The organism is Amycolatopsis sp. WAC 01416, from assembly GCF_003947485.1.
Classification (GTDB): Bacteria; Actinomycetota; Actinomycetes; order Mycobacteriales; family Pseudonocardiaceae; genus Amycolatopsis.
Genome location: NZ_QHHX01000008.1, coordinates 172,814 through 230,087, shown reverse-complemented (window position 1 = coordinate 230,087; position 57,274 = coordinate 172,814). Strand labels below are relative to the sequence as shown.

The following is a 57,274-nucleotide window of genomic DNA, read 5'->3' as shown; positions in this document are numbered from 1 at the left end:
GTGCTCGCGAGCCAGCCGCAGCGGAGCAGCGCGTTGATGGTGCTCGGTGATCACCGTGAAGCGTGCGGCGAAGCCGACGAGGCGCGGCGGCTGTTCCTCCAGGTCGCCGCTCTCCGCAACAGCTGGTTCACGATGGCGGCTCGTGCGCTTCGGCATCTGGAATCAGCGGAGAACAACCATGACGAGGCGCTGCGATGGGCGCACACCGTGCTGGGCGAGAACCAGGAGGACTGGGACGACTGGATGCAACTGGGCCACGCCCAGGCACGCTCCGGGGAGTACGAGGCCGGGTGGCGGCAACTCGACGAGGCGGTGGCCCTGTGCGCGAGGACGGCGGCGGACGACCTCCCCAAAGCGCTGCGGAAACGCGCACAGTACCTGCTGGAGAGCCTCGCACCACCCGAACGGTTCGCTCCCGCAGCCGAGGAGGCCATCCGGACCAACGCGGCGGACTCCTGGGTCGCGATGCTGCTCGGCTACGCCTACCTGGCGCAGTACCGGTTCGACGACGCCGAACAACTCGGTCTGCGACTGCTGCGCGAGGATCCGACCGACGACCTGTTGCGGAGCCTGGTGGGGACCGCTCGGGCCATGCTGCAAATCGTCGAGAAAGCGCGCGGCGACGACATCACCCTGACGGACATCCAAGGCACTGGCGCGCTCGAGATGGCGTGGCAGCAGATGCGCGACCATCGGCTCGGCATCGACCTGCCTTCCGCGCTGGCGGCGCTGGACGCGGTGCTGCCCGCAGACCTGCGCGCCACCCTGCGGCCAGGCGCCGAGGATCTGGCCGATAAGAAGGTCGGCTCGATGGTCGCGAAGCGGCTGGTGACCTGGCACGACGGCCAGCAGCCCGGCTCCGGTGCCGCCTGGGGTTCAGCCGAGCCCTTCCGCCTGATGTCGGCGGACGAGATCATCGCCATGGACGCCGAGATCGAGGCCGACCCGGCGGCGCACCCCGACTGGCCCGAGAGCGGACTCTGGGAACAGGTGATGACCGACGACGCCGGGACCTACCTGGTCGTCGTCGCGTTCGGGGCCCTGGTCCGGCGCCGGCCGGGACAGCCCGACGAGCCCGTCGCCGACTCGATGGCCGACTGGATCTGGGACCGGGTGGCCGACTTCGGCGGCCGGGACCCGCGACCGGCACCCCTGAAGACCGAGGAACCGTCGGCCCCGGGACGTCGCTGACCGGCGAGATCACGGTCGACTCCGGCTGCCCTTTCACCTGAGCACAAAGGTGTTGCAGCGGCCGGGATCGCGGTCGCCGCGCTGCCACTCGGCGTGGCGCCGGAGCCTGCCCAGCAGGTCGGGGGCGCCGGGATGAAGTTCTACGACAAGTGAGCCCGGTCTGACGTGCCGCGCCGGTGCCGAGGGGCCCGGCGCGGCACTTTTCGATGTTCACTGTGCCCGTTCCGCGGACAGGCGAGCCCGTTTCATGATTATTTGTGCGCGCACGTGTCACAAGACAGAACTGGGGCTACACAAGTGAAGAAGAAGATCGCGGCAGCCGCTGCCGTCATGGGCGCGCTGGCGTCGATGATCGCGTTCGCGCAACCTGCCAGCGCGGGCGTCGACCCGAGGTACTACTACGAGTCCAGCTGGCCGGAAGAGGGCGACTGCCGGCTCAATGGCTACTTCGGCCAGCAGAACGGCCGATGGTCGGCCTACTTCTGCTCCGCGTCGGCCTGGTCGTGGGACCTCTACATCAAGCCGTAGACGCCCGGTCCGGTCCTCCCCGTGATCGCGTGGGAGGACCGGGTCGCCCGTTCTGCCGCTGACACCCGCCCTCGACCGCGACAGCGAGTTCGCGGGGCCTGCCGAATAGAGTGGTCCGATCCGCTGGTTCGAGCACACCACGAACGCAGGCCCCGAACGGATGGTTGTGGTGACAGATTCAGGACGGCCGGTATCGCCCCGGCTGACGGTCGTCGGCTCCGGTGACACTTCCGGCGGCTCCGCGGGACGGTGGGCGGCCGTCACCGATGGCACGGCCCCGCTCACGGTCGGCGGGATGGCGGCCGGCGGGTTCGGGGTCGAGGCCGCGAAGTCGTTCCTGGCAGGTGAGCCGGCCGGACGGTGGTGGTTCGTGCTGGCCTTCGCCGCCGGGCTCGCCCTGGTCGCGCTCGGCCTGTGGGCGAGGAGCCGTCTCCGCCGTCGAGTGCGGGTCGGCATCGTGGTCACCGCGTCGGACGGCAGGCGTGGGCGGGCCCGCGCCCGGCAACTGGAGCAGCAGGCGGAGAAGTTCAGCCAAGGCACCTGCACGATCACGCTGAAGACCGGCATCGAGTTGCCCGGCGACGGCGCCTGGGACCGCGAGCTGGTCGACGCCCTCGCCGACGAAACGTTGTCCGCCACCGCGATGGCCGAACGCCTGACCCCCGATGCCGTCCGGATCAACCTGATCCCCACCATGCCGCTGCATGTCGCGTTCTGGTTCGGCGCCCGGCTGGGCTACACCCACGCCCGCGAGGTGGTGGTGCACGCCATCCGGCAGGCTGACGGCGCACCGGCGTACTTCCCCGCGACCTCCTTGCGCGCGATCGACTCCGACGTCGAACCGCTGGACGTCGACGCGCTCGAGGCCGTCGACGACGGAGACCCGGACAAGGTCGCCCTCGCGGTGGATCTGCAGGGTCGCGGCGACCAGTTCTTCGACCAGGTGCTGGCATCCTGCCGTCGCCATGGTTTCGGCTACCTCCTGCGGATCCGGACCGGGTCACCGGTGTTGACCGAGGACACCGCCACGTTCACCGGGGCGGTGGAGCAGATCTGCCGCGCCTGGCGCGAAGCGCCGCTGACCGCCGGCGCCCGGACCGGCGGGCACGCGATCTTCCTCAGCGGGCCGGTCGCGATCGCGGTCGCGCTCGGTGCCCGGCTGGCCTCGCCGGAACACGGGCGGTGGACGGCGTTCACCTTCGACGCGACCAGCGGCTCCTACGAGCCGTTTCCCCCTTCGGCCTGACCGTCAGGCCCACATTTTCTCGTTCGAGAGCAGCATCCTGAATCCTCCGTGCATGAACTCGATCCACTGCGGATAGGTCGTGTCGTTGACGAGATCCCACGGCACGAAGGATTCACGCGAGCGTTCGGTCTCGGCGACAGCGCGAAGGTAGGTTCTCACCTTCTTCCGCGTCGCGTTCAGGCTTCGGGCGGAGTAGTGATCGTTCGGGACCCCGTACGCCAGCATTTCCAGCGTCGCCGAGGACACGCCCAGCGACGAGTCCATGGGGACCTTCTGCCCCGGAACGGACGAACGCCTGCTCCCGGCGCCCTGATGCTTCATGCCGACGTGGTTCGCTTTGAGGTGCCGGACGAAGTGCGTGAACATGCCGTCGGTACGCATGTCCTTTTCCTTGACTTTCGCGATGTACTTCCGCGGATGGCTGACCTGGAGTTCACCGTGGCCGTCCCAGAAAATGACCCCCTGGTCCGCCGTGTTCATGGAAATGGGCGGCGCCTCCAGGAACCGTTGGCAGACCAGCAGATCGGCGTTGACGTGGCCAGGGAAGACCGGCGCCACCTTGAGCACCCGCTGGACCTTGCCCCATGCCACCATCGACGCCAGGCCCGGCGACATCGTCTCGAAGTCGTAACTCAGCGCTCGTGCCACGGTTTCCTTGAACCACAGGAATTCCGGAGTGGGCGTCCGGCCTTTCACCCGTTTGCCGAACCGCGTACCGGGGGCCGGTTCGAAGCCGCCTCGCCACTCGGGCACGACCGGGTGACAAAGTTCGACGACGATGTCGACGTCGCCGTACGGATCGACTTGAGTGCCCTTCACGAAGGATCCGTGCGGGTAGACGTCGAAACCGCAGCCAGTGGGCGCCAGCAGCCCGGCGATCCGATCTCGCAAGAAGACAAAAGTGGCCATTCTGACATCGCCGACCGTCATACCGACGATGCTGGCACATCACCGGGCACCCGGCAATGGCACCCGAAGCTCTTCAAAATCCTGTACACGCGCGGGTTTCTCGAGGTTTTCTAGATACTCCAAATAGGACAGTCGAGACAGGCTGATCGATGAGGTCCGCTCACTGGGGGGGGCGGCGTACACCGAGGAGAATCATGAAACTCCGTCATGCCTTCACCACGTTCGCGGTCACCGCAGGTCTGATCGGCGCGTTCGCGCCCGCCGCGGCGGCCGACGAGCCGATCGCGAGCGTCGAATTCGCCGCCGAGCAGGGTGCTTTCCCGGTCGACGGGAAGAGCGGCCACTGGGTCGATTCTCCCGAGCACGAGGTGATGATCCGCGAGGTCGGCGACGTCCTGCGCGTGGACGCCGACGCCGACAACGGTTTCTACCACTTCAGGCTCGACTTCAGCGCCCCGTCCGGCGCACTCCAGGTCGGCTCGTACGACCACGCGGCGGGAGCTCACATCCTCGCCATCTCCGCCGGTTTGGGCTGCTCGGACGACTATTCGACGTTCACGGTCAGCCGCATCGAAGGCGGTGCCGCAGGACTCACCGCCCTCGACGCCACGTTCGAACAGCGCTGTGCCGACCCCACCGCACCGGCGCTGCGTGGCGAGGTCCACTACCGACGTTGAGATCGGGCCGCGTCGGGAACGGGCCCGGTTCCGATGGGAACCACGTCGCCAGAGAGTGATCGCCTTGCCTGGCCGCGAGGTCAGCACTGGCCGCGAATACCGGACAGTGCTGACCGCATAGGCCGATCAAGCGCATGATCGAGCCCGGTCACCGTCGCCGGCCTCAAGCCCCCGAGCGCGGCTTCACATCGATGGGTTCCCGTCGCCGGCACAGCCGGGCACCGGACCCAATTCAGGAACCTTCCACACGCCGTACATCGATTTGACGAGTTCGACGGTCGCAGGCAGTGCTTTCGCGAGATCGCGGAGCCAAGCCGTGAACGACAGCCGGCTGTCCGCTATCGGCCGGAACCCGGAGAAGGTGGAGAATGCCGGATCGGTTTCGACAAGGTCGCCTGCTTTGAAGTAGTGGAACTCATATCCCTGGTGAGTCTGGAAAACGAAGGCATCCTCGAATGGTGTGAAGTCTGCCTCGTAGTCGTCGACGACGATCTCCCGGGCGATCTCTTTCGCTTCGAGGAGCCACCCGAAATCCCATTCGCCGTCCTGGCTCAGCCAGTAGGGGTTCTTTCCGCCGAACTTCAAGAACTCGACGTAGCGTGCGGGCAGGGTGTCCACACCTTGGGCCGACATCAACGCCTCGACCTCTTGATCGGAACAGCCGCGCACCGTGTTCACGTCCACGTACCCCTGCGCGATCAGCGGCTCGACGATACCTGTCAAATCGAACATGAGCACCGGATTCCAGTCAGGGGCAGGTCATTCGATCGTCGGCTTCCGGACGACTTCGCGAGTCTACGGCTCACCTGTCACCTGAGTCGCGGGTGCTCAGCCGCGGGCGACCTCGCTGGCGGTGCTGAACTCGTATCCTTGCGCCCGCAGGCCGAGGACGACCGTGTTCAGGTGTTCCAAGGGCAGGAACGGGTGGAAGAAGAAGCTGGCCACGTTGTCGCGGACCACCTTGGACTTCGCGCCGTCGGCGAGCAGGTCCGCGGGCAGCCGGGCCGGATGCTGGTTGAACGGTTCCGGCGCGACGTGGTCGAGGTTCTCGGGTATCACCACCGCGCCGTAGACATCCCGCACCGGGTAAGGAAAGTACTGACCGTATTTGGTCTGGTAGGACACCGTCGAGGTGGAGCCGCAGGCACCGCGCGGGCAGTATCCCGCGAAATAGCTGCCCTGGTCGTAGCGCGCCGCGAAGTGGGAGCTGACTTCCTTGTAGTCCACCGCCGAACCGCCGTAATGCGGGAATTCGAACACTTCCGGTTCGGGTAGCCCGACCCGGCGGAACTCGCCGAGCCCGGTGGCGATCCGCCCGCGGAACCATTCCGCGGAGTCGCCGGGGACCGGGCCGGTCTCGACGACGTGGTTGTTCTTGTCCACGATCGCCGTGTAGAACTCGTAATCCGCGGAGCTCGCCCCACCGTAAGGGTTCGCCATCTCCTCGAACTGGTGGCTGTAGCCGTGCATGATCAACGTCGCGCCACGCCGGATCGCGTGGTGCAGCGCGTCCACCAGGGCAGGGCTGTCGACGAGCCGGGCGAAGGTCGGCCTGCCGCCGTTGGCCACACCGTGCGGGTCCGCGTAGTACGGATAGACCGCGAGCGAGAACGGAATCCCTTGCCCACCCAGGAGATCGGCGATCCGGCGGATCTGGCCCGCGTCGGTGCGCGGGCCGATGTCCTCGATCCGCACCAGCGCCCGGTGCCGCTCCACGGTTTTCGGAGCGAGCGTGCCGAGCAGGATGTCGGCGGCGGCGAGGTACCGGTCTCCCTCGTTGACGTAGGAGAACGGCGCCTCCGCGAGGTAGGTGAAAGTCCCCGAGCGCACCGCCCACGGCGTGTGCTCGCCGGCCGTCACGCTGTCCGCGAGCACTTCGTTGACCGCCGGGTTATCCCGCCGCACCAACGGAACCGAGCCGATCTCGGGGTTGCGCTCGAGTGACACGCTCTTGTAGCGGACCTCGGTCGGCGAGGTCGGTGTGCGGCCCACCGGCGTCCAGCCCCAGCGCGCGGTGATGCCCGGGTCGTGTTCGGCCAGGCGATGGATGTTCTCGCCCATCCAGACGACCGGCACCTTCGCGGCGGCCACGTCCGCGAGCAACACGGCCGGTAGCGCGGCTTCGCTGATCGAACCGACGTAGACCAGCGCCTGATATCCGCCGAGTTCGCCCGCGCGGTAGTCGGCCGCGGCGCGCATCGTCCAGGCGCCCGCCCGCGAGACCAGGTTCGCGGTCTGCATCGCGTGCGCCTCGGCCATTCCGGCCTCGTCCGCGCCGGCGGGCGGGTTCGGCGCGTCCCGCTCACCCGCGTCGTAGACCACCAGCGTCCGGTGTGCGCGGTTCCCGCCGGGACCGGGGCTGCCGACCTCGCTGGTCATCTCCAGCCGGTCGCCGAGGGAGACCGGGGCGGCCGCCGGCGAGGCGAGTATCGCGCTCGCCGGACGGGTGTAGACGACCAGCATCACCAATCCGGTCGCGACGACGACGGCCAGCGCCGCGAAGCGCAGCCCGGCGGGTGTGCGCCGGCGCGGGTTTTCCTTGCGGGTCATACCAGCACACCCCCCGCCACCACACGCGAATCCGCGTCGAACTCCTCGACCGGTTCGGCGCTCATGCCGAGCAGCCTGGCCAGCGCGCGCTCGGTCCGCGACGCGGCCCTTCCGTCACCGAACGGGTTGCCGTTGATCATCATGGCCGCCCGGGCCCGCCGGTCGGTCAGCAGTTCCGACGCCGTCCGCACGATCAGCTCGCGATCGGTGCCGACCAACCGGGCACAGCCCGCGTGCACCGCTTCCATCCGTTCGGTGACCTCGCGCAACACCAGCACCGGCACGCCGAAGGTGGGCGCCTCCTCCTGGATCCCGCCGGAGTCGGACAAGACCAGCGTGGCGGCCGCGAGCACACCGGCCAATTCCTCGTAGCGCAGCGGCTCGGTGACCACCACGCGAGGCAGGCCGCCCAGTTCGTCGTCGACCAGCTCGCGGACGGCCGGGTTCGGATGCGCGGGCAGGACGACGTGCATATCCGTGTGCCGGGCGACCAGTTCGGTGACCGCGCGCAGCACCTGACGCAGCGGTTCGCCCCAGGACTCGCGGCGGTGCGCGGTGACCAGTACCAGCCGCTCACCGCGGGTGGCCGCCTCCACGGCCGCGGCGACCCGCTCGTCCTGATAGGCCACCGCCCCGCGATCGGCGATCGCGCGGATCGCGTCCACCGACGTGTTGCCGGTGACCACGATCCGCTCGGCGGGAACCTGCTCGCGAAGCAGGTTCCCGGCCGCCGCCGAGGTCGGCGGCAGATGCAGAGAAGCGGCTTGGGTGACCAGCCGCCGGTTCAGCTCTTCCGGGAAGGGCGAGGCCAGATCGAACGAGCGCAGGCCCGCCTCCAGATGCACCACCGGCACCCGCCGCCAGAACGCGGCGAGCGTGCCCGCCAGTGTGGTCGTGGTGTCCCCCTGGACCACTACCACCGCGGGCAGTTCACGATCGGCCAGCGCGTCGAGACCAGTGAGCATCTGGCCGAGCAGTTCGGGCTGGCCGCCGTCGCGGCGGTGCAGCGGCAACGTGGCGTCCGCGCGGACGCCGAACGTCTCCAGTGCCTGGCCGACCATCGTCGGATGCTGTCCGGTGGCGACCAGGTAGGGCTCCATCCGGCCCGCCGCGGCGATCGCCCCGGCGACCGGCGCCAGTTTGATCGCCTCCGGCCGGGTCCCCATCACGAGCCACACCCGAGGCCGGGTCGCTTCGCTTTCCTGTTGATTCCAAACCATTACTCCCCCAAGGTTCGAACATTCTTTTCAGCGATTCGCGCACTTCGCATGATCATTTGTGCGGGGCGCTGTGACCGATGCGACGCAGAGTGGTTCTGTCCGGTTCCCGCCGAATTTCCTCACCCGATCGAGGGAACCGGGGCCCGACTCCTCACGTCGTAGTCCACGGATGCGGGATCGGCCGGGGGGCCCGACGCATCACGCACAATCCTTCACACACAAGGAATTGAGCACGCTGAATCTTGGGGGAGAAATGTCTGTTGTCCGGATCGGGCCGTCCGTCGGCGCGACGGCGACCATGGGGATCGCCGCGGGGGCCGGCGCCTGGCTGCCACTGTCACTCGCCGCATTCGTTCTGTTGCTTTTCGCCACCCGGTCGATTCTCATCCGAATCGCGCCGGAACCGGAAAGGGGGCAGTAGCGAAATGGAAACCAGTCTGTCCGTCGTCGCCACCGTCATGGTCGGCGTGCTGATCTGGTGGCCGCTGCAGAACCTCGTACTGGCGGTGTTCGCCTGGCGGTCCCCGCAACGACCACGCAGTGTGCGCCGGACACCGGAGCCGGTGCCGTTCTGGATCGTCATCCCGGCGCTGAACGAAGAACGCGTCATCGCGAACACGGTGCGCAACGCGCTGGCCACCGGAACCCGGTACACGCCGGTCCGTGTCGTCGTCGTGGACGACGCCTCCGACGACGCGACGCCGCACATCCTCGCCGGCATCAGGGATCCTCGGCTGCACGTCCTGCGCCGTGAGCTGCCGATGGCCCGCCAGGGCAAGGGCGAGGGCCTGAACACCGCGTACCGCTACATCCTCGACATCGCCGGCCGGGAAGGCACGATCGAGCAGACGATCGTCGGGATCGTGGACGGCGACGGCCGTTGCAGCGAAGGGATGCTCGACGAGATCGCCGAACTGATGGCGGAGAAGTCGGTCGGTGCCGTGCAGTGCCGGGTGCGCATCCACAACCGGCACAAAACGCTGGCGCTGCTCCAGGATCTGGAATTCGGCGCCATCGCGGACTCCGCGCAGTCCCTGCGCGACCTGGTCGGCAGCGTCGGTTTGGGCGGCAACGGCCAGTTCACCCGGCTGGCCGTCCTCGCACGGTTCCACCCTGGCCCGTGGTCGGCCTGTCTTGTCGAGGATCTGGAACTCGGTCTGCGCCTGCACCTGGACGGGATCCGCGTGCGCTACACGAAATCCGCGTGGGTCACCCAGCAGGGACTGACCGACGTGAAACGCTTGCTGCGCCAGCGAACCCGGTGGGCTCAAGGCAACCTGCAGTGCTTCCGGCACCTTCGCAGGCTGACCACGTCGAGGTTCGTCAGCGGCGTCGGCCTCACCGACTTCCTGATCTACCTGCTCTCGCCCTGGCTGACCGTGCCCATGTCGCTGCTGCTGGTCGGACTGGTCGCGGCGTCCGCCGTGGCGCTGGCGACCGGAAGCACGCTGGGCGGGCTGGTGGCCACAGTGGACACTCTGCCGACGTCCGTCGCGATGCTCGTCGGGCTGGCCATGGCACCGAGTCTGCTCTGGGGATTGGTCTACTGGGCCCGGCTCCGCGACGAGAACATCCTGCGCTGCCTGTTCGCCGGGCTGCTCTACCCGTGGTTCCTGGCGCTGGGCATCATCGCGACGTGGCGTGCGCTGTTCCGGCTGCTGTCCGGGCGCAACGGCTGGGCCAAGACCGAACGGCTGTCCGAAGACGGCCAGCCCGCACCGCCGATGCCGATGCCGGTCCCGATGCCCGCATCCGCGCCGCTCCCGCTACCGCGCCCGGCCGCCCCACCGGTGACGATCGATCCCAGTGTCACCCAGCCGATCCCCGCGGCGGTCCTCGCCGCGGCCGAGCGGACCAGGCCGGTCCCGCACCCGCTGGCCGAAACCGAACCGACGCAACGACTGGAGCGGGTGTGATGGCAGGCCAGCACCGGCGCCGCGCGAAACGGAACAAGCTCGTTCTCGTCCTGGCGGCCGCCGGGCTGGCCCTCGCCGCTGCTTCCACCATCGACCGCGATGACTCCGGGAAGGAGGCGTCCACCGGCTGGTACGTGACCGTGTACTACACCGCCGTCGAGTCGCACCACGACGAAGACCCGGTGCCGGTCACCGGCTGCCTGGTGATCGACTGCGAACGCGGCGACGACCCTCTCGGCAGCTACCCGGAAGACTTCGTGAAGGCCGTCGAGGACGAAGGCACCGGCCGGATCGTCAGCGGCCGTCACGCCGGCCGTTACCTGAACTGGTCCCACGACATCGGTTTCTGGCTGGACAACGCACCCCGCGACAGCCACGGCCGCCCGCTGGAACCGTTCGTCTCCGCCGCCGCTGATCCGGCCGTCCTCGGCGACGGCCGCCAACTGCGGATCACCGGCTGCGGCACCGCGGAGGACGGCACGGCGATCGACGCGGGAGTCTGCGAAAGGCTGCGTTCCGCCTCCTGGCGGATCATGGACGAGTTCACTCCCGGACTCGGCGGCGATCGGCACATCGACGTCTACCTCGGCGAGGAAACCGGGCCGGACTTCACTTCCGACCCGCTGTACTCGTCGCTGCACAACGCCACACTGGAGCTCGGCAAGACCACTCCGTGACGACGGCCGTCAGGAAAGGCGCCCGGCCTCCGCCATCGCGCGTCGCCGAACCTCCCGCACGACAAGGGAATCCGTGAACGCCGACGACACGGCGCTCAGCCAGGCGCTTTCGTCCCGCATGCTGGGGTGCGCTTCATCCTGCCCGGACGGCGGATGCGGCCAGCTTCGACCGGCCTCGCGCATCACCAGCGCCGCCGCGAGTTCGGCGGCGGCGCGCGTGGGTTCGTCGACCGGGGCACGCAGCCAGTCCCCGAGATGCGGCGGAACGTGGGCCCGCAACGCCAGTAGACCGTCACGGATCTCGATCACTCTGCGGTACAGCTTGAATTCGAGGTCGTGGCGTACGGGCAGGGCGATCTGCGGGTGCGCGGCGACGAGTTCCTTCCACAGCGGGGTCACCGCCCGGATCCGTTGCCACGAGCGCACCAGCCGGAGCGCGCCGTCCCAGGTGGTGAACAGCCCGCCGAGGACCCACAGCACCATCGCGAGAAGTCCGGCAATGCGGGCGCGTGGCATGAAATCGAGGTCCGCGAGGTCGGTGATCTCCAGCCACAGCGAGGGAAGCCCGGAGAACAGCGCCCACGCGATGGTCGCGACGGCGGCGCAGACGAGGATCCGCAGACCGGTCCGGAAAGTCCCTTGTGGACGGTCCGCGGCGCTGCGGACCAGCGTCCGGGTGAACATCACCAGGCAGGTGACCCCGTACGTCGTGAGGACCACCTGGTAGGCGACGACGCTCAGACGCCATTGGAACGCGGGCGTGCCCAACTCGTGCCGGCGCGGGAGGATGTCCAGACAACACAGGATCATCACCGCCCAGCACAGCACGATGGGCCAGAACGGCGTCGGCTTCTCCGGGGTCCGGGTGCCGCGGACCAACTGGACCAGCGCGCGCATCGCGAGCAGTTGCAGCGCGTTGGTGACCAGTCGCGGGAGCAGGACGTCGCCGAGCAACCGGACCGTGGCGTCGGCGGAGACGGCGAGGCCTGCCGCCATGCTGAGGAAGAACGTGGCCAGATGCTTCGGCCCGGCGCGGACCGTCATCAGCCGGGCGAAGCCGAGCAACGCCAGCAGCCCGGCGGACAGATAGCTGATCACGAACCGAGGGCGTGCCGCAGCCGATCGGATCCCGGCCCGGTGCCCACGGCGCGGCGCATGAGCAACGACGCGACGAGTTCGGCCTCCTTCTCCTGCTCGTGCGCGTACGTCGTGCGGCCGAGGACCCGGCGGACCAGGTCCACCGAAAGCGAGGGCGCGACCATCGCGGCGATCGTCTCCGGCCGCACCTCGCCTTCGACGTGCCCGCACAGCAGATGACCGAGTTCGTGCAGCAGGATGTGCCGCTGGTGCAACGGAGACGTGTCCCGCGTGTAGAAGACGTAGTCGGCCCGATCGGTGGCCGCGAGCACCCCGCACGGCGCCCCCGGCCGCGCCTCGAGCGGCACCAGTTCGATGGGCCGCCCCCGCATCGCCGCGACCTCGGCGAACAACGTGGTGACCTCGAACGGATCCGGTAGTCGCACGGCGGACGCGATGCGCTCACATCTGCGCCAGAGCGCACTCTTCCTGCCCAGCATGGCTACTCCCCCTGGTCACGCTTGGACTCGCGCCGCTTGATCGCCTCGACGATGTCGGTCACGGTTCCGAGCCCCTCCTCGGACAGCGTCACCGCACGCAACGCCAGATTGCGCACCGCGCTGTTGCGCAACGCTCCCAGCAACTCGACCTCTTCGGCAAGCGCCCTCCCCTGTTCGTCGTCGAAGAAGTACGCGGGCGGAACCTGGAAGAACGCCGCGAGCGCCTCCAGATGCCGTTTGGTCGGGTTGTCCCGGCGGCCCGTCCGCAGCTGCCAGAGGTAGGCGGCGGAAAACGACTCGCCGGTGTTCTCCCGGCAGGCTCGCGCCACCTCCTCGTGGCTGTACTGCTCGCCGTTGGGCCGCCGGACCACCTGGAAGAGGCGGTCGATCCGGTCGGTGAGCGTGGTCGCCCGTGGCTCGGTCATCGTCACCTCCGTAAGCTGAAATGAATGAACCTGGGTCGAGCATTCATCGTAGTTGACAACCTCGAAGGTTCTCGCTTACGGTTTCCACGTTAGCTGAGATGAATGACTGAGGGGAGTCGGTCGATTCTGGCTGACGAACCGGAGGGGGAGTTCCCATGAAGAAGTTGCTGACCGCGGCGGCCCTGGCGGTGGCCGCGGTGACCCTGTCGGCACCGCCGGCGCTGGCCGTGGAGACCGGAGAGTTCCACGCCAGCGGCATCGGCCCAGGCCCGGGGGCCGCCATCACGTCGGCGGAGAAGGTCGCCCGCACCTTCGCCCGCAACACGGGCTGGCTGGACTCGCAGTGCTACGTCCGCGCTTCCGACGTCCGGTCACACACGAGCTACTACAGCGCGACCGTCTGGCTCTACTGCCAGCGCTGACACCAGGAGGGGAAACCATGAACAAAACGATCGCCCGCGCCACGGGGGCCGCGGTCCTCGCGGGACTGATGACACTCGCGCCGACCGTGGCGAGTGCCGCGACGACCGCGCAGGAGACCCGCGCGTTCCTCGGGACGACCGTCGAAAAGACCTCGGCGTCGGCGAAGCGGACGGCGTTGCAGCAGGCCTACGACCAAGCCGCCTTTTACGGGTACACGCCCGACCAGTGCGTGACCATCCACCTGTACTCGGTGAAGATCAGCTTCGTGATGTACCGGGGTGAAGCCGGGATCCACTGCACGAAGTAGGCGGTCCGTGAAGGCCCCCTTGAGGGACCCTGGGTCCCCGAAGGGGGCCTTCACGGAATTCCAAGCTAGTTTGACCGGATGAGTCTTCTCGACGACGTGGCCGAACGCGACGGCTGGCGATGCTGGGTCTGCGACGAACCGGTCGATCCGGAGATGTCGGTGAACGACCCGCGGGGTCCCAGTGTCGACAGCCGGACCGCCGACCGGAAGGCCAAGGTCACCGAGCGGCTCGCGCACCGCGGCTGCAACACTCGCAAGGGCGCGGTCAAGGTGGTCATCGCCTGGCCGGATCGCCTGCACGTGGTCGAACCCGCGCCGCTGATCACCGTCGCCGGACGGCTGGAACGCAAGGGCGGCCGTGAACTGGTGGCCCGCAGCCCGACCGAACAGGACGCCCGGGAGGCGGCGGATTGGCTGGTCGACCGGTTTTCCCGGCTGCTACCGGGAGTGCCGGTGACCGCGGGTGTCGAGCCCGGCGGCGGCCAGTTCCTCGTCATCCTGAAGCGCGGCTAGGCCGTCTAACGGCCTAGAGGTCCGCCTTCAGCAGGGTCCCGGAAAGTCGCATATCCACTGGCCGGTGTCGGTTCGGTCGCGGGGATTCGCTCGCGGCCGTGAGGCGACCGTGTCGCGAAAGCCACTTTCGGGACATCAGGCGTCGCGAAAGTGGCTTTCACAACGCATCTCGACCCTGAGTTTCAGCGACAGCACCGGCGTAGCGAAGGCCCCTCTCCGCCACCATCCTGCCCCCGACGTTGCGAAAGCCACTTTCGCAACGTTGAAGGTTGCGAAAGTGGCTTTCGCAACCCGCCACTTTTGACGTACCCCTAAAGTGTCCTCTATGGACAGTCGGGGTACGTGCCCGGCCACGGTAAGGAGCCCCGTCCCCTCAACCTCACTTGACCAGCAGTTATGCGACGTTGCTGTCATCCTGAAGCGCGGCTAGAGGTCCGCCTTCAGTTTCGCGTTGGCGTCCTTGACCAGCACCATCACATCCTGGTGGAGATCCCACGCCGCCTCGTCGTACCCGGCGAGGCGCAGGTCCGGCGTCTCCAGCGCGCGCTGCACCGCCCAGCCGGGCGAGCTGAGCGAAATGCCGTACCCGTCGTTGCCCGCGTAGTCGTTGTAGCCGAAACCGCAGGCCTTGTACGCGGCGAGCATGCGGTCGGTGGCACGCGCGTCCAGCCCGTAGTCCTTACCCGCCTCGGCCCGCATCGCCATCCGGCGGCCATGCGTGGTGACCACCGCGACCCCGCCGGGAGCCAGCGCGCGTGAGAAGTAACGCAGCAGCGGGCCCCAGTTCGGGGCATCGAGATGGGTCAGCACCGAACCGCACCACAGCAGATCCACATCGGTGACCTGCTCGATGTCGTCCACATCCGGCGCACCGAGCACCGCCCGCGCACCGAACGCCTCGGCGCAGCCGGCCAGCGCCGCCGGGTCCATGTCGCACGCGATCAGCTCGGCCGCCGGGAAAGCGGCACGCAAGGACCGCATCACCCGGCCGTAACCGCACCCGAAATCCAAGAGCCGCTTGGGTTCCGGCCGTCCGGTGATCTGAAGGGCGGCGAGCACCGCACGCAACGCGTCCCTGGACACGCTCAGATAGTGCTCGATGTTGTTGCTCGCGAACATGCTGTCGCCGTCGGCGATCGTCGTGCTCACGCCCGTCATGATCCGCGCGACGGTCTCGTCCAGCGTTTCGCTCATCCGGCAACCGTATCGACCGTCCGGCGATCCCTGCCGGTCCGGTTCCCGATGTCGCATCGGAGACGCTCAGTGTCTCCAATGCGACATCGGGAACACGGCCGGCAATCGAACCGTCGCTCAAACCGGGTTCACTGGGCGTCGAGAGCCCGCCGGAACGCCCTCAGATCGCCGACGAACAGGTCGGGCTCTTCCAAGGCGGCGAAGTTCCCGCCGCGGTCGTACTCCGCCCAGTGCACCACGTTGGGGAAGTCGCGATCCACGAACTTCCGGATGGACATGAACGGCGCCTTCGGGAACACCGCGACGCCGAGCGGCGCCGAAATCGGCGGGTACGTACCGGTGGTCGCGGCGATGGGCAGCTGGTCGACGATTTCGTAGTACAGCTGCGCGGAAGAACCGCCGGTGCCGGTCAGCCAGTAGAACATCACGTTGGTCAGGATGCGGTCGAGACTCGCGGCGTCCTCCGGCTTGGTCTCCGCGTCCGCCCAGTCCTTGAACTTCTCGATGATCCAGGCCAGCTGGCCGACCGGGGAATCGACCAGCGGGTACGCGATCGTGTTCGGCCGGGTCGCCTGGAGCTTCATGGAACCGGAGAGGACATCCACGAAACGGGCGGTCCGATCCAGCCGAGCCTGCTCGGACGCGCTCAGGCCGACGAGATCGTCCGGGTTCCCACTGGGTTTCGTGACCAGGGTGTTCAGGTGGAGACCCGCCACGTGGTCCGGATCCTTCAACGCCACGAAAAGGGAGACCCCGGAGCCGAAGTCCCCGCCTTGCGGCACATAGTGATCGTAGCCGAGGCGCTCCATCAGCACCGCCCACGCCGAAGCGATCCGTTCGATCGTCCAGCCGGGTTCCGAGGGAGGGCCGGAGAAACCGAATCCCGGCATGGCGGGAATCACCAGATCGAACGCGTCGCGCGAATCGCCGCCGTGCGCACGCGGATTCGTCAGCGGACCCACCACGTCGAGGAACTCGACCACCGACCCTGGCCATCCGTGCGTTATCAGCAGCGGAAGCGCGTCGGGTTCGGGCGAACGAACGTGGATGAAGTGGATGTTCGCGCCGTCGATCTCGGTGACGTACTGCGGCAACGTGTTCAGTTCCGCCTCGGCCGAACGCCAGTCGTAGGAGTTCCGCCAGTAGTCGACGACCTCCTTGAGATAGGCGGTCGGCACGCCGCGATCCCAGCCGACGTCGGGAAGATCCCGCGGCCAGCGCGTCTGGTCGAGGCGACGATCGAGATCGTCCAGCTGCGATTGCGGTATTTCGATGCGAAAGGGTTTCAATGGACTTCCTCGCGTGTAGTGCCGACGTGGTGACCAGTCGGGACGGACGGCCTCAGAGATACGTCGTGTTCGGCTCTAGCCCGCACAGATGCCTGCCGAGCAGTTCGATGTTCGTGTTCGGGCTCGTCAAGGCGTGCAACGCGATCGTTTCGATATCCCGATGTATCCGCTGGATCGGCACATCGTTGTAGATCGAGCTACCGCCGCTCGCGGTCGAGACGATCCGGATGGACTCCTGTGCCAATTGTGCCACCCGCCCCATTTCGACCCGGGAGCGAATTCGTTCGGCTTGCGTCCACGGCTCGTTGCGCGCCGCCTTCGCGTCCACCAGGTCGGCGAACGTCTGCGCCCGAAGCCGCGCTTCCTCGGCGAGCAGAGTGGCCTCGCCGACCTGGAGATGCGTGAGCGGCGCGGTCAGCTGCGATTCGTAATCCGTGTACGTGATCTTCCGCCCGGGAAGCCGGTCCAGGAAATGCTCGATGGCGGCCTCTGCCGCGCCGACACATTGACCAGCCGTGGCGATGGTGGAGGTGACCAGCATGGGCACCTGATAGATCGCCTGGGTGGAGTTCGTCTCCGATTTGCATTGCTCGTCGAAGAATTCCATCACCGGGCGAACTCGCGCTCGGGGGACGAACACGTCGTGCGCGCGAACGCTCACACTGCCCGAACCGCGCAGGCCGTGAGTGTGCCAGTCGTCGATGACCTCGAAGCTCGACGCCGGCAGGATCGCCATGATCGGACCTTCACCGGCGCCCGCTTCATCGGGTTCGGCGACCACCAGTTTCCAGTGGCTGTGGAGTACCCCGCTGTTGAACCTCCATTCGCCACTGATGACATAGCCGCCGTTCGTCCGCGACGCTTTCCCGCTCGCCGCCAACGTTCCGCAGACCCGCGAGTTCGGAGTCGCGAACACCTCGTCCTGCACCTCGTCCGGATACAACCCGGCGATCCAGTTGATGAGCGACCAGACCGAAACGCAGAAAGCGGCGGAACTGTCACCGCGAGCGATTTCCGCGTGGACGTCGATGAGCGTTCTCGCGTCGCTCTGATACCCACCGTATCGCGTGGGAACGCGCATTTTGAGCAGGCCGGAACGTTCGATCCCCTCGATCACGTCCGCGGGGAGCCGCCGGTTCTCGTCGATCCATTGAGCACGTCCCCTGATGAGAGGGACCAGCTCGGATGCGCGCGCGACCAACTCCTCTCGTGAAGGGGATTGGATATCCAGCACCATCTTGACCTCCGGCGATTCGTTCGCTTGGAGCGCGGTATGACTGGATCCTGTCCGCCGCGAACCCGGGCTGCATCTCCGAGTGTGCCGTCCGGCGCCGCCACAAGATCATCTCGGCCTGCCGCACTACGATCCGTGATCACGGGAAGAATCTCCGCGCCGGGCGATGAGTTTTCCGGCGCCGGCGAGTCTGTATTGACGAGACGAAGGGAGACATCGTGCGGAAAGTGATCGTGCAACAGTTCGTGTCCTTGGACGGCGTGGTCCAGGGGCCGGGAACGCCGGACGAAGACCGCGAAGGCGGTTTCGAAGGTGGCGGCTGGACCGCGAAACACGCGGGCAGCCTGCTCAGCGACACCTTTTTCACGTGGACGGCCGACGAGGACGCGCTGTTGCTCGGCCGGAAGACCTACGACATCTTCTACGCGTACTGGCCGACGACCGGCGATCACCCGATCAACAAACGCCTCGAGGCGATGGACAAATACGTCGCGTCACGCAGTGTCAAGTCCGCTGACTGGGTGAACACCACCATGATCGATGGCGACGTGGCCTCCGCCGTGAAAGAGCTCAAAGACGGAACGGGCGGACCGATCTGGGTGTCGGGCTCCGGCAACCTGACCCATACGCTCATGCGGAACGGCCTGGTCGACGAGTACCGGCTGCTCTTCTTCCCGGTGGTCGTGGGATCCGGGAAGCGTCTCTTCGTGGACGGCGCGATCCCCGCCGACTTCGATCTGGCCTCGTCACGCACGGTCGGCGACGTCATCGTCGCCACCTACGAACGCCGCGACTGACGCCGCCCGTCCGGCGATCGCGACCGGTCACCGCCTGATTCCCGGCACAGCGATCAGTTTGGGCACTCCCGCCTGGTCTGTACTTCTGTCGCCTGCACGCGACTACCGACCATCACGAGCATCGAACAGGAGTGTCTGGCAATGACGAGAACTACAGCTTCGATGGGCGCAAAGGGGATGCGGCCTTGAATACCTCAACCGTCACCCCGTCCCGTCTCCGGCCGGGATGGGCGCTCGTCGCAGTGGGCATCGGCGTCTTCCTGACGTCACTCGACGTCGTCGTGGTCGCGACCGCGTTGCCGAGTTTGCAGGCCGAACTGGGCGCCAGTCTCTCCGAGCTGGAATGGACCATCAACGGCTACAACCTGGTCTTCGCCTGCCTCGTCCTCACCGGAGCCGCGCTCGGGGATCGCTTCGGGCGCAGGCGGATGTACGTACTCGGGCTCGGCTTGTTCGCGCTCGCGTCCGTGCTGGCCGCGATGTCGACCTCCATCGACACCCTGATCCTGGCGCGGTTCGCGCAGGGTGCGGCCGCCGCGGTGGCGATGCCGCTGAGCATGAGCCTCCTGGCGGACAACTTCCCGCCGGAGAAGCGCGGCGCCGCCATGGGCATCTGGGGAGCCATCGCCGGTGTCGGCATCGCCGGCGGCCCGGTCGTCGGCGGCTTCATCACCGAGGGGCTGTCCTGGGAATGGATCTTCTGGCTGAACGTTCCCTTCGCGATCATCGCGATGGCTCTCGCCTACGGCGTCCTTCGTGAATCGTACGGCGGGCGACCGAAGCTCGATTTGGGTGGTCTGGCACTGGCAGGTGTCGGCCTCTTCGCGCTGACTTGGGCCGGTGTGCAGGCGCCCACCGTGGGCTGGGGCAGCTGGGAGGTCATCGGCGCGCTGATCCTCGGCGCCGTGCTCATGGCCGCGTTCGTCAAATGGGAGACCCGGACCAGTCACCCGATGATCCCGTTGGCGTACTTCCGGAATCGTGGTTTCGCCACCGCGAACGTAGTCGGTTTCTGTCAGCAGATCTCGGTGATCGGCACGCTGTTCATCCTCGCGCAGCTCATGCAGACCGGACTCGGCCTCGACCCGCTCCAGACAGGTCTGCGTCTCCTCGTGTGGACCGGTATGCCGTTCCTCGTCGCACCCATCGCGGGCAGCCTGGCCGACAAGTTCGGCACCCGGCCGTTCATGGTCGCCGGCATGCTGCTCCAGACCGCCGGGCTGGCGTGGATGGGAGCCGTCACGGCGCCCGGCATCGGCTACGGGCAACTGATCGGCCCGCTCATCGTGTCCGGCGTCGGTATCTCCATGTGCTTCCCGACGATGACGACGCTCGCGTTGAGTTCGGTTCCCCCTGGCGACACGGGGACCGCGGCCGGGGCCAACAACGCCGTCAAGGAACTGGGCAGCGTCTTCGGTGTCGCCATCCTCGGCGCCGTCTTCGCGATGTACGGCAGTTACGCCAGCCCGGCTTCGGCGATCGACGGCTTCCAAGCGGCACTCTACGTCGGTGCGATCGGCTCGGTCTTCGGTGCCATCGTCGCGGCGTTCTCCCCCGGGAAGAGGGCCGCCGGTCTGTCCGCGCCCGCCGGCGACACCGGAACCCCAGATCCGGCTCCCGCCGAAGGCGCGACAGGACGGTAGGTACCCCTCGAAGCCAGGGCCGTGCCGGGAGACCGGCACGGCCCTGGTTTCTGTCGTGAGCGGGGTGGGGTCGTGAGCGTGATGCCTGGTTTGAAGTACATGAAGGTCCCCTTCCTGTACTTAGGCGCAAGGATGGGGTCCTTCACGCGCTGTCGCCGTAGCGCTGAGGCTCACGGGGGCGTTCCTGCCCGGCCCCGGTGTGTCGTGAAGGGCCCCTTTGAGACCTTCAACGTCTCAAAGGGCCCCTTCACGACATCCCCACGGACCGGTGACCACTCACGTGGTACCTAAGACACCTTGGCTCCAACGACCCAAAACACTCACGACCCCCTCGCGCCTGACCAGGGCCGAAGGCTCCCTGAGTTGCTCAGGTTCCGGCTTTGATCAAGTCGGTCGAGAGGGCCGGAACCGGAGCAGGTAGGAAAAGCCGGTCCGTGCCCAACGCTCAAGGGCCGAGTTCCGCCGTCGGCGGGAACCGGGAAACGAAGTCGCAGACCGAGATATGGGTCGGGGTGAGTGAGATGATCGCCCAGTCGTTGTCCCGTTCGACGTGCCCGTCGGCCCAGTCTTTCAGTTTCCTGTCGTCGCCGATCATCCGGCGGGCCATCTCCAGATGTATTTGCGGGATCCCCGAACAGATCTCGATCGAAGTGGTCCCGCGTCCGGTCACGGCGATCGGCGCGTAGTCGACGACCGGCAGGCCGAGCGACGACGAGATCTTCACCCGCGCCTCGGCCGCGGTCGGGCCGGGACCGACGTCGAGGGAGAACGCGGCCTCCGGGCGCGCCGCGATGGACTTCACTTTGTACGCCGAGGCCGGCGACGCGAAGATGAAGGCCGCGCCGTCCCAGAGATAGACGACCGGGATGACGCGGGGACTGCCGTCCAGACCCGTGTATCCGAGCCGTAGCGCGATAGGCATCTCCAGCAGCGTCCGCACGACCGGATCGGTCTCCACGAGTCGCACGATGTCGGAGTATTTCATCTAGTACTTCCTCACGGAGTCACGACGCCGGAACGAGGCGCCGATCTCGTCGTTCGGTCTCACCCTGGCATTCGCCCGAGGAACGCGACGAACTTGTCCGTCTCACTCGCCGAAGGGCCCACTTTGACCGGGGGCGCGAAGAAGGGCGACCGATGCGACTCTGGAATGACAGAGTGGCTCAATTCGAGCAGGTCACGAGCCAACTGTTTCGGAACGTCGAGATTGTGGCCGCAGGCATGCGAAATGTCCCACGCGTGCGCGGCGACCTCGATCGCCCCCACGCTCGCGGCGACGCCACCGTCCAGCGGACGGTCGCCGATGGACAGTGACGGCGAGGATTCCCGCATGCTCACGACGCTCAGCAGACGGCTGGCCAGCACCTGTGCCGTGATCGTCGGTCCCGGCTTCGGCATCGGCGCCGAAGCCATCGCCCCCTGCCCTACTTTGAAGAGTTCGACTCCCCCGGTCACGATCCCCTCGTGCAGGTCCGCCATCGACTCGTTGACGTGCCAGAGAAGTTCGCGCAGGGTCCATTCGCTGCACGGCGTGGCCCGCTCGAGATCGACCTCCGCGATATCGGTGAAGACCACGAGCGCATAGACGATCGAGCCCTCCAGCAGCCTCGACCCGTCCGCGAACCCCACTCCAGGCACGGGTTTCACGTCCCGCTCGGTCCAGACCGACGGCCGAAGACCTCCGGCAGGTCGAAGAGCTCGAACAGGCCGGGCGACTGGTACGACACGATGTGGTCGATTCCTTCGTTGGTGACCGACACGACGTTGAGTTGATGTGCGCGGTGCACTCCGTCGCTTCCCCGCAGGTACGCCGCGAACGCGGGCTGCCCGTTCGCCGAGGTCCGGACGAGCCGGTTGTCCCCGGCCGCCGAAGGACAGAAGCGATCGATGAAGGACTCCATCGCGTCGCGGCCGGCGATCCACATCGGCAACGGCGGCATCTCCCAGACCGCGTTTTCCGTCATGATCCCGGCCAGCGCGCTGCTGTCCGCGTTTTCGACGGCGGCCACGTATTTGTCCAGCACCGCGCGGCGGGCGGGCACGTCGACGACCTCGTCCTCCGCGGGAGCGGCCTTCTTGACCGTCGCACGAGCTCTCTGCAGCGCGCTGTTCACCGCGGCATGGCTGATTCCCAGCAGGTCCGCGACCTCGGGTGTCTGCCATTTGAGCACGTCACGGAACAACAAGACCGCGCACTGCTTCGGTGGCAGCAGCTGCAAAGCGGCCACGAGGGCGAGCCGCATGCTGTTGCGCGACGCCGCGACGGTGGCCGGATCCTCCGTCCCCGCCCCGAACACCTTGTCCGGGCTCGGTTCGACCCACCGCACGTGCGGCAGTGGCGCCAGCGCGCTCGGCGCGACGTCCAGCGGAGGATGGCCGAGGCCCGAAGGCAACGGCCGCCGTCCGCTGCGCTCCAGTTCGGTGAGGCACACGTTGGTCGCGATCCGGTACAACCACTGACGCAACGACGAGTGTTGTTCGAGCCCGCCGAAGCCACGCCAAGCCCGCAAGTACGTCTCCTGGACGAGCTCCTCGGCGTCATGGACCGAGCCGAGCATCCGGTAGCAATGCGCCAGCAGCTCACGGCGGAAAGGCGCGGTCACCCGCTCGAAATCCTCCTCGACCAGCACCTGCTGCCTCCCCTCACCTCACCGGCACCCATGCCTCGTCCCCGCCGGCGATTCGACGTCACAACGATACAGACCAGCGGGCCTGCCGAAACTCATCGCTCGCGCCGAAAATCACCCTGTGTGAACGCCGAACCCGCGGAAACAGGCCCTATCGAGTGGCGCTCGAAAGGCCCACGTCCGCTCCGCGGGCAGGTCGTCCCTTCACCACTCGACGTGCCGTGCGCAGGGCGTCGAGCATGAAAGCAGGCCGCATGAGCGTCTGCGGCGGGTCGACGAGACCCGCCACCCGGAAGAACGCCGCCGTGAACCTGCCGCCCACCTGCGCGGCGGTATGCAGGCGCGCCATGAAGAGGTTCCCCATGCGAACCTGCAGATCCCGCTTTCCGACCACTTGCGGGAAGGCGAGGTCACCGCCCGCGGAAATGCTCCAGGGCACGTCGATGATCGGTTTCAGCTCGCGGAAGAATTCAACCGGCCGCGGCTGTCCCTTCGCGAGATGCTCGGCGAGTGCGACAGCCTCCATGGCGGCCACGGTCATTCCCTGGCCGTAGACCGGGTTGAAGGCGCACACGCCGTCACCGATGACCAGGAAAGCGGCCGGGAACCGGGTCAGCTTGTCGTACCGCCGTCGAATGCTCGCCGGGACCCGGAACGACGTCGCCTCGCCCACCGGTTTCGCCGTGTGCACCGCGCCGTGGATCTCGGGCGCGGACAGCGATCGCGTGTAGTCGAGGAACCCGTCGAGTTCACCGGGCGGCCGGTCGCCGATGATCCCGGTCAAGGAGACCAGTGCCTCCCCGTTTCCGAGATTGACGAAGAAGGCGCCCCGGGGATTCGCCGGACAGGCGACCGGGTTGATCGCCAGGTCGTTCCCGAAGGGATCTTCGGTCAAGGTGAAATTGCGCGAGGTGTAGGTCAGGTCGATCTTGATGCTGTCCTCGCTCGGCCGTTCGTAGCCGAACTCCTCCAGCCAGGCGGGCGTCCTGCTGCCCCGGCCCGTCGCGTCGACGACCAGGTCCGCGGTGAGGACGTCGTCGGCCTCGGCGGTCGTGCCCGCGACTCGGACGCCCTTCACCCTCGTCTTGTCGCCGGAGACGATCAGACCGCGGATCACCGTGCTCTGGAGGACTTCGACGTTCGGCAGAGCGAAGACCCGGTCACGGATGTAGGCCTCCAGCTGTGGCCGGGTCGCCGACACACTCAGCAGGCCGCAATCCTTCTGCGCCAGCCGGGCGCCGTTGAAATACCACCGCAGGCGGCCCGCCATGTCGCCGATGGGGACGCCGTCGTCCTGCATCTGTGCGAGCAGCCCCGGGAACAAGTCCTCCAGGATCTGCTGGCCCTTGGCGAGCAACGCGTGCGCGTGCGAGCCCTGCGGTATCCCGCGACGGGTACCGGTCACACCGATGATCTCGTCTCGTTCGACGAGGAGAACCGTGCGATATCGCTTGGACAGCACCCGAGCTGTCAGCAGACCGGCGATACCCGCGCCGAGAACGACCGCTCGTTCGCCTAGATGATCGACCACGTGAAGCCTCCGTTTCAGGGACCGACGGCCCATGGGATCTTCATGACAGCTCCTCCCGATCGTGGAGCGGAGCAAGCGGCTTGGGCGCCGCGGACCGGGACGGGCCCGGGGCCGGCCTGCCGAGGCCGTGCTTCAGCACACGCCTCACCATCGACGGCCGCATCAGGGTCTCCGGCGGGTCGATCAGGCCCGCCACCCGCATGAACGCGCCGGCGACCCCGGCGTCCTTGGTAGCGGCGTACTGGAGACGGGACATGTACGCGTTGCCCATCCGCACCTTGAGCGTGCGGCGGCCCTGCACACGCGGGAAGTTCAGGTCGCCGCCCGCCGAGATGTCCCACGGCGCGTCGATCACCTTCGCCAGGTCCGTCAGGAACGATCCGGGCCGCACACCGCCCTTCCGCAGATGCTCGCGCAGGGTCAGTGCCTCGATGGACGCGACGCTCATACCCTGGCCGTAGACCGGGTTGAAACTGCACAGCGCGTCGCCGATGAGCAGCAGGCCGTCCGGGAAGCGGGAAAGGCTCTCGTAACGGCGCCGGACACTGGCCGGGAAGCCGAAGCTCACCGGCGCGTCCAGGCCTTCGGCGTCATGGACCGCGTCGTAGATGTCCGGCACCGGCAGCGAGCGGACGAATTCGAGGAACGCGCCGGGCTCCGTCGGGGGATGGTCGCCAAGGATGCCGGTCAGCGAAAGGATGCACGTGTCCTTCCCGATCTGCCCGAAGAACGCGCCCCTCGGATGCGCGGGCGAGGCGACCGGGTTGATCGATTGCACGCCGCCGAACCATTCCGGCCGCGTCCGGTAGAGCCGGGTCGTGTAGGCGAGGCCGACTTTGACCTTGTCCTCACGCGGGCGGGCGTAACCGAATTCCTCCAGCCAGGCGGGTGTGCGCGAGCCACGCCCGGTCGCGTCCACGACGAGATCGGCCTCCAGCGCCTCCTCCTGGGCGCCCTCGGCGCGTGACCGGACCCGTGCCCCGATCACGCGGTCCCGGCTCGGTGTGGCCAGCAGGCCGAGAATGTCGTGCTTTTCCAGAATCCTGACATTCGGCAATTCGGCGACTCGAGCGCGTAGATAGCCTTCCAGGAAGGGACGTGGCGCCGTCACCGAGATCAACCCGGTGCGCGACGGCCGCAACTCCCGCGCGTCGAAGAACCAGCGCATTTCCCCGAGATCACCGGTCGGCACGCCGTTGGCGCGCAATTCTTCGGTGAAACCGGGGAACAATTCCTCGATGATCAAATGGCCACGAGCGTGCAGGCCGTGTGCGTGCCGGGTGTGCGGAGTCCCTTTGCGTGCCTCGTAAACCCCGACGATCTCGTCGCGATCGACGATCAGCACCTCGGAAAAGAATTCGGCGAGCACCCGCGCGGCCAATGTTCCGCCGATGCTGCCGCCCAGTACGATCGCCCGTCTCCCGGTCACGTTACTCACGGCGCCAGTCCCCTTTCTCGTGATCAGCTCGGGTAATGCTTTCAGCCGACGGAACGGCGGCGCATCTTTGAGGGTGCGGCGGCAATGGACCGACCATGGCAGTGTCGTACCCGGTCACGCATCTCTGGTTGTGCGCGGGTGAGCCCGGTTCAACGCGGCACGATCGAAGATGCCCCGGCCCACCCACGATGAAAGCGTCTTGCTCACCGGGGCGGACAGACGGCGGTGAACGCGTTCCGTCCACGCCTTCACGAGGAGGTTTCAGTCTTGTCCACCGAAATTCCCACGCGCGAGCAACTGGTGCGGCGTATCTCCGAGCTGCGGCCAAGTCTCCGAGACAAGGCCGGTTGGGCCGAGGAAAACCGTCGGCTCCACGACGACACGATCGACGTGCTGGCGGACGCCGGCGTGTTCAAATTGCGCACACCGAAGCGGTACGGCGGATTCGAGGCGGACACCGCGACACTTCTCGACGTCGCGGCCGAAATGGGCAGGGCGGACGGGTCCACCGCGTGGACCGCGGCGGTGTATTGGATTCCCACCTGGATGGCGTCGCAATTCCCGGACGAGGTACAGGACGAGGTGTTCTCGACACCCGATGTCCGCGTATGCGGCACGCTCAGTCCGACCGCGATGGCCACCCCCGCCGACGGCGGCGTGGTGATCAACGGTAAATGGGGCTTCATCAGCGGTGCCCATCACGCGCACTGGCAGGAGGTCATCGCCGTGCTGGTCGGCGGTGAGGGCGAGCCCTATCCGATCATGGCCCTGGTGCCGATGTCGGATCTGCTCATCGTCGACGACTGGCACACCTCGGGCCTCAAGGGCACCGGCAGTGTCAGCACGGTGGCGAAAGAGGTGTTCGTCCCGCAGGCACGCATCATGCCGCTCCCCGCCATGCTGCAGGGGCAGTACGCGAGCGTTCGGAACGCCGACGCGCCGATCTACCGGGCCCCGCTGCTGCCGGTCGCGTCCGCTTCGTCGGTCGGCAGCGTGCTCGGGATGGGCAACGCCGCCAAGGAGTTCTTCCTCAAACGCCTGCCCAACCGGAAGATCACCTATACGGCCTACGAAAGTCAGCGCGAGGCACCGCTGACCCATCTCCAGGTCGCGAGCGCGTCGTTGAAACTGGACGCCGCGGAGTTCCACGGGAAGCGCCTGACGTCACTGGTGGACACCAAGAGCGTCGACGGCACCTCGTGGAAGCTGGAGGAACGCGCACAGGCACGCGCGGACATGGGCGCGGTCTGCGCGCTCGTCAAGGAGGCGGTGGACATCTTCAGCACCGCGAGCGGCGGGTCGTCGATCTACACGGACGTGCTCATGCAGCGCATCCAGCGGGACGTCCAGGCCGTCAACCTGCACGCGCTCATGCACCCCGACACCAACACGGAACTGTACGGCCGCGTGCTCTGCGGTCTCGAACCCAACACGCTGTACTTCTGATCGCCGAAATCCGGAACAGGGAAGGGAACCCATGGACTCCAGCACCAAGGCGGAGCAGGCCGCGGTCGCCGCGCTCACGCAGAAGGTGATTTCGGCCTGGGCGTACAACGACGCCGATACCTTCGCCGACGTCTTCACCGAGGACGGCACGATGATCCTGCCGGGCCTGTACAAGAAGGGCCGTGAGGAGATCCGCGCCTACCTCAAGGACGCCTTCGCCGACCAGTACAAGGGCACCCAGGTGACCGGCAAGCCGGTCGACATCCGGTTCTTCTCGAGCGAGGTCGGCCTGCTGCTGACCCAGGGCGGGGTACTCGCGCCCGGCGAGTCCGAGGTCTCGGACTCGCAGGCGATCCGCGCGGCGTGGTTCGTGGTGAAGCAGGACGGCGAGTGGAAGCTCGCCGCCTATCAGAACAGCCCCGCCACCCAGCGCCTTCCCGTCCCCGGCACGTCGGCGAACTGACACCACGCCGGTCTTGCGCCCGAACGTCCAGTCAGAGGACGGCGTTCGGGCGCATCGGCGTGAGCGGGTGCCGGGGGTCTCCGTGAAGGCCTCCTTCCCTACCTTGAGGGTAGGGAAGGAGGCCTTCACGGACTTCCGGCGGGGGAACCCTGTCGCCACTCACGACCACCTCGTTGGCAAGTCCGCCGGCGAGGCCACGCCACCCCCGAATTACGGGTCAATAAGGTGGACACGCGTGATTGAAGGCGCAACACACGTGATTGGGCGGCGAACTCGCGTGATTGAAGGCGCAACTCGCGTGATTGGAGGCGGAACACGCGGGCGTTCGTGCCCTCAACGTGGCTTCGGCTTCATGAGTGTGGCCAGGGCGGCACCGGCCACGAGTACACCGGCCAGGACGGCGAGGGCCGTGCGGGCGGCGGAGAGGAACGCGTGCTGCCCGAGTTCCCCGGCGACGCGGTTCTGCAGGATCGCGCCGGCCACGGCCGCCCCGAGCGCGCCGCCGACCTGCCGGGCGGTGTTCAGGATCCCGGACGCGGCACCGGAGTTCCCTGGGGTGATGTCGCGCATGGCCTCGGTCGTCGCGGGCGCCAGGGTCAGGCCCTGTCCGACGCCGACCGCGATCAGCGGGAGGACGAACACCGCGGCGGTCGACGAGGAGTCCGGCAGGAGCCCGACGCCGAGCACGCCGAGCGCGAACAGCGCGAGCCCGGAAACGAGCAGCGGTTTGCCGCCGATCCGGTCGGTCAGCCTGCCGGCGACCGGAGCGACCGCGCTGAGCGCCAGCGTCCAGGGCAGCGCGCTCAGACCGGACTCGACGGGGCTCATGCCGAGCAGCGTCTGCGTCTCGATCACGAACACCAGCAGCAGGCCGTACAACGCGAACGAAGTGATCAGCGTGATCGTGGTCGCGATGGCGAAGTTCCGGTCACGGAACAGCGTGAGCGGCACCAGCGGTTCCGCGCGGCGCCGCTCCCACAGCACGAACGTCACGAGCAACACCACCGACGCGGCGAAGATCGCCGGAATGGAGACCGGGCCGGCCACCTTGCCCCAGTCGTGCCGCTCCCCCTCGATCAGCCCGAACACCAACGCGGTCAGGCCGGTGGTGGCGAGCAGCACGCCGACCGGGTCGAACCGGTGCGAGCGTGCGGTGCGCGGGGCGGGCACGAGCCGGAGGGTCGCGACGATCGCGATCAGGCCGATCGGCAGGTTGAGGTAGAAGACCGACTGCCAGCCGAATTCGGTGACGAGCAGGCCGCCGAGCGTCGGCCCGCTCACCGACGCCAAACCCGCGACCGCGGTGAAGATCCCGAACGCGGCGCCACGACGTCGTGCCGGGAAGATCGCCGAGATCAACACGAGTGCCTGGGGTACCAGTGCCGCCGCGCCGACCCCCTGCAGGATCCGGAAGACGATCAGCATCCCGGGAGTGGCCGACAGTCCACAAAGGACAGACGCGACGGTGAACCCGGCCAGCCCGGCGATGAAGACCGCGCGCGGGCCGACGAGGTCGCCCAGGCGGCCGAAGACGATCAGCAGCGCCGCGAAGGTCAGCAGATAGCCGTTGAAGATCCACAGGATCTCGTCGATCCCGGCCTCGAGCACGCGCATCATCACCGGCGCCGCGGTGTTCACGATCGTGGTGTCGAGCAGGATCAGGAAGTTGGCGAGGCACAGCACGCCGAGCGCGGGCCAGGGACCGGACCGCACTCCGGTCCGCGTCAGATCACCGCGCATCCTGGCCGGTTTTCAGTACACCGATCCTTCGCGCGGCCGCCATACTCGCCCATGACGTCACTTCGACCAGGGCCCTGTCCTCCCGATGGACGCGCCGGAACTCCGCCACGACCGTCTCGTCGACCTGGTAGGAGGCCATCGCGGTGACCAGGGCGAGCCGGCCGGCCGCGCGTTCGGACGCGGGCAACACCGTGATCGCCTCTTCGGCCCAGGCCCGGCTCGGTCCGGTCGGCCGACCGTCCCATGTGGACAGTCGCGCGCAGACCAACGCGGCGACACCCTCGCTGACGCTGTCCCGGGTGGCGGAGTCGATCGCCGCGGCGGCACTGGCGAACGCGGCCGCGATGACGGGATTGCCCGCCGCCCACCGCAGATCCGACGGCAGCGGTTCCCGCGGCAGTAACTCGAGCGACGTGCCGGGCTCACCCGGCTTGGCCGCCACCGCACCCATGAACCTGCTGAAGAAGGCCTCCGCCGCGCCGCGGGCCGCCGCCGGGAGCTCGTCCGGCAGCGGCGAATCTTCGAGGAACACGTTCACCATGCGGTTCAGGTAGTGGAAGCACACCGCGACCCCGACGAGTTCCGCGGTGTGTTCGGCCGGGAACGGGCGGGTTTCCGCCACCCCGGGCAGCCGCGCCCAGGCCGCGATGTCCATGTCCGCGGGCAGGTCCGCCGAGGCGCCGATGCCCCGCACCGTCGCGCCGTGCACCGTCACGCAGTACGGGCACTCGTTCGACCGCGACACCGCGGTGGCGACACGTTCCTTCGTCCGGCGATCGACGATTCCGGGCGCGACCAGCGTCTCCCGCAACATCATCCAGCTCCCGGCGAGCGCCGCCGGGGCGGCGGCGTGCAGCGCCACCGGCGGGGCGAGCATGCCGAAGTCGCGTTCGACCTGGCGGTACACGTCCGCCACCAGCCCCGTCGCCCGCCGCGGCGCGACCGGGGTCACATAGCGGATCTGCCTGAGCGAACGGCGCAACGCGGTTCGCAGCAGCCTGGAGGTCATGATCCTTGACTGAACTGTCCCGCTTCGCGCCCTTCGCCCGCGGGCCCGCGGTAGGCCTGTGCGATCTCCAGCCAGTGTGCCGCGTGCTCGCCGGTGGCCACGAGGGCGAGGTCGGAGTGGTGACGGCGCCGGGTCACCAGCAGGCAGAAGTCCTCCGCCGGACCCTCGACGCGCTGAGTGGCGTCCTCCGGCCCGAAACCCCACTGGGTGCCGGCGGGTGACATGAGGTCGAACCGGAACTGCTCGGCCGGCGCGGTGAGCCCCCTGGCCAGATAGCCGAAGTCCCACGTCCGCACCGCGAACGCGACCAGATGGCCGAGGCGTTCCGTCCGGGTCCGGCGCACGCCGAGCGCGTCCGCGATGTCCTGGCCGTGGGCGAACATCTCCATCATCCCGGCACTCGCGAGGATGGACGGCGGCAGCGGATTCACCAGCCACGGAACGAAACCGGCGGGATCGGCGGCGGCCAGCGCCTTCGACGCCGCGCCGCGCTCGGCCTTCCACCGGTCGAACAGCACGGCGGGAGGATCGGGCAGGAACTGCGACAGCGCGGCGTGGACGTTCGCGTCGAAATCCGGCCCGAGGCTGCCGGCGAGGTTCTTGAACCCCTCCGGATCGGCCGCGGCCAGCCCCGCCATCCGGAAGGTCGCGGCGAGATGCGCCACCTGATGCGCGATCGTCCACCCCGGCGCCGGGGTCGGCGTGGCCCACTGTTCCGGCGTGAGCGACGCGAGCAGCGCGTCGAGCTCATCGCCGTCGGCGTCCAGATCCTGAATGACTTCCCGCAAACCGGCCACGCCGTTCACCTTTCACACGAATCGACAAGGATTTCCTCGGACTTAGCTTGGCGGTGCCGCCGGTGCGCTGTCATGTCCCATCGTGCGCCGGACCGGCAGCCGGCGTGTCCACAGTGGACAGGCGAAGGTGACGTGTCGTGGCGGGTGGCAGGTCCGTGAGCTCTCAACTGGCGGAGGCCGTTGCGGGCGCCGTCGTCGTCACCCTGGACGGCAGCGGAGCACCGTACTCGACCCGCACCCCGCGCTCCCGCGCCGCTTCGACGATGGCGGGAATGGCGCGTTCGGCCAGCGCGGCGATCGTCAAGGCCGGGTTCACGGTGAGCGCGCCGGCGACCGCGGAGCCGTCGGTGACGAAGATCCCGGGATGGTCGCGCAGTTCGTGCCGGTCGTCGAGGGCCGAGGTCGCCGGGTCGTCGCCGATGCGGCAGGACGCGAGCGGGTGCACCGTGTAGGCACCGACCACGTCATTGGTCCACGGCATGACCTTGGCCAGCCCGTCGCGCTCCAGGATCGACTTGACCTCGGCGTCGGCCATCGCCCAGCCGCTCAGGGTGTTCGGCGTCGGGTCGTACCGCAGCGAACCGCGGCCGAGCATCTGCTGGGAGATCCGGTATGCGTTGCCGGTCGGCGGCGGCGGGCCGAAGACGCCCTCGTTGTCGTCCTCGGTCATCAGGAAGATGGTCAGCCATGACCGCCACTTACTGAGCATTTCCTTCTTGGCGAGGCCGAACCAGGCCGGGCCGGTGGCATCGGGTGCCTGGGCGAGGATCGTGCCGAGCCCCGGCGGGAAGTACAGCTGTTCCAGGGAGAACCGGGTGTACTCCGGCCGCGAGCCGTCGAGCTTGTCCCAGTTCGCCACCACCGGGCCCTTGCCGATCTGGTTCGCGGCGTAGGCCGGTCCGTCCTCGCGGGACAGGCCGAGCACCTCGCCGACGCGGTCCTCGTCGATGATCGCGGTGTTGAGCCGCTCGCCGTTCCCGGAGAAGTACCGGCCGACCGCGTGCGGCATCGGCCCGAGCTCGGGCTCGGAGCGTTGCAGGATGACGGGGGTGGCCGCGGCGCCCGCCGCGAGGACGACGATCTTGGCGTCGATGGCGCCGCCGGGCTCCTGGAGCCGGTAGTCCACCTCGTCGACGCGGGTGTAGTGGATCCGGTAGTCACCGTCGTCGTTCCTGGTGATCCGCTGGACCTCGTGGAGCGGGCGGATGTCGGCGCCGTGGCCGACCGCGCCGGGAATGTAGTTGAACAGCAGCGACTGCTTGGCGTCGAACCGGCAGCCCGCCATCATCCAGTTGCAGTTGGTGCATTTCGCGGCGTCGATCCCGACCGGGACGGGGTTGGCGGTCCGCCCGGAGTGGTTGCAGGCGGCGGCCCACAGCCCGCCGGCGTAGGTGACCTCGCTCCAGCTCTGCTTGCGGACCGGCACCACCTGCGAGACGCGGTCGTACCACGGATCCAGCGTGTCGCGGCTGATGGCCTCGGGCCACATGCGGCGCCCGATACTGCCGTGACGGTCGAAGACGAACCGCGGCGCCCGCGGCAGCGCGGCGAAGTACACCACGCTGCCACCACCGACACAGTTCCCGCCGAGCACGCTCATCCCGTCGCCCGCCACGAAATCGAAGACCCGGGTGTACGACTTGCCGAGCAGGTAGTCGTGGTCGAAATCCTCACCGGACAGCCAGGGCCCGCGTTCGAGGACGACGACGTTCGCCCCGCCCGCGGCCAGATGGTAGGCGGCGATGGCGCCACCGAATCCGCTGCCGATGACGACGACATCGGTCTTCTCGGTCGCGTTCATGACAGGCTCCCTGATTCGGTGGTGTCCGGATGCGACTTCGCCAGCACCCTGCCGTACGAATACTTCGGGAACCGCCACAGGCCGTCGGATTCCGGTTTGGCGAAACCCATCGCGAGCAGGCCTGGATGTCCTTGTTCGATCGCGTCGGTCGTGCTCATGTGCGCGGCGCTGTCGTAGGCCATGTTGCTGAACAGGGCGAGCAGGACCCACCCGTCCTTCTCCGGATGGCCCGGCGTGGTGAGCCGCTCCACCAGCGCGGTCCGGTCGGCGAACGCCAAGGCCACGAACGGCGGGACGGACTCGTCCAGCGTGAGGCCGAGCTCCTGCGCATAGGCCGTCGCGTGCCCGTTGAGCGCGGCCGACAACGGTCCGAGACCTTCGGAGACACCCGTGGCGTCCCACTCGAGCAGTTCGATGGCACCGGCGGCGACCGCGCCGCCCCCGTCCGAAACCCCCGCGATAGCCCGGTCGTCCGGTGCTCGTTTCTCGCCGGGGATGATGGTGTCCGCGAACGCTTCGAGCGTCATCGTCTGAAGCTGGTAATCATCCATATTCCGATACCCTCGTCATCTGACCGGAGTGCTACGGGGGAATTCACTGTGCCGAGTGGACGGTCATGGGCAGGCCACCGCGAACACGCAGTGACAACATCGGTTCCGCGACGGCGTCGTATCCCGGCCGCTTCTTCAGCCGCAGCTCGCGGCTGATCATCGCGATCACGAACACCGCTTCCATCATGCCGAGGTTGCTGCCGACACAGAACCGGGGACCGGCCCCGAAGGGAATGTAGGCATACCGCGGACGGCTGCCGGTGTTCTCCGCGGAGAACCGTTCCGGCGAGAACCGCCCGGGGTCGTCCCAGAACTCCGGATGCCGGTGCAGCGTGTAGGGGCAGACCACGACGTCGGCGCCGGCCGGGACCGGGTAGCCGCCGATGTCGTCGGCCCGCTGGGCCTGCCTGGTGAGGATCCACACCGGCGGATAGAGCCGCATGACCTCTTCGACCACCATGGTCGTGTAGGTCAGCCGGTGCAGATCCTCGTAGGACGGCGGCCGATCGCCGAGCACCTCCACCGCCTCGGCGTGGAGCCGCTCGAACACCTCCGGATGCCGGTCCACCAGATGGAAGGTCCAGCCCAGCGTGCTCGCGGTCGTCTCGTGGCCGGCGAGCAGCAGCGTGACCAGCTCGTCCCGCATCCGCCGTTTGGCGACCTCCGGCCGCGGCTCCTCCTTGGTCGAAGCGATCAGCCGCGTCAGTACGTCGTCGCCGTCGACGCGCGGATCGGCTTTGCGCTCGACCACCAGTGCCTCGACGATCCGGTCGAGATCCTTGCGCGCCTTGCGGAACCGCAACTGCTTGGGCAGCGGGATCCACGTCGGCACCATGCTCAGCGAGACCATCTCGAACATCGCCTGGTCCTGCACCGCCTCGAACGAATGCCCGATCGAGTCGAACGCGCCCAGATCGGCGTCGAGCAGGGAGCGCCCGAGCACGCCGAGGGTGAGCCCCGTCATCTCTTCGACGATGTCGACGGGGTCACCGCCCACGTGCGTTTTGAGCCTGCCGACGAGTTTCGTGGCCTCCTCGGCGACGACCCCCGCCTGCGCGGCGATGCGTTTGTGCTGGAACACCGGTTGGATCGTTTTCCGCTGTTTGCGCCACAGCTCGCCCTCGCTGGTCAGCAAACCGTCGCCGAGGGCGCGTTTCGCCTGGACCAGGCCGATTCCCTTGTGGTAGTTGCCACTGTTGTCGGCCAGCACGTGCTTCGCATATTCCGGATGGTTGAAGAAATAGAGCGTCTTCGGCCCGATGGCGATCCGGGATGCGTCCCCATAGGTGTCGGCCGCCGAGGTCATCAGTGCGAGCCGGTCACCGATGAGTTTCCTGAGCAGACCGAACGTCTGGGTACGCGGCGGACCGGACAGCGACCGGGCCCGCTGCGGCGCGACGGTCATGTCCGCACGACCTTCTTGTCCTCGCCCGTGCCGTCCAGGGTCGCCGGCGGCGCGGGGGTCAGCGAGACCGTCACCTTGCCGTCACCGTTGGTCTCCGGTGCGGCGGCCTCGGCCCGTTGCTTCGCCTCGAACTCCTCGCGGGCCTTGTTGGAGAAGTGCAGGCCCCACAGGAACAAACCGCGGACGAGGCAGACGATCGCCGTCGCGAGGAAGATGCCGTACGCGATGTGCGCGACCATCAGGAAGCCGTAGATGATCGCCACGCCGGCACCGAACGCGATCTGCGAAGCCGGTTTCGACGGGCTGGTCCCGGGGTCGGTCACCATGTAGTTGGTGAAGAGGATGAAGGCGACCCCGGTCATCATGCCCAGCGCGGCGGGAATGGACGTGTCGAAGAAGATGCCACGGACGATCGCCTGCAACGCGAAGGTGATCACCCACGCGCCGATCAGCCACATCCGGCCGGTGAGCTTCCCGTTGAGCATGGTGCCGCCGAGGATGATGATCCCGGGCACCAGCCAGTCGACGAAACCGGAGACATGCTCGGTGAAGTGGTACGGCGGCGCGATGTTCACCCACGGGAAGATCAGCAGCAGCACGGCGATGCCGAAGTTCGACGGGTTCATGTAGTGCCGCAGCCTGCCCCGCACCGGGGCGCGCAGGACCCACTTCGTGCCGACCGCGACCACCACGCCGAAGATCAGCACCCAGACCTGGTCGTTGACGTAGATCAGCATGTTCATGGCGAGACTGGTGATGTGCGCCGGGTAGAGGAATTCCACCATCCCGCGAACGCCCCGGCCCGCGTAGCGCGGCGCCCGGTGGTCGACCCGGGCGGCGAGCGCCTCCAGGCCGATCTCCACGGTGTAACCGGTGGCCAGCGCGATGAACGGCCAGATCCACGGCTGCTCGAAACCCAGCAGCGCGTAGCCGATGATGTTGAACACCGAGATCGACATCGCGAAGTTGCGCAGCGCGATGGTGACCTTGGGATCGTGCCGCGGAGGTGCCGCGGTGCTCGTCGTGTTCTCAGCCATACCGATCACTTCTCCTTGGCCTGGGCGCCCAGCTGCAGGGTGTGCCAGCCAGGGGTCAACTTCAGGTCCTGCTCGTGGATCTGCCCGCTTCGGTCACGCCACTTCAGGTGGACCTGGACCGGGCCGTCGAGGTCGCCAAGGCCGATGTGCACCTCGTTGCTGCGCTTGCCGGAGTGGCCACCGCCGCCGTCGACGCGGCCGACGAGCTTGCGTCCGTCCGGGGTCGTCACCGTCACCTGGGCACCGACCGCCGGCGAACCGGGAGCCTGTCCGGTCGCGGCCTCGTGGAACAGGCGCAGCCCGAGGTGGGCACCGGAGTCCTTGGCGACGTTCTGGTAGAACACCGGCTGGTCCCACTGCCGGGCCACGGCGAAGTCGAGCTTGCCGTCACCGTCGGAGTCACCGGTCGCGATACCGCGGGTGGGCACCGGGACGTCGAGCTTCAACGCTCCGGAGATGTCGCCGTAGGTCCCGTCGGCGCTGCGGGCGTAGAACGCGAGACGCTGGCTGCCCGCGATGTCGTCGCCGTGGTTCACGTTCGGCCACGCGCCGGGGTTGGACAGGATCCCGTCGTTGGCCGTGGCCAGCTCCTGCAGCTGCGGCCACCGGTTCACCTGGCCCTTGACGAAGCCGGTCGCCTGCGCGATCTCCACGGCGCCGTCGTTGTCGAAGTCGCCCGTCTTGACGTCCCAGCCCCATCCGGACCACGCGGTGCGCGAAGGACCGCTGGTGTCGGCGAACGGCGGGGTGCCCTCGGCGAGCTTGGCCCGCACGTCGGCCTGGTCCTTGGCCGTGTTCATGAACTGGAAGTTGCTCTCCTCGATGCCCCACGAGGAGGTGATGTTGCTGACGAACATGTCGTACAGCCCGTCACCGTCGAGATCGCCGAAGTCGACACCCATGCCCTTGAACGAGTCGATGCCGACCTGCTTGGACTTGGGGATGACCGGTGAACGCACGTCCTTGACCAAGGAGAACTTCAGCTTGCCGGGGGTGGACTGGTTGTACAGGAGGTTGTCCGGCCCGAAGTCGTTGGCGAGGTAGAGCTCCGGAAGGCCGTCGCCGTCGAGGTCGTTGGCCGCCGCGCCCAGCTCCCAGCCTTTCGACACGTCGACCGGCAGCGCGTCGTCGATGCGCTGATAGCTCACCGACGGGCTCGCTCCCGTCGTCGCGCCGGTCCAGCGGAAGAAGTAGTCCTCGCCGCCGTTGTAGGCCGCCGACATGGAGTCGTTCATCTCGACACCACCGGACACCCGGTCGTCGAGTACCGGCCCGTGCGGGAAGTAGTTCGTGATGAGGATGTCGCCGTGCCCGTCGCCGTCGAAGTCGTCGAAGGCGACCGCGTTGGTGTTCCACTGCGGACCGTTGTACTCGGCGCCACCGTTGCCGGGGACCAGTTCGGTCGGCGTGAACGCGGCGGGGCCGAGCTTGGTCGCGTCCGGCTCGGCCAGGAACACGATCGGGGTGCGTCCCCAGTAGTAGACCAGCAGATCGGTCCGGCCGTCTTCGTTGAAGTCGCCCGGCAGGCAGCCCATCGGCGCGATGCGGTCGTTCATCGGCAGCGGGCTCGGCGACAGCGCGAACGGCGCGTACCGGTCCGCCTTCGCGTCCGGCGTCGGGGTGACGACGACCTGGTCGATCCGCGGGTCGGTGACGCAGAGATCGTTGGCGAGGCGGTCACCGTCGACGTCGTTCATCGCGATGGCCGCGCCGACCGAGGAGATCCACGCGTCGATATGCTGATAATCCTTGTTGACCTTGCGGATCTCCTTTTGCGGGAAACCGCTCGGCATCGCGATCGAAACCGGGGTGAAGCCGAATTTCCCGGCGAGATTCGCCGTCTCGGCGGCGGAGGTCGCAGGCTTTTCGGCGACCACGAACATGGCCGCCATCAAGACCAGCGCGACCACGCCTGGTAGTTGCTTGCGCAACCAGCCGGCTACAGACTTCACTGACTGACACCTCCAAGAGAGACGAATTCTCCGGCGATACGATCGCGCCACGCTTCGAAAGCGGGCGATTCGCCGTCGACGACTTTGTCAGGGCGGAGATCCTGGGTGATCTGCGCCGCTTTCTCGGCGGAGAAACCACACAGGATCCGAGTGGCCGTTTCGGTGTGCGGCACGAGCAATCCGGCCCGGATTCGCGCTTCCGCGCCGAACGCGCTGCCCTGTGCGACCTGGGGACGGAATCGGCCCGCCCGGTCCGCGAACACGCGCAGCTCCTGTTCGTCGGCCCCGCCGGCATAGGTCGCGGCGAGCCCGGCCCCGCTGTACAGATCCGCCCTGCGCGACTCGGGGAACTTGCCGATCATCGCCGTGACACGTGCGGCATCGGTACCGCCGACGAACCACATCGCGCGGCCGATCCCCTGGTCGATGGCGTTGGCGGCATAGCCGGAGCGGCCGTCGGGCCACGGGAAATCCCGCTCCTGGTACTGCTCGTGGACGTAGCGCGCGGTGTGGAAGTAGGCCTGATGGAACCCGTACCCGTCCAGCACGAGCCAGCGCAGCAGCGGATCGGTGGTCGCGCTCTTCGGCCAGCGGAACCTCGGCAGCCGCGCCATCGCCCAGCCGATTCCGACGTAGATCATGTAGATATGCGGCGCACCCGGACCGGCCAGGAATTTCTCGGTGAGCCCGCTCGGCCCCAAGGGCAGTCTGTCCCGGACGGTGAATCCCATGGCCGCACCCTCATAAGCGAATCCGCGGAATCGGGCCGGTACGGTTTCCAGGTTCTCCGCTGCCTCTTCGACGGTGCGCGCCTCGGCGGCGTACCCGTATCCCGTGAGGAACGTTTTACCGACGGTCTCCAGCATTTCCTGAGCGGCCGGGTTCTTTTTGTGAAAACCGCGAACATCCAGCGATGTCGCCGAAACATTCGGTGTCAAGACCCGGCGTCGTAGTGCGCGCCAACCTGTCCCCAATGTGATCCGCCTCCGTATGTCCCTCGTTCGGCGATTCATCCCGAAGAGAGCTTCACAGGTGAGCGGTGGTGCGGGCCACTCCGAATGTGCTCTGGTGCAGCGTCCGGCGTGTCCACAATGGACATTGAGACGTGCGGATCGCCCGTCCGCGAGGGTCTCCTTGCCTACCCTAACGATAGGCAGGGCAAGGATGACGTGGTCGAGTCGGCGGCAGGAGCGGGGTCACCGAGACGCCTGGCGCACTCTTGACCATCCACAAAGGACAGAAGTTAGACGCCAAGCCCCCATTTCGGGCCTTTTTTCGCGAGGGGGGGTCGCGGGTGGCGTGTCGCAACGAAGGTCCGTGAAGGCCTCCTTGAGGGACTCTGGGTCCCTCAAGGAGGCCTTCACGGACTTCTCTGATGTCACGTCTGCCCCACTGACACCGGGGGTCACATCGCCGGGTAGCGAGGGGCTCCTTCGCTACCCTCAGGGTAGCGAAGGAGGCCTTCACGGACCGGGGAGTGCCGCAGCCCTCACGCCACGGTTGACTTACCGCTCGATAGCGTCGTTACCACTCACGACCTTCCTGCAAAACCGTACACATGGGCACCAAACAGGCATTTCACCGCCGGGGTCGGCCTTCACGCGCGACCTCAGCCGGCGTCGAGCGAAGCGAAATGCGCGCGGATCTTCTGCCGCCACAGCTCGTAAGGCGGTTCGGCGGGGCTTCCGCCGTCGTGGACGGCCGTCCCGTCGGCCAGCCGCACGGCCGCGTCGAGGGTCAGGTCGCCGAACGCGCGGACGGCCTGCTCACTGTGTTCCGGCACGAAACCGGCGTGGACCCTGGCCTTGGCCGCGAACACCATGCCCAGCGCGAGATCGGGCCGGTAGCGCCCGGCCGCGCGGCGGAGGTCCACCAACCCGTCCGGCGGGCAACCACCGGCGAAAGTCGCCGCGAGACCGACGCCGCTCCACAGGTCCGGTCGGCGTTCATCGCCAAAGCGTCCGACAGCCTCGGCGACGGCCTCGGGAACGGCGCCGTTGATGAACCACAGCGCCCGCCCGATCCCCTGGTCGATCGCTCGCGGGAAGTACTCCGGGCAACCCTGCCACGGGTACGGCTTCGGGATCCGCTGCTCGTCGACCCACTTCCGGGTGTCGAAGTAGGCGCGGTCGAAGCCGTAGCCGTCGACGGCGAGCCAGCTCATCGTCGGGTGGTACGGCGACGTGCTCAGTGCCGGGACCACCTTGCCCCACAACGCCCTCGGCAGCCGGGCCATGGCGAAGCCGATCCCGATGTAGGCGAGGAAGATATGCGGCGCGCCCGGTCCTTCGAGCAGCTCGCGTGTCCGCGTGCCCCGGCCGCCGCGCATGGCGTCCAGCACGGTGCAGGCCATGGTCGCGCCCTCGTACGCGAAGCCGAGCTGCTCGGGAAGGACCAGTTCGAGCCTGCGCTCCAGCTCCCATTGATCCCTGGCGTCGATCCCCCACTCGAACCCGCAGAGCACCGCCTGCGGGATCGCCTCGAGGGTGCCCGCCGCGGGCGCGGCCGCCGCCGGGAACCCGCGTCTGGCGAAGGTCACGTCGCGCAGCTGCGGGGTCAGGACGTATCTGCGAACGGATCCGAGTGCGGTGGGCATGGTCTGCTCCTCAACCCCACGGGGCGACGGGGTACCAGGGGATGATGTCGCGCCGTGCGAGCAGGCGGACATCCCAGTACAGAACGGTGAACACGCCGGCCACGATCAGCGAAACCGCGATCAGCACGGTCAATCTGCTCGGTTTGGCGGCGATCCACCGCCGGAGCCGTCCACCGGCGAAGGTGGCGAGGATCAGGAACAGGATGGCCATGATCACGATGTTCCCGACCGACTGCAGGACGAACGCGGCCGCGCCGTAGAGCGGGTTGTGACTCTCCGCCGCGTCACGGAACATCTGCCGGAACAGGGCGAACGGCCTGCCGATCAGGAAGCCGCCGATCAGCACTCCCATGAACACCATCGGCGCCTGGGGAAAACGCCGCGAGACACGCGCGAACGGGTCGGGCACCACCTTGAGCGCGGCCAATCCCAGGTAGAACATGATCAGGCCGATCAGCCCGAACACCACCAGCGACTGGACACTGCGCGCGGACAAGGCGCCCGGCGCGTTCGAGGACGTCGCGAACTGGGGCATCGTCGTGCCGACGAAGCCGACCAGCGCACCGTAGACGGCCGAGATCGCGATCATCCCGACCGACAGCCAGCCCAACGGTTTCAAGGCCTGCGCGAATCTCGTCCACCTGCTTCCGGTGGAGCCCAGCATGGGCGCCATCGCACCGAATACCGCGATATTGCACGCGGTGAACGTGCCGGCGATCCCGGAGACCAAGGCGAACATGATCCCCGCGGCGACCCCGGCGATCGGGGTTTCCTTCACGTCGTGCCCGAGCAGCGTGTTGGCCACGTTGTCGCCGATGACCCGGTCGACGAACTCCGCCGACCAGACGACCGTCAGCAGGAATCCGCCGAGACAGCTCAGTAAGATGATCAACCATCGCCTGCCGGGAACGTATCCCGGCACGAACGCCGATGACGCGGGCGAGTCGCCCACCCTCACGGATTTCACGCTTTGCTGCACCATCTGCGTCCCCTCGACCGAGAGCTGTGCCTCGGACAACATAAACGACAATCGCCCCGCGAGGTGCCGCCGAAGGGGATGACCGCACATTCCGACAAGATGTTCGGGATCGTGCTCAATATCCGAGGTGCGCCCGCCGTCGTCGGCGCGGGCCTGCTTCGTGATCACGTGGCCACCCCGTCGGACACCAGCGTAACCGCCTGGTCAGCCTACCGGGAGTCGCCGATTCATAACGCTTCCATGGAATTGCGCGCCGTCCCGAAGAATCACGCCGTTATGCCGTTTCGGCTGCTCACAGGCCGACTGACCGCACATTCGAAGATGCCCCGGGAGACGTCAACAGGCAGCCTCGAGTAGCAGGTTGGCGAGTTTATCCTTTCACCGAATAAGTGCCGCATTCGGCGAGTGCATTTCTGTTTATCGACGTCATCGGCGGAGGACCCGGAGAATGATGAGCAACACGCGAATAGCAATCGTCGGCATCGGCCTACGCTATCCGGACGCGAGTTCCACCGACGAATTGTGGGACAACGTCCTCGCAGGTCGCCGGGCGTTTCGCCGTCTCCCCGACGAGCGGATGAACCACACCGACTACTTCTCGGCCGACCCGGCCGCGCCGGATCGCTTCTATTCCAGCAAGGCCGCCGTGCTGCGTGATTTCGAGTTCGACCGGGTGCAGTACAAGGTCGCGGGCAGCACGTTCCGATCGACCGACATGACCCACTGGCTCGCCCTCGACGTCGCGGCACAGGCGCTTGCCGACGCCGATTTCCCTGGCGGTGAAGGACTTCCGAAGCAGTCCACCGGCGTCGTCATCGGCAACAGCCTCACCGGTGAATTCGCCCGTGCCAACCTGATGCGGTTGCGCTGGCCTTACGTACGCCGGACGGTCGCCGCCGCGCTGGCCGAAAAGGGCTGGGACGACGGCACGGTCGCCGAGTTCCTCCAGACCCTGGAGCCGAAGTACAAGGCGCCGTTCCCGCCGATCGACGAGGACACCCTCGCGGGCGGGCTCGCCAACACCATCGCCGGGCGGATCTGCAACTACTTCGACCTCGCCGGCGGCGGGTACACCGTCGACGGCGCCTGCTCCTCGTCCCTGCTTTCCGTTGTCACAGCGGCGAAATCGCTTATCGAAGGCGACCTGGACGTCGCTCTCGCGGGCGGTGTGGACCTCTCGATCGACCCGTTCGAGGTGATCGGTTTCGCCAAGACCGGCGCACTGGCCACCGGCGACATGAAGGTGTACGACCGGGATTCCAACGGCTTCTGGCCCGGCGAGGGCTCCGGCGTCGTGGTGCTGATGCGCGAGCAGGACGCGCTCGCCCGCGGCAAGAAGATCTACGCGTCGATCACCGGCTGGGGCGTGTCGTCGGACGGCAAGGGCGGCATCACCCGCCCGGAGGCAGGCGGGCACCGGCTGGCCATTTCCCGCGCGTACCACCGGGCGGGTTACGACGTCGGGTCGGTTTCCTACTTCGAGGGCCACGGCACCGGGACCGCGCTGGGCGACGCCACCGAGATCACCGCGCTGTCGTCCGCCCGCCGTGACGCCGCCCCGGAAGCCCCCAAGGCCGCGCTCAGCTCGGTCAAGGGCAACTTCGGGCACACCAAGGCCGCGGCCGGGGTCGCCGGGCTGATCAAGGCCGCGCTCTCGGTGCACAACCAGGTCATCCCGCCGGGCACCGGCCAGCAGGATCCGCATCCGTTGCTGCTCGAGGACGACGCGACGATGTTCGTCCCCGCCGAAGCCGGGCTGTGGCCGCAGGACCAGGAAATCCGCGCCGGTGTCTCGGCCATGGGCTTCGGCGGGATCAACACGCATATCGCGATCGAGCAGGCGCCGGGGGTGCGGCGCCGCACCGAGTTGCCCAACCGCGCCACGAACCTGGTCGGCGGGCGTCAGGACGCCGAGGTGCTGCTGCTGGACGCGGCCGACGCGGACGCGCTGCGCGACAAGATCGCGAGTCTCGAAGAGCTGGTCGCGAAGCTGTCCTACGCCGAACTTTCCGACTTGGCCTTCACCCTCGCCGGATCGCTGTCCGGCCGGCCCATGCGTGCGGCGCTCGTCGCCACCGGGCCCGAGGAAGCCGTCCGCAAACTGGTCAAACTCCGCACCCTGCTCGGCTCGGGAACGACCAAGATCTTCAACGCGTCCGAAGGCATCTTCGCGGGCCTGGGCGGCAAAGCACCGAAGATCACTTTCCTGTTCCCCGGTCAGGGTTCCGGCCGCGGCGCGGTCGGCGCGATCCGGCGCCGGTTCCCGATCGCCGAAAGCATCTTCCGTGAGGCCGGCGTGTCCGCCCAAGGCGACCAGGTGGCCACCGAGGTCGCACAGCCGCGGATCGTGGCCGGTTCGGTGGCCGCGTTGCGGGTGCTGGACAACCTCGGCATCGAGGCGAACGCGGCCGTCGGGCACAGCCTCGGCGAGCTCACCGCGCTGTCCTGGGGCGGGGCGATGGACGGGACGAAGGTACTCGAGCTCGCGGCGATCCGCGGCAAGGTGATGGCCAGTGCCAGCCGTGGTGGCGGCACGATGGCGAGCCTCGGGACCGACCCGGAGAAGGCGCTGCACCTCGCGAACGGGCTCGGCGTGGTCATCGCCGGCTACAACGGGCCCGACCAGACGGTCGTCTCCGGCGCCGTGGAGGCGGTCGAACTGGTCTGCAAGAAGGCCGTCGCCGCAGGCGTCAACGCGACCAGGATCAACGTCTCCCACGCGTTCCACTCCCCCTTCGTCACCCCGGCGGCGGGCGCGATGGCCGAACGGCTCGCCGGGATCGGCTTCCGCCCGCTGACCGGGAACGTCGTGTCCACCGTGACCGGCGACGTCCTCGCCCCGGACACCGACCTGCGCGAGCTGCTGCGCGAGCAGGTGCTCGAGCCGGTGCGTTTCCACGCCGCCGCCGCCAAAGCCGTCGAGGGCGCGGACCTCGCGCTCGAAGTCGGGCCCGGCCGGGTCCTCGCCGGACTGCTGACCGGGATCTCCCCGGACACACCGGTGCTGTCGATGGACACCGACAACACTTCGCTGGCTCCGCTGCTGTCCGTGGTCGGTGCCGCGTACGCGGCGGGCGCCTCGATCGACACCACCGTCCTGTACGCCGGACGCGCGGTGAAACCGCTGCCGATCGAGACCGAGTTCAGTTTCCTTGCCAGTCCTTGCGAAACGGCCCCGGAGATCAGCGCGGATCTGCTCGTCGCCGCCGACGCCGCCGACGTGCGGAACCCGGCTGGAACCGTGGCCGAGGAAGCGGACACGAAGACCTCCACGCTGGAACTGCTGCGCAGGCTGGCGGCCGAGCGCGTCGAGCTGCCGCTGGAAGCCGTCGGCCCGGACACCCACCCGCTCGACGACCTGCACCTGAGTTCGATCACCGTCGGCCAGATCGTCAACGAGGTCACCCGCGAGCTCGGCAGGCCGCCGCTCACCGCGACGCCGAACTTCGCCACCGCACGGTTCGGTGAACTGGCCGAGATCATCGACCAGCTCGCGGACACCGCGCACGATGCCGGGCAGCCGTCGGGGGAGGCTCCGGGGGTGGCGTCCTGGGTGCGCCCGTTCGCGGTCACCTGGACCGAGCAGCCGCGCGCCGTCGCCGCTCCGCACGCCGGCACGGAGACGAGTGACTGGGCGGTGTTCGCCCCCGACGGACACCCGCTCGCGGAGCCGCTCGCGCCCGCGCTGGCCACCGCCGGCCTCGGCGAGGGTGTGCTGCTGTGCCTGCCTCCGGACTGCGACGAGCACCAGGTCGGGCTGTTCCTCGACGCCGGCCGCGCCGCGGTGTCCCGGCCGAACGGCACCCGGTTCGTCGTCGTCCAGCAGGGGCTCGGCGCCTCGGGCCTGGCCAAGACACTGCATCTGGAAGACCCCTCGGCGCCCACCACGATCGTCGAGCTCCCCGATGTCCTGACGGTCGATCCGGACGCGATCCGGCTGGCGGTGACGCGGGTCGTGTCCGAAACCGCGGGCACCGCCGGTTTCGCGGAGGTGCGATACGCCGCGAACGGCACGCGCTCGGTCCCGGTGCTGCGGCCGATGCCCCGGGTCGCCGCCGAGCCGTCGAACCTTGGCGAGACCGACGTCCTGCTCGTGACCGGTGGCGGCAAGGGAATCACCGCGGAAAGCGCCTTGGCCATCGCCAAGGATTCCGGCGCGAGGCTCGCCCTGCTCGGCCGTGCCGACCCGGCGGAAGACACGGAACTCGCGGCCAACCTGGAGCGGTTCGAAGCCTCCGGGGTGCGGTACTCCTATCACCGCGCCGACGTCACTTCGGCAGGCCAGGTCGCCGCCGCGGTGGCGGCCGCCGAGGCGGAACTCGGCCCGGTGACCGCGATCCTGCACGGCGCGGGCCGCAACGAGCCGGACTCGCTGTACAGCCTCACGGAGGAGAAGTTCCGCGCGACACTGTCGCCCAAGATCGACGGGCTGCGCGCGGTACTGGCCGCCGTCGATCAGGACCGGATCAAACTGCTCATCACGTTCGGCAGCATCATCGGCCGGGCGGGCCTGCGCGGAGAGGCGCACTACGCCACCGCCAACGACTGGATGAGCGAGCTGGCCGTGCGTTTCCAGGCCGAACACCCGCGGGCGCGGGCGATCGCACTGGAGTGGTCGGTCTGGTCCGGCGCGGGCATGGGCGAGCGGCTGGGTGTCGTCGAGGCGCTCGAGCGGGACGGCATCACCCCGATCTCCACGGAAAACGGCCTCGCGGTCCTGCGCCAGGTGCTCGGCGACCCGGAACTGGGCCCGGTGCTGGTGGTGAGCGGGCGTACCGGCGGGCTGCCGACGCTGGCCCTGCGACGTCCGGCGCTTCCGCTGCGACGCTTCCTGGACCGCACCCTCGTGCACTACCCGGGTGTCGAGCTGATCACCGAGGCAGGCCTGTCCGAGAGCAGCGACCCTTACCTGTCGGACCATCTGCTCGACGGTGACCTGCTGTTCCCGGCGGTGATCGGGATGGAGGCGATGACGCAGGCCGCCATCGCGCTCTCCGGGAACGAGGGGCCCCCGGTGCTGGAGAACCTCGAGTTCCTCCGGCCCATCGTGGTGCGACCGGACAGCTCGACCACGATCCGCCTCGCCGCGCTCGCCGTCGACGGGGACACCGTCGACGTGGTGATCCGCAGTGAGGAGACCGGCTTCGGCGCCGACCACTTCCGCGCGACACTGCGCTGGCCGCGACCGGACCTGTCCGGGGAACCGGCGGCCGTCGCGACCGGGCTGCCCCCGGTCCCGGTGGACCCCGCCGCCGAGCTCTACGGCGGGATCATGTTCCAGGGCAAGCGTTTCCAGCGGTTGCTCGCCTACCGGCGGGCCGGTGCCCGGCACGCGGTGGCCGAGGTCGACGCCCGTCACCAGACCGGCTGGTTCGACACGTTCCTGCCGCAGGAGATGGTGCTCGCCGACCCGGGGACGCGGGACACCGCGATGCACGCGCTGCAATGCTGCGTGCCGGACGCCACCCTGCTGCCCGAGCGGATCGAGCGGATCCACCTCATGCCGCCGGACGACGTGCCCGACTTTGTCGTGCTCGACGCGAAGGAGCGTGCGCAGGACGGCGACAGCTACACCTACGACATCGACCTGTTCACGCCGGACGGCTCGCTGCTGGAGCGCTGGGAAGGCCTGACGCTGCGGGCGGTCCGCAAGAACGACGGCGCCGGCCCGTGGGTCGCGCCCATGCTGAGCGGATACCTGGAGCGCTCGCTGGAGCGGGTGCTCGGTGGCAGCAGGGCGGTCGTGGTCGAGCCGGACCCCAAGACGGTGGCCGTCCCCGAACGGCGTGCGCAGACCGCGCTCGCACTGGGCAGGGCACTGAACAAGCCGGTATCGGTGCGCTACCGGCCCGACGGCAAGCCGGAGATCGACGGCGCCGACGTCTCCGCGGCCCACGGCGCGGGCCTCACGCTGGCACTGGCGGGCACCGGGCGGATCGGCTGCGACGTCGAGGTGGCGATCACCCGCTCCGAACGGGACTGGGCCGAACTGCTCGGCGACCGGCAACTGTCCGTCCTGAGCCTGCTCGGCGACGAGATGTCCGTGGCGGGAACCCGGATCTGGGCCGCGTTGGAATGCCTGCGCAAAGCGGGCGCGACGACCCAGGCGCTCACCGTCGACAAGATCCACGCCGACCGGTGGGTGACCCTGTCCGCCGGGGACGCGGTGATCGCCACCTGGGTGACCCGGATCGAGGACGTCCCCGATCCGGTCGTGTTCGCGGTACTGACCGGCAAGGAGGGGCGCTGATGCCCGGCTATTTCGAGATCCGGCACACCGTCGGGTTCGAGGAGACGAACATCGTCGGCAATGTCTACTACGTCAACTACCTGCGCTGGCAGGGACGGTGCCGGGAGATGTTCCTGCGGGATCGCGCGCCGGGCGTGCTGGCCGAACTCCAGGACGACCTGAAGCTGTTCACGCTCAAGGTCGAATGCGAGTTCTACGCCGAGATCACCGCCTTCGACGACCTGTCGGTGCGCATGCGGCTCGAAGAACTGACGCAGACCCAGATCCAGTTCAGCTTCGACTACGTGCACCTCAAGGAAGGCCTCGAACTCGTGGTGGCCAAGGGACGGCAGCGGGTCGCGTGCATGCGCGGCCCCAACGCCGACACCGTCCCGGCCAGGGTGCCCGAAGAGCTGCGGGCGGCACTCGCCCCGTACGCCGAATCGCCGTCCGCCGCTCGCGCGGCGCTCATGACCGCCGCGGGAGGATGAGATGACCAGCAACGGACAGTCCGTGCCGATGTCCACCGCCGGTTTCCGGCAGGCGGCCGATCCGACGCCGGTCTCGCTGCGCGAGGCGATGGCCCAGTTCGCCACCGGGATCACCGTCGTGACCGCGCCCGGCGAGCGCTGTCACGGGATGACCGCCAACGCGTTCAGCTCGGTGTCGCTCGAGCCGCCGCTGGTGCTGTGCTGCATCAGCCGTACGGCCAGGATGCACGCCGCGATCGTGTCGTCACGCACGTTCGCGGTGTCCATGCTCGGCGCCGATCAGGAACATCTGGCGCGGTACTTCGCCGACCGGAGCCGTCCGAACGGGGTGGCCCAGTTCGACGCGGTCGACTGGGTGCCGGGCCCGCGCACGGGTGCCCCGCTGCTGTCCGGTTCGCTCGCCTGGCTGGAATGCGAGCTGACCGAGTCCTATGACGGCGGCGACCATTCCATCTTCCTCGGCCGGGTGCTCGATTCGCGCCGGATCCCCGACCAGAAGGCGCTGGTGTTCTACGCCGGCGCCTTCCATCGGGTGGCCTGACCCGTGAAACGGAGACGTTCGATGCTGGTAAGCGTCACCGGCGCGACCGGATTCCTCGGCTCCCACTCGGTGGCCGCGATCGCCAGGGCGGGCCATTCGCTGCGCCTGCTCGTCCGCGACGAGTCCGCTGTGGACAGATCGCTGGCACCGCTCGGCGTCGACACGAGCGCGATCGAGGTGATCACCGGGGACGTGACCGACGAACGCCGGGGCGCCGCGCTGGTGCGCGGCGCCGACGCCGTGCTCCACGCGGCCGCCGTGTACTCCTTCGACAGCAGGCAAAGACGCGTCATGTGGCGCACCAACGAAATCGGCACCGCCGTGGTGCTCGATGCCGCACGGCGCGCGGGGGCCGGGCGGATCGTGCACGTGTCCACGGTCGGGGCGATGCTGCCCGCGGCGGCGGGCACGCTGCGGGCGGACACGCCGGTCGGTACCGCACGCGAGCCCTATCTCGCGAGCAAGGCCGCCGCCGAGGAGATCGCGCGGCGTCACCAGAGGGAAGGAGCGCCCGTCGTGATCACCTATCCGTCCGCGCTCATCGGGCCACACGACCCGTATCTCGGCGACCAGAACGCCAGGCTGCGCAACGCTTTACGCGGTCTCATGCCGATCTGGCCCGCCGGCGGTTTCCCGGTGGGGGACGTCCGTGACACGGCGAGTCTGCACGCGCGCTTGATCGACGCCGACATCCTGTCGGGTAACCGTTTCTTCGGCCCCGGCACCTATCTGTCCACCCGGGACTACGTCCGGACCCTGCGCGAGGTGACCGCCAGGGCGCTGCCCGCGGTCTTCCTCCCAGCCAGGGCGATGACACCGGTCGGCCGCCTGACGGGGGCGCTGCAGCGCGTGTGGCCATGGCACATCCCGGCCGAGTACGGCGCGATCTACCTGTGCGGCTGCGCGACCGGGGTGGCGCACGGGGAACCCACCGGAGGCGTGACCGCGCGGCCGGTCGCCGATTCCATGCGCGACACGGTGCGCTGGCTGCACGAACGGGGACTGCTCGCCGACCGGCAGTCCGGCCGGATCGCGAAGGCGGTGGCATGAGTACCGCGGAGTTCGACTTCATCCCCGTGCCCCACCACCGGCCCGATCCGCCGCGCCCGGTCAACGGGCACCGTCGTGACCGGCCCGCGCCCGCCCCCGCGCCGCCTCCCGAACGGACGATGAGCCTGCTGCGCGAGCAGCGCGACGCGCTCCACGAGCGGGCGACGGCGGGCAACGCCAAGGGAGTGGACCGGCAGCACGCCCTCGGCAAACGCACCGCACGCGAGCGGCTCGACCTGCTGCTGGACCCCGGCTCCTTCACCGAGATCGAGCTCTACCGGCGTAACCACGCGAGCGGGTTCAGGATCGGCGAGAACCGGCCGCACACCGACGGCGTGATCGCGGGTTCGGGCACCATCGACGGCCGCCGGGTGTTCGTGTACGCCCAGGACTTCACGATCTTCGGCGGTTCGCTCGGCGCCGCGCACGCCGCGAAGATCCACAAGGTGATGGACCTCGCGCTGTCGACCGGCTCGCCGATCATCGGGATCAACGACAGTGGTGGCGCACGCATCCAGGAAGGGGTGCTGGCGCTCGACGGCTACGGCGGGATCTTCCGCAGGCACGTGGCCGCCTCGGGGATCGTCCCGCAGATCAACGTGGTGCTCGGGCCGTGTGCCGGCGGGGCGGCCTACTCCCCCGCGCTGGCCGACTTCACGTTCATGGTCCGCGACACCGCGAAGCTCTACCTCACCGGTCCGGACGTGGTCGAAGCGGTGACCGGTGAGCGGGTCAGCCATGACGAGCTCGGCGGCGCCGACGTGCACGGGAAGCGATCCGGTGTGGCCACCTTCGTCCACGACGACGAGGAGAGCTGCCTGGACGACGTGCGGTATCTGGTGTCGATGCTGCCCGCCAACAACCTCGACCTGCCGCCCCGCGCCGGGCCGCGGGACGCGCGGCACGACAGCCGCCCGCGACTGGCCGAAATCGTGCCCGCCGAACCCAACAAGCCCTACGACATACGGTCGGTGATCACCGAACTGGTCGACGACGGCGAGTTCCTGGAACTGCACGAGAGCTGGGCGGCCAACATCGTCTGCGTGTTCGCCCGCATCGACGGCGAGGTCGTCGGGCTGGTCGGCAACCAGCCGTTGGTGCTGGCCGGGGTGCTGGACATCGAGGCCGCGCAAAAGGCCGCCAGGTTCGTGCGCTTCTGCGACGCGTTCGGGATCCCGCTCGTCACGCTCGTCGACGTCCCGGGCTTCCTGCCGGGCACCGAGCAGGAGTACGGCGGGGTGATCCGGCACGGCGCGAAGCTGCTCTACGCCTACTGCGAGGCCACCGTGCCGCGGATCCAGGTCATCCTGCGCAAGGCCTACGGTGGCGCGTACATCGTGATGGACTCGCGGTCCATCGGCACCGACCTGTCACTGGCGTGGCCCACCAACGAGATCGCGGTGATGGGCGCGGAGGGCGCCGTGAACGTCCTGTTCCGCAAGGAACTCGCCGACTCCGCCGACCCGGCGGCACTGCGCACGACGTTGATGGACGAGTACCTCGACGAGCTGGTCCACCCGTATTACGCGGCCGAACGCGGCCTGGTGGACGACGTCATCGATCCGGCACGGACCAGGGCCGCCGTGGCCTCGGGGCTGGCGATGCTGAAGGACAAGCAGCGCCAGCCCGCCCGGCGCAAACACGGGAACGTGCCGCTGTAACGAGGGCGCCGGTGTTCAGGAGCCCCGGTGTTCAAGAGCCACAGAGACAACCGGTGGGCGAAGGCGCGGCGGCGGCGTGCGACCCGTTCGGCACCGAGCCCGCCGCCGCCGGGAACTCGGTGCGCATACGTTCGCGCGATCCGGCGACGGACCGTGTCGCCTCATCCTTTCCGTCGCCGGCGCCCACCATCAAACCCACCAGCTGCACCTCGAAACAATGATCGGCGTCCCACGGACTGAGCAGATAATCGCCGAGTTCGAGGGTCACCAGGCCATGGGTGGCGATCCACATCTGATGCGCCACCAGCCCGGCGTCGGCCGGGGAGAAACGGCCGGCGGAAAGGCATCTGCCCACGCACTCGACCACGTTCGACAACGTGTACCGGCCGTGCTGCCGATCTTTTTCGGACAACGAGAAACCGGCGAGCGAGGCACCGCCGAACATCACCGCGTACAGATGCGGATTCGCCAAGGCCGTATACCGGTAGGCGCGACCGAGCAGCGCCATGTCGGCCACCGGATCAGCTGTCTTGCACACACTCGTCATATGTTGCTGAAGCCGGGAGAAACCCTCGTGGACGATCTCACGGACAAGACCGCGCATGCCGCCGAAATGGGTGTAGACCCCCATTGTCGAACTTCCCGCCGCGGCGGCCACACGGCGCGTCGACAACGCTCCCGGCCCCTCCTCGGCCAGGAGCCTTGCCCCGATTTCCAGCAACGCCCGCTTCGCCTTCGGGTCCGACTTGCGCGGGCTCATGAAACAGACCTGCCGAATATCGACATCTAGTACCCTTCGATGATCGCGGTGAACTGTTCGCAAGATCGTCGAGCGAGCGGCGGGACGAACTCAACTGGCGCGTTCTTGGAGCGCGGCCGTACGCACGTCGAGCAGGGCGAGCAGCACCGGCGGATCCATCGCCCTGGCGGGCCGCAGGTCCAGGTCCACGTCGATCACCGGAACGTCCTGATGCACGACGAGCGGGCCACGCGAACCGACGAACGGCGCGCCGTCCGGGCCGATCGAACCGGTCACGGTCTCCTCGGCACCCGGCGCGACGGACTGGGCGAGCAGGTACCAGGTTCCTTCCGGCACGCTCTCGAGCACGAAATCGCCCGGTTCGGACAGCACGCTGCAGCTGACCGGATTGCCCTGCGGAATGGGGTCCCGGAACAGGCCGACGAAGGTCAGGCCCCGTTCCCCCTCGCCGCATACCTGCATATCGCCACGGAGAGTCGACGACCGGCACTCCAATTCCGAACCACGCCGCTGAGCCGGAACCGGCGCATAACCGCGCAATTGCCGGTACGCGATGGGCGAAACCCCGACGCTCTCCTTGAATCGCGAACTGAAGGTGCCAGGGCTGTTGTAGCCGACCTGGTAACTGATATCCGCGACGGTGAACGCGGTGGAAACGAGCAGTTTCTTCGCTTCCTGGATCCGCATGGCGGACAGGAAACGCGCCGGCGAAACTCCGGTCACCCGTTGAAAGACTCTGGTAAAGTGGAATTTGCTGAACATGGCACTCCGCGCCATATCGTCCACTGTCAGGCGCTCGCCAAGATTCTCCTGCATCGAAACGATCACACGCTCGACCACGACTTGCTCTGAGAATTTGTCCATAGCCCCCAGCCCCTGACCCCCTACGTCATGGCAGTCAACATATCAGGCGATAAAGGGGGCGGCAATGCTCGCAGCGGGCATATCACACTAAGTACTTAGTCAATAACACACTAACAAACTCCCGACCTCGGCGGGTCGACCATTCGGCGGCAAGGCCGCCGCTGTTCGGCGGAGAGATTGCGCCGATCGAGTGACATTTTCGCGGTCAGTTACCGACAATGAATTCTGCCGCCGAGTTGAGCATAACCGAAGTAGCCCGCTTTAGCGCTCGCCACTAAGATAACGTACACCCCTTTGATCAACTCGGTAATATTCCGTTCACAAGCCCGTATTCGATGCCCGTTTGGGCGTTCAGCGGAACGGACGGGTCGGCGTCGAGGAGCGCGGCGGCACCCGCGCCGCGCACGAAGCGGCCGCTTCCGACAGGACAGGGGTGCCCCCAATGTGGCATTGGGGACGCCCAGTGCCCCCAATGCCACATTGGGGGCACCACGACACCGCGTAGAGCGGAGCCGTCACGAATCCGGATTGCGGTCGCGAAGGTTGCGAAGCCGCCCATGACCCTGCCCGCGCGGACAGGATGAAGCGAACCTTCGGGCAACCCTCCGCCGCAATGGCTCCATGAAGCAACCCTGTTCCGATTCTCACGTCTTCCGGACAAAGCTTCGAACAATGACGCGAGAGGGGCGCCGAATGGAATTCACGGCGAAGAAGACGATCAAAATGGCCATCGCGGGCGGAGCGATCGCCGCCACCGCGTTTCTTTCCGCGTGCGGCGGGAACGATGTCTCGGGAAATGGTTCCCCGGTGCGGAACGCGGCCGTCGAACAGGTGCCGGACGGCGGCGGGCAGGGAGCGGCCGCCGGCGGCTCCGGCGCCGTCGAGTCTTCCGACGGTGACGTCAACTGCAGCAAACACGGCGGCCAGGTCGGCGCGCCCGGACGGCGGAAGATGGACCTGATCGCGGTGGCCGCCACCGACGGCACCATCCCTGGCTGCACCGAGGCGTTCACCGTGATCGCCGAGTACTACCGGAAGCTGCCGCAGGCCGAAGGCCCCGGCGAGCGGGTGCTCGACGTCCGGGGGAAGTGGACCTGCGCCCGCCAGGCGGACTCGGCCGGCGAGCAGGGCGCGGTGGTCTGCGGCGTACCCAACAGCTCCCTGCAGTTGGAAACCAGGCCCGTGGGCGGCACCGGGAAGGCACCCGTCGAGCAGCCCCGTGAATTCCCGAACTCCACCCAGCAGGTGCAGTTCACCGGGTACGACGCCACCGTCCAGATGGTCCGCTTCCAGTTGCTCACCCCGCGGGATGACGGCAAGACCTACCGGCTTCCGCTGCACGAGGACGCCGAGGTGCTCAGCGCGGCCACGCTGTGCCCGGCCGACTCGGCCACCATCGACGACGAGGGCTACGGAAACAAGCCGTGCGGCCAGGACGAGCTGGTCCAGCAGCTCCGGGAAGGCAACCCGGTGACGGCGAGGATCAGCGTGGACGGCGAAGACCGGATCACCACGGTCAAGGAGATCTACCACCCCTGACCAGGGGATCGAGGGCAGGCGGCCGGGGGTCCACCGGCCGCCTGTTTCCGCACTCGGACATCCGCCGCTCCGAACTCAGATGTTCTCATCATCCGAGTTCGGACCGGCGGCCGCGGCGAGTCGTCCGTCTGGACACGTGTGTCGTCCGCCGGATCACGCGAACCCGCCATCCGCGCACAGGCAGTGGCTATTCAAGACACGGCGCCTCAGAACCCGAAGAGCTCCTGCGGTACTTCGTGCTCGTCCGGCCAGGTCAGCCAGGCGACGTCGGTCGGGCCGATGGCGCAGTTGGCCACCCGCCAAGACCGCGCGTCGTCGTCGACGTTCGTTTCGCTCTTCTTCTTGAGCAGGGCGACGTAGACGTCGGACATGACGCCGTCGTCCCGCTTGTTCTCGTAGACGGTGCCGGCGTAGTACGGACGACCGGCTTCGGTGCCGCGCATCGTCCCCTGCAGGAACACCCAGGGGCCGAGCCGGTCGAGCTGTTCCACGGCCACCCGGACCCGATCGCCGAACTCCTGGTCGAGCCGGGCGGTGGCGGCCTCGAGTACCGCTTCCCGGACCGGGTCGCCGGGATTCAGCGACACCGGAAAGGGTCGTGCGGACGGGGTGTACATCAAGCTACCTCCCACTGGCGGGACAGCGACGCGGCCGCATCAGCTTGCCCGGTGAAGCTCTGGCGTTGGTTCGGATCAGGTCGGCGGGGTGAGGATCTTCACGAGGCCGCCACCGCCGCCCATGCTGATCTTCTGCGAACCGTCGGGGTTGACGTTGTTCGAGCCGATGAACTGGCCATCGCCCGCGTACAACACGACGTGCCCGCCGTTGTTCGAGATCACCACGTCGCCCGGTTTCGCTTCGGAGAGCGGCACCGACTTCCAGCCGTCCGCCTCGAGGTTGGCCGACAGCCCCGCGACCGAGGCACTGGCCTGCCCCTTGTCGATCAGGCCCGCCGCTTCGAGGCAGCCGGAAACGAAGTTCGCGCAGTTGACGTTGTTGGGCACCCACGACTGCATGGCGGGCAGTTCACCACTGCCCTTGAGGTCACCGGCGTTGCGGCCGAGGAACTGCTCGGCGATCTTCGCCGGGTTGTCCCCCTGTGCGTCGATCGGCTTGGCGGGCCTGCCGTCGCCCTGCACCCCGGCGACACCGCCACCGCCGCCTCCACCGCCGCCCTCGCCGCCGTCCCCACCGCCGTAGCTGGGCGCACTGCCCACGTTGGAGTTGACCGGCTTCGCGTTGACGCTCGACGCCGTGGTCTGGCCGTCGTCGGCGGGGATGAGCTCGATGAAACCGCCTTCGATCTCGAGGCCGAGCGGCTTGAGGAGATCGTCGATCTGCTTCTCGGCGTCGTCCAGCGCTTTCTCGATCTCGTCCTTCTTGCCGTTCGAGTCTTTTTCGTTGAGCTTCCGGAGGCGCTCGATGTCCGTCGCGGCGGCGGCGATTTCGTTCTCGTCCTCGGAACTGTTCTTCCGGCGCCGGGCCGAGTCGATCAGCTTGCGATTGTCCGAGTCCTTGTCATTGGCTTCCTGGGCGAGCTGTGCGACCTTCTTCTTGACCTCGTCGAGGATCTCGGACACCCGCTGGAGGATGTTCTTGGCGGCCTCGGCCTTGTCGCTCACCTTGTAGCTGGCCTTGCCGAGCTTTTCGAGGTGTTCGGCGACGGCGTCGGCGTCCTTGCCCTCCCAGTTGCGCAGGACGTCGTCGCGGAAGACCTTGAGGTCTTCTCCGAGGTCGTTCGCCCTCGTGGCCGCCCCGCCGACCTTCCTCGCCTGGTCGTTGACCGCGCCCGAATTCAGCTTCTGCGCCTGCTGGGCGTGCTTGTCGATGGCGTCCAACGACTTCGGGCGGTCATGCGACGGGTCGTCGAGCGTGCTCGGATTCCGCTCCGCGGTGGTCATCGGTAAATCCCCCTGCTTCCCGTCTCAGTCCGATCAATCCCGCTCGCGGGCGCCGCCACGGAGGGTGTCGACACCCGCGGCTTCGTCGTTCCGCATCCGCTGGGCGGCGTTGGCCAACGCGTTCGACGCCGCGTCGACCAGCTTCACGGCGGCCGCCAGTTCGGCGTTCACGCCGCGGTGGAACCCCTTCATCGTGGTCCCCGTGCTGGCCGCGTTCTTCAGGTCGCCGAACGCGCCTCCGGGATCACCGTCGCCAAGGTCCTTGCCCGTGCCGCTGAAGCCGTCCTTGAGCCCGCCGACCTTCTTGGCCAGCGCGGCGATCTGCTCTGGATCGAATCGGCGAGTCATGGATGATCCCTCCAGTCCGGCGCCTGCGCGCGTGCTTGCCTGACCCACACTGCTCTACCGCGCACCTTATGAGTTCACACCCACCCGTGCGCGTCGTTTCCCGAAACGCGATGACGCCGTTCGTGTACATCGACGCATCCGCCCGCGCGGTGGTTCCCGGAAGATTTCCGCACCCGGTCCACCGCGTGCCGACGACGTCCTC

At 68.0% G+C, this 57,274-nt stretch carries 51 protein-coding genes (1 of these 51 only partly in view); 20 read left to right on the top strand and 31 right to left on the bottom strand.

The window, feature by feature from the left end; all coding sequences use genetic code 11:
• The 3 genes from DL990_RS27420 to DL990_RS27410 all read left to right on the top strand — a co-directional run.
• A protein-coding gene (locus DL990_RS27420) for a lipopolysaccharide assembly protein LapB (RefSeq protein ID WP_233598887.1) crosses the window boundary here: on the top strand, positions 1-1,191 show its 3' portion. Its footprint begins 93 nt before the window's first position; 1,191 of the gene's 1,284 nt are visible here — the last part of the coding sequence; the start codon falls outside the window, past its left edge; the stop codon is at positions 1,189-1,191.
• 297 nt (positions 1,192-1,488) lie between these two features.
• Positions 1,489-1,719, top strand: a complete 231-nt coding sequence (locus tag DL990_RS27415) for a hypothetical protein (protein ID WP_125785587.1) — start codon at positions 1,489-1,491, stop codon at positions 1,717-1,719.
• A gap of 160 nt (positions 1,720-1,879) precedes the next feature.
• Positions 1,880-2,965 carry an SAVED domain-containing protein gene (locus DL990_RS27410; RefSeq protein ID WP_233620585.1) on the top strand — a complete coding sequence of 362 codons (1,086 nt, stop codon included), beginning with the start codon at positions 1,880-1,882 and terminating at the stop codon, positions 2,963-2,965.
• Between the two features lie 3 nt (positions 2,966-2,968).
• Here the strand turns inward: DL990_RS27410 and DL990_RS27405 are convergent, their stop codons facing one another.
• A complete protein-coding gene (locus tag DL990_RS27405) occupies positions 2,969-3,856 on the bottom strand; it encodes a hypothetical protein (protein ID WP_125800351.1) in 888 nt (295 codons plus the stop codon).
• A 212-nt stretch (positions 3,857-4,068) separates the two neighbouring features.
• Here DL990_RS27405 and DL990_RS27400 point away from each other — a divergent pair, with 212 nt between their 5' ends.
• Positions 4,069-4,551, top strand: a complete 483-nt coding sequence (locus DL990_RS27400; protein WP_125800350.1) for a hypothetical protein — start codon at positions 4,069-4,071, stop codon at positions 4,549-4,551.
• A gap of 183 nt (positions 4,552-4,734) precedes the next feature.
• Here the strand turns inward: DL990_RS27400 and DL990_RS27395 are convergent, their stop codons facing one another.
• The 3 genes from DL990_RS27395 to wecB all read right to left on the bottom strand — a co-directional run bounded on the left by DL990_RS27395 (position 4,735) and on the right by wecB (position 8,267).
• Complete coding sequence (locus DL990_RS27395) at positions 4,735-5,283, bottom strand: hypothetical protein (protein WP_125800349.1); 549 nt, start codon at positions 5,281-5,283, stop codon at positions 4,735-4,737.
• Positions 5,284-5,379: 96 nt separating this feature from the next.
• Complete coding sequence (locus DL990_RS27390) at positions 5,380-7,101, bottom strand: DUF2334 domain-containing protein (RefSeq protein ID WP_125785582.1); 1,722 nt, start codon at positions 7,099-7,101, stop codon at positions 5,380-5,382.
• Positions 7,098-8,267 (bottom strand): non-hydrolyzing UDP-N-acetylglucosamine 2-epimerase, encoded by a 1,170-nt coding sequence (wecB, locus tag DL990_RS27385; protein ID WP_233620584.1) that lies wholly within the window; start codon positions 8,265-8,267, stop codon positions 7,098-7,100. The genes DL990_RS27390 and wecB overlap by 4 nt, the downstream gene beginning before the upstream one ends.
• Before the next feature lie 479 nt (positions 8,268-8,746).
• Between wecB and DL990_RS27380 the strand changes: the two genes are divergently transcribed.
• Positions 8,747-10,237 carry a glycosyltransferase family 2 protein gene (locus DL990_RS27380; RefSeq protein WP_125800347.1) on the top strand — a complete coding sequence of 497 codons (1,491 nt, stop codon included), beginning with the start codon at positions 8,747-8,749 and terminating at the stop codon, positions 10,235-10,237.
• Entirely contained in the window at positions 10,237-10,914 is a 678-nt protein-coding gene (locus tag DL990_RS27375) for a hypothetical protein (RefSeq protein ID WP_125785579.1), read from the top strand. The genes DL990_RS27380 and DL990_RS27375 overlap by 1 nt, the downstream gene beginning before the upstream one ends.
• Before the next feature lie 9 nt (positions 10,915-10,923).
• On the opposite strand, the gene DL990_RS27370 is transcribed toward DL990_RS27375, so the two are convergent.
• The 3 genes from DL990_RS27370 to DL990_RS27360 are packed head-to-tail and all read right to left on the bottom strand — an operon-like array spanning position 10,924 to position 12,916.
• Complete coding sequence (locus tag DL990_RS27370; protein WP_125800346.1) at positions 10,924-12,012, bottom strand: MAB_1171c family putative transporter; 1,089 nt, start codon at positions 12,010-12,012, stop codon at positions 10,924-10,926.
• A complete protein-coding gene (locus DL990_RS27365; RefSeq protein WP_125785577.1) occupies positions 12,009-12,491 on the bottom strand; it encodes an ImmA/IrrE family metallo-endopeptidase in 483 nt (160 codons plus the stop codon). Before DL990_RS27365 ends, DL990_RS27370 begins: the two co-directional genes overlap by 4 nt.
• A gap of 2 nt (positions 12,492-12,493) precedes the next feature.
• Positions 12,494-12,916, bottom strand: coding sequence for a helix-turn-helix domain-containing protein (locus DL990_RS27360; RefSeq protein WP_125785576.1), 423 nt, complete (start codon positions 12,914-12,916; stop codon positions 12,494-12,496).
• A 155-nt stretch (positions 12,917-13,071) separates the two neighbouring features.
• Here DL990_RS27360 and DL990_RS27355 point away from each other — a divergent pair, with 155 nt between their 5' ends.
• The 3 genes from DL990_RS27355 to DL990_RS27345 all read left to right on the top strand — a co-directional run bounded on the left by DL990_RS27355 (position 13,072) and on the right by DL990_RS27345 (position 14,159).
• On the top strand, positions 13,072-13,338 hold the full coding sequence (locus tag DL990_RS27355) for a hypothetical protein (RefSeq protein WP_125785575.1): 267 nt from the start codon (positions 13,072-13,074) through the stop codon (positions 13,336-13,338).
• A gap of 17 nt (positions 13,339-13,355) precedes the next feature.
• A complete protein-coding gene (locus DL990_RS27350; protein WP_125785574.1) occupies positions 13,356-13,646 on the top strand; it encodes a hypothetical protein in 291 nt (96 codons plus the stop codon).
• 78 nt (positions 13,647-13,724) lie between these two features.
• Complete coding sequence (locus DL990_RS27345) at positions 13,725-14,159, top strand: hypothetical protein (RefSeq protein WP_125800345.1); 435 nt, start codon at positions 13,725-13,727, stop codon at positions 14,157-14,159.
• A gap of 426 nt (positions 14,160-14,585) precedes the next feature.
• Here DL990_RS27345 and DL990_RS27340 read toward each other — a convergent pair whose 3' ends face one another.
• The 3 genes from DL990_RS27340 to DL990_RS27330 form a co-directional block, all read right to left on the bottom strand.
• Complete coding sequence (locus tag DL990_RS27340; protein ID WP_125785572.1) at positions 14,586-15,353, bottom strand: trans-aconitate 2-methyltransferase; 768 nt, start codon at positions 15,351-15,353, stop codon at positions 14,586-14,588.
• A 128-nt stretch (positions 15,354-15,481) separates the two neighbouring features.
• A complete protein-coding gene (locus DL990_RS27335) occupies positions 15,482-16,642 on the bottom strand; it encodes an epoxide hydrolase family protein (protein ID WP_125785571.1) in 1,161 nt (386 codons plus the stop codon).
• A gap of 52 nt (positions 16,643-16,694) precedes the next feature.
• Positions 16,695-17,879, bottom strand: a complete 1,185-nt coding sequence (locus DL990_RS27330) for an acyl-CoA dehydrogenase family protein (RefSeq protein ID WP_199746619.1) — start codon at positions 17,877-17,879, stop codon at positions 16,695-16,697.
• A 215-nt stretch (positions 17,880-18,094) separates the two neighbouring features.
• Between DL990_RS27330 and DL990_RS27325 the strand changes: the two genes are divergently transcribed.
• Together DL990_RS27325 and DL990_RS27320 are read left to right on the top strand one after the other, a co-directional pair.
• The gene (locus DL990_RS27325) at positions 18,095-18,673 is read left to right on the top strand and encodes a dihydrofolate reductase family protein (protein WP_125785570.1); all 579 of its coding nucleotides are present in this window, start codon (positions 18,095-18,097) and stop codon (positions 18,671-18,673) included.
• A 185-nt stretch (positions 18,674-18,858) separates the two neighbouring features.
• On the top strand, positions 18,859-20,316 hold the full coding sequence (locus DL990_RS27320) for an MFS transporter (RefSeq protein WP_125785569.1): 1,458 nt from the start codon (positions 18,859-18,861) through the stop codon (positions 20,314-20,316).
• A 445-nt stretch (positions 20,317-20,761) separates the two neighbouring features.
• Here DL990_RS27320 and DL990_RS27315 read toward each other — a convergent pair whose 3' ends face one another.
• From DL990_RS27315 to DL990_RS27295, 5 genes are all read right to left on the bottom strand, one after another.
• Entirely contained in the window at positions 20,762-21,301 is a 540-nt protein-coding gene (locus tag DL990_RS27315; RefSeq protein WP_125785568.1) for a pyridoxamine 5'-phosphate oxidase family protein, read from the bottom strand.
• 59 nt (positions 21,302-21,360) lie between these two features.
• Entirely contained in the window at positions 21,361-21,954 is a 594-nt protein-coding gene (locus tag DL990_RS27310; protein WP_158632656.1) for a TIGR03086 family metal-binding protein, read from the bottom strand.
• Between the two features lie 5 nt (positions 21,955-21,959).
• On the bottom strand, positions 21,960-22,946 hold the full coding sequence (locus DL990_RS27305) for a sigma-70 family RNA polymerase sigma factor (protein ID WP_125785566.1): 987 nt from the start codon (positions 22,944-22,946) through the stop codon (positions 21,960-21,962).
• Between the two features lie 148 nt (positions 22,947-23,094).
• Positions 23,095-24,474 carry an NAD(P)/FAD-dependent oxidoreductase gene (locus DL990_RS27300; RefSeq protein ID WP_125785565.1) on the bottom strand — a complete coding sequence of 460 codons (1,380 nt, stop codon included), beginning with the start codon at positions 24,472-24,474 and terminating at the stop codon, positions 23,095-23,097.
• 40 nt (positions 24,475-24,514) lie between these two features.
• Complete coding sequence (locus tag DL990_RS27295) at positions 24,515-25,912, bottom strand: NAD(P)/FAD-dependent oxidoreductase (RefSeq protein ID WP_125785564.1); 1,398 nt, start codon at positions 25,910-25,912, stop codon at positions 24,515-24,517.
• A 267-nt stretch (positions 25,913-26,179) separates the two neighbouring features.
• Here DL990_RS27295 and DL990_RS27290 point away from each other — a divergent pair, with 267 nt between their 5' ends.
• Complete coding sequence (locus DL990_RS27290; RefSeq protein ID WP_199746618.1) at positions 26,180-27,358, top strand: acyl-CoA dehydrogenase family protein; 1,179 nt, start codon at positions 26,180-26,182, stop codon at positions 27,356-27,358.
• 31 nt (positions 27,359-27,389) lie between these two features.
• Complete coding sequence (locus DL990_RS27285; protein ID WP_125785563.1) at positions 27,390-27,821, top strand: SgcJ/EcaC family oxidoreductase; 432 nt, start codon at positions 27,390-27,392, stop codon at positions 27,819-27,821.
• A 333-nt stretch (positions 27,822-28,154) separates the two neighbouring features.
• Here the strand turns inward: DL990_RS27285 and DL990_RS27280 are convergent, their stop codons facing one another.
• From DL990_RS27280 to DL990_RS27230, 11 genes are all read right to left on the bottom strand, one after another.
• Positions 28,155-29,561: a DHA2 family efflux MFS transporter permease subunit gene (locus DL990_RS27280; RefSeq protein ID WP_125800344.1), complete on the bottom strand. Its 1,407-nt coding sequence runs from the start codon at positions 29,559-29,561 to the stop codon at positions 28,155-28,157.
• Positions 29,551-30,570 carry a carboxymuconolactone decarboxylase family protein gene (locus DL990_RS27275; protein ID WP_125800343.1) on the bottom strand — a complete coding sequence of 340 codons (1,020 nt, stop codon included), beginning with the start codon at positions 30,568-30,570 and terminating at the stop codon, positions 29,551-29,553. The genes DL990_RS27280 and DL990_RS27275 overlap by 11 nt, the downstream gene beginning before the upstream one ends.
• The gene (locus DL990_RS27270) at positions 30,567-31,367 is read right to left on the bottom strand and encodes a TIGR03084 family metal-binding protein (protein WP_125800342.1); all 801 of its coding nucleotides are present in this window, start codon (positions 31,365-31,367) and stop codon (positions 30,567-30,569) included. The genes DL990_RS27275 and DL990_RS27270 overlap by 4 nt, the downstream gene beginning before the upstream one ends.
• Positions 31,368-31,530: 163 nt before the next feature.
• The gene (locus tag DL990_RS27265) at positions 31,531-33,168 is read right to left on the bottom strand and encodes an FAD-dependent oxidoreductase (protein ID WP_125800341.1); all 1,638 of its coding nucleotides are present in this window, start codon (positions 33,166-33,168) and stop codon (positions 31,531-31,533) included.
• A complete protein-coding gene (locus tag DL990_RS27260; RefSeq protein ID WP_199746617.1) occupies positions 33,165-33,719 on the bottom strand; it encodes a DUF5987 family protein in 555 nt (184 codons plus the stop codon). The genes DL990_RS27265 and DL990_RS27260 overlap by 4 nt, the downstream gene beginning before the upstream one ends.
• A gap of 43 nt (positions 33,720-33,762) precedes the next feature.
• A complete protein-coding gene (locus DL990_RS27255) occupies positions 33,763-35,124 on the bottom strand; it encodes a cytochrome P450 (RefSeq protein ID WP_125785557.1) in 1,362 nt (453 codons plus the stop codon).
• Positions 35,121-36,161 carry an enediyne biosynthesis protein gene (locus DL990_RS27250; RefSeq protein WP_199746616.1) on the bottom strand — a complete coding sequence of 347 codons (1,041 nt, stop codon included), beginning with the start codon at positions 36,159-36,161 and terminating at the stop codon, positions 35,121-35,123. Before DL990_RS27250 ends, DL990_RS27255 begins: the two co-directional genes overlap by 4 nt.
• A gap of 5 nt (positions 36,162-36,166) precedes the next feature.
• A complete protein-coding gene (locus tag DL990_RS27245; protein ID WP_199746615.1) occupies positions 36,167-38,113 on the bottom strand; it encodes a CRTAC1 family protein in 1,947 nt (648 codons plus the stop codon).
• Positions 38,110-39,126: a DUF1702 family protein gene (locus DL990_RS27240; protein ID WP_125785555.1), complete on the bottom strand. Its 1,017-nt coding sequence runs from the start codon at positions 39,124-39,126 to the stop codon at positions 38,110-38,112. The genes DL990_RS27245 and DL990_RS27240 overlap by 4 nt, the downstream gene beginning before the upstream one ends.
• Positions 39,127-39,722: 596 nt before the next feature.
• Positions 39,723-40,709 carry a DUF1702 family protein gene (locus tag DL990_RS27235; protein ID WP_125800340.1) on the bottom strand — a complete coding sequence of 329 codons (987 nt, stop codon included), beginning with the start codon at positions 40,707-40,709 and terminating at the stop codon, positions 39,723-39,725.
• 10 nt (positions 40,710-40,719) lie between these two features.
• On the bottom strand, positions 40,720-41,691 hold the full coding sequence (locus tag DL990_RS27230; protein WP_125800339.1) for a hypothetical protein: 972 nt from the start codon (positions 41,689-41,691) through the stop codon (positions 40,720-40,722).
• 75 nt (positions 41,692-41,766) lie between these two features.
• On the opposite strand from DL990_RS27230, the gene DL990_RS27225 reads away from it, so the two are divergent.
• The 6 genes from DL990_RS27225 to DL990_RS27200 all read left to right on the top strand — a co-directional run bounded on the left by DL990_RS27225 (position 41,767) and on the right by DL990_RS27200 (position 51,660).
• On the top strand, positions 41,767-42,045 hold the full coding sequence (locus DL990_RS27225; protein WP_125800338.1) for a hypothetical protein: 279 nt from the start codon (positions 41,767-41,769) through the stop codon (positions 42,043-42,045).
• A 94-nt stretch (positions 42,046-42,139) separates the two neighbouring features.
• Entirely contained in the window at positions 42,140-47,938 is a 5,799-nt protein-coding gene (locus tag DL990_RS27220) for a type I polyketide synthase (RefSeq protein ID WP_125800520.1), read from the top strand.
• On the top strand, positions 47,938-48,408 hold the full coding sequence (locus DL990_RS27215) for a thioesterase family protein (protein WP_125785550.1): 471 nt from the start codon (positions 47,938-47,940) through the stop codon (positions 48,406-48,408). Before DL990_RS27220 ends, DL990_RS27215 begins: the two co-directional genes overlap by 1 nt.
• A gap of 28 nt (positions 48,409-48,436) precedes the next feature.
• Positions 48,437-48,949: a flavin reductase family protein gene (locus DL990_RS27210; RefSeq protein WP_199746639.1), complete on the top strand. Its 513-nt coding sequence runs from the start codon at positions 48,437-48,439 to the stop codon at positions 48,947-48,949.
• A gap of 21 nt (positions 48,950-48,970) precedes the next feature.
• A complete protein-coding gene (locus tag DL990_RS27205; RefSeq protein ID WP_125800337.1) occupies positions 48,971-49,999 on the top strand; it encodes an NAD-dependent epimerase/dehydratase family protein in 1,029 nt (342 codons plus the stop codon).
• Positions 49,996-51,660 carry an acyl-CoA carboxylase subunit beta gene (locus DL990_RS27200; protein ID WP_370451377.1) on the top strand — a complete coding sequence of 555 codons (1,665 nt, stop codon included), beginning with the start codon at positions 49,996-49,998 and terminating at the stop codon, positions 51,658-51,660. Before DL990_RS27205 ends, DL990_RS27200 begins: the two co-directional genes overlap by 4 nt.
• Positions 51,661-51,691: 31 nt before the next feature.
• Here the strand turns inward: DL990_RS27200 and DL990_RS27195 are convergent, their stop codons facing one another.
• A complete protein-coding gene (locus DL990_RS27195; RefSeq protein ID WP_125800336.1) occupies positions 51,692-52,420 on the bottom strand; it encodes a TetR/AcrR family transcriptional regulator in 729 nt (242 codons plus the stop codon).
• A gap of 90 nt (positions 52,421-52,510) precedes the next feature.
• Positions 52,511-53,284, bottom strand: coding sequence for an AraC family transcriptional regulator (locus DL990_RS27190; RefSeq protein WP_125785546.1), 774 nt, complete (start codon positions 53,282-53,284; stop codon positions 52,511-52,513).
• 693 nt (positions 53,285-53,977) lie between these two features.
• Between DL990_RS27190 and DL990_RS27185 the strand changes: the two genes are divergently transcribed.
• The gene (locus DL990_RS27185) at positions 53,978-54,823 is read left to right on the top strand and encodes a hypothetical protein (protein WP_125800335.1); all 846 of its coding nucleotides are present in this window, start codon (positions 53,978-53,980) and stop codon (positions 54,821-54,823) included.
• A 206-nt stretch (positions 54,824-55,029) separates the two neighbouring features.
• Here DL990_RS27185 and DL990_RS27180 read toward each other — a convergent pair whose 3' ends face one another.
• The 3 genes from DL990_RS27180 to DL990_RS27170 all read right to left on the bottom strand — a co-directional run bounded on the left by DL990_RS27180 (position 55,030) and on the right by DL990_RS27170 (position 57,072).
• A complete protein-coding gene (locus DL990_RS27180) occupies positions 55,030-55,440 on the bottom strand; it encodes a hypothetical protein (RefSeq protein WP_125785544.1) in 411 nt (136 codons plus the stop codon).
• 75 nt (positions 55,441-55,515) lie between these two features.
• Entirely contained in the window at positions 55,516-56,724 is a 1,209-nt protein-coding gene (locus tag DL990_RS27175; protein ID WP_125800334.1) for a peptidoglycan-binding protein, read from the bottom strand.
• A 33-nt stretch (positions 56,725-56,757) separates the two neighbouring features.
• Positions 56,758-57,072, bottom strand: a complete 315-nt coding sequence (locus tag DL990_RS27170) for a hypothetical protein (RefSeq protein WP_125785542.1) — start codon at positions 57,070-57,072, stop codon at positions 56,758-56,760.
• Between the last annotated feature and the right edge of the window lie 202 nt (positions 57,073-57,274).

Coding starts and splice junctions, on each gene's coding strand:
- DL990_RS27410 (WP_233620585.1), top strand. CDS start 1,880: ATGGTTGTGGTGACAGATTCAGGACGGCCGGTATCGCCCCGGCTGACG.
- DL990_RS27400 (WP_125800350.1), top strand. CDS start 4,069: ATGAAACTCCGTCATGCCTTCACCACGTTCGCGGTCACCGCAGGTCTG.
- DL990_RS27395 (WP_125800349.1), bottom strand. CDS start 5,283: ATGTTCGATTTGACAGGTATCGTCGAGCCGCTGATCGCGCAGGGGTAC.
- DL990_RS27390 (WP_125785582.1), bottom strand. CDS start 7,101: ATGACCCGCAAGGAAAACCCGCGCCGGCGCACACCCGCCGGGCTGCGC.
- wecB (WP_233620584.1), bottom strand. CDS start 8,267: ATGGGGACCCGGCCGGAGGCGATCAAACTGGCGCCGGTCGCCGGGGCG.
- DL990_RS27380 (WP_125800347.1), top strand. CDS start 8,747: ATGGAAACCAGTCTGTCCGTCGTCGCCACCGTCATGGTCGGCGTGCTG.
- DL990_RS27375 (WP_125785579.1), top strand. CDS start 10,237: ATGGCAGGCCAGCACCGGCGCCGCGCGAAACGGAACAAGCTCGTTCTC.
- DL990_RS27365 (WP_125785577.1), bottom strand. CDS start 12,491: ATGCTGGGCAGGAAGAGTGCGCTCTGGCGCAGATGTGAGCGCATCGCG.
- DL990_RS27360 (WP_125785576.1), bottom strand. CDS start 12,916: ATGACCGAGCCACGGGCGACCACGCTCACCGACCGGATCGACCGCCTC.
- DL990_RS27355 (WP_125785575.1), top strand. CDS start 13,072: ATGAAGAAGTTGCTGACCGCGGCGGCCCTGGCGGTGGCCGCGGTGACC.
- DL990_RS27350 (WP_125785574.1), top strand. CDS start 13,356: ATGAACAAAACGATCGCCCGCGCCACGGGGGCCGCGGTCCTCGCGGGA.
- DL990_RS27345 (WP_125800345.1), top strand. CDS start 13,725: ATGAGTCTTCTCGACGACGTGGCCGAACGCGACGGCTGGCGATGCTGG.
- DL990_RS27340 (WP_125785572.1), bottom strand. CDS start 15,353: ATGAGCGAAACGCTGGACGAGACCGTCGCGCGGATCATGACGGGCGTG.
- DL990_RS27330 (WP_199746619.1), bottom strand. CDS start 17,879: ATGGTGCTGGATATCCAATCCCCTTCACGAGAGGAGTTGGTCGCGCGC.
- DL990_RS27315 (WP_125785568.1), bottom strand. CDS start 21,301: ATGAAATACTCCGACATCGTGCGACTCGTGGAGACCGATCCGGTCGTG.
- DL990_RS27285 (WP_125785563.1), top strand. CDS start 27,390: ATGGACTCCAGCACCAAGGCGGAGCAGGCCGCGGTCGCCGCGCTCACG.
- DL990_RS27280 (WP_125800344.1), bottom strand. CDS start 29,561: ATGCGCGGTGATCTGACGCGGACCGGAGTGCGGTCCGGTCCCTGGCCC.
- DL990_RS27275 (WP_125800343.1), bottom strand. CDS start 30,570: ATGACCTCCAGGCTGCTGCGAACCGCGTTGCGCCGTTCGCTCAGGCAG.
- DL990_RS27265 (WP_125800341.1), bottom strand. CDS start 33,168: ATGAACGCGACCGAGAAGACCGATGTCGTCGTCATCGGCAGCGGATTC.
- DL990_RS27260 (WP_199746617.1), bottom strand. CDS start 33,719: ATGGATGATTACCAGCTTCAGACGATGACGCTCGAAGCGTTCGCGGAC.
- DL990_RS27255 (WP_125785557.1), bottom strand. CDS start 35,124: ATGACCGTCGCGCCGCAGCGGGCCCGGTCGCTGTCCGGTCCGCCGCGT.
- DL990_RS27250 (WP_199746616.1), bottom strand. CDS start 36,161: ATGGCTGAGAACACGACGAGCACCGCGGCACCTCCGCGGCACGATCCC.
- DL990_RS27240 (WP_125785555.1), bottom strand. CDS start 39,126: ATGAATCGCCGAACGAGGGACATACGGAGGCGGATCACATTGGGGACA.
- DL990_RS27235 (WP_125800340.1), bottom strand. CDS start 40,709: ATGCCCACCGCACTCGGATCCGTTCGCAGATACGTCCTGACCCCGCAG.
- DL990_RS27230 (WP_125800339.1), bottom strand. CDS start 41,691: ATGGTGCAGCAAAGCGTGAAATCCGTGAGGGTGGGCGACTCGCCCGCG.
- DL990_RS27225 (WP_125800338.1), top strand. CDS start 41,767: ATGACCGCACATTCCGACAAGATGTTCGGGATCGTGCTCAATATCCGA.
- DL990_RS27220 (WP_125800520.1), top strand. CDS start 42,140: ATGAGCAACACGCGAATAGCAATCGTCGGCATCGGCCTACGCTATCCG.
- DL990_RS27215 (WP_125785550.1), top strand. CDS start 47,938: ATGCCCGGCTATTTCGAGATCCGGCACACCGTCGGGTTCGAGGAGACG.
- DL990_RS27210 (WP_199746639.1), top strand. CDS start 48,437: ATGTCCACCGCCGGTTTCCGGCAGGCGGCCGATCCGACGCCGGTCTCG.
- DL990_RS27205 (WP_125800337.1), top strand. CDS start 48,971: ATGCTGGTAAGCGTCACCGGCGCGACCGGATTCCTCGGCTCCCACTCG.
- DL990_RS27200 (WP_370451377.1), top strand. CDS start 49,996: ATGAGTACCGCGGAGTTCGACTTCATCCCCGTGCCCCACCACCGGCCC.
- DL990_RS27195 (WP_125800336.1), bottom strand. CDS start 52,420: ATGAGCCCGCGCAAGTCGGACCCGAAGGCGAAGCGGGCGTTGCTGGAA.
- DL990_RS27190 (WP_125785546.1), bottom strand. CDS start 53,284: ATGGACAAATTCTCAGAGCAAGTCGTGGTCGAGCGTGTGATCGTTTCG.
- DL990_RS27185 (WP_125800335.1), top strand. CDS start 53,978: ATGGAATTCACGGCGAAGAAGACGATCAAAATGGCCATCGCGGGCGGA.
- DL990_RS27180 (WP_125785544.1), bottom strand. CDS start 55,440: ATGTACACCCCGTCCGCACGACCCTTTCCGGTGTCGCTGAATCCCGGC.
- DL990_RS27175 (WP_125800334.1), bottom strand. CDS start 56,724: ATGACCACCGCGGAGCGGAATCCGAGCACGCTCGACGACCCGTCGCAT.
- DL990_RS27170 (WP_125785542.1), bottom strand. CDS start 57,072: ATGACTCGCCGATTCGATCCAGAGCAGATCGCCGCGCTGGCCAAGAAG.